Below are 57,671 nucleotides of genomic sequence, written 5' to 3' on the forward strand. Positions count from 1 at the left end.
TCCTGTGGGGTTCCAAACGCACCGGCCCGGACTTGGCGCGCGTTGGCGGGCGTTACTCCGATGACTGGCACCGTGCGCACTTGTACAACCCGCGCAACGTGGTGCCGGAGTCGAAAATGCCGGCGTACCCGTTCCTGGTGGAACACAAGCTCGACGGCAAGGACACCGCGAAAAAAATGGAAGTCCTGCGCACCCTGGGTGTGCCCTACACCGACGAAGACATCGCCGGTGCGGCAGCCGCCGTCAAAGGCAAGACCGAAATGGACGCGTTGGTGGCCTACCTGCAGGGCCTTGGCACCCTCATCAAAAGCAAACGGTGACCGGCATGGATATCGGAATGATTCGTGGCCTGGGCACCGTCGTGGTGATGGTGGCCTTTATCGGCCTGGCGCTGTGGGTGTTCAGCCCACGGCGCAAATCGGAATTCGACGACGCGACCATGCTGCCTTTTGCGGATGACCCGGAAGCCATCAAGCACGTCGAGCAAGCGTCTAGGAGTAACAAAGAATGACTACGTTCTGGAGCCTGTACGTCACAGTCCTCAGTCTGGGTACCATCTTCGCCCTGACCTGGCTGCTGCTGTCGACCCGCAAGGGCCAGCGCGCCGAACAGACGGACGAGACCGTCGGCCACTCGTTCGACGGCATCGAGGAATACGACAACCCGCTGCCCAAATGGTGGTTCATGCTGTTCGTCGGCACCATCATCTTCGCCCTCGGCTACCTGGCGCTGTACCCTGGCCTGGGCAACTGGAAAGGCCTGCTGCCGGGTTACAACTACCTCGACAATGACAAGCAAACCGCGTTCGCCAACGGCCAGACCGGCTGGACCGGCGTGCACGAATGGGAAAAGGAAATGGCCAGGTCGGAGGCCAAATTCGGGCCGATTTTCGCCAAATTCGCCTCGATGCCGATTGAAGAAGTCGCCAAAGACCCGCAGGCCCTGAAGATGGGCGGCCGTCTGTTCGCCTCCAACTGCTCGGTGTGCCACGGTTCCGACGCCAAGGGCGCCTACGGTTTTCCCAACCTGACCGACGCCGACTGGCGCTGGGGCGGCGACGCGGCGACCATCAAGCAAACCATCATGCAGGGCCGCCATGCGGTGATGCCAGGCTGGGCCGAAGTGATCGGCGAGCAAGGCGTGGCCGACGTAGCGGCGTTCGTGGTGACCAACCTCGATGGCCGCAAGCTGCCGGAAGGCGCCAAGGCCGACGTCGCCAACGGCGCGAAACTCTTCGCCGCCAACTGCGTGGCCTGCCACGGCCCGACCGGTAAAGGCACCCCAGCCATGGGCGCACCGGACCTGACTCATCCGGGTGCGTTCATCTACGGTTCGAGCTTCGCCCAACTGCAGCAGACCATTCGCTATGGCCGCCAGGGCCAGATGCCAGCGCAGGAACAACTGCAGGGCAATGACAAGGTGCACTTGTTGGCGGCGTATGTTTACAGCTTGTCCCATGGGGATAAGAAGGCTGAGGAGCCATAACGAAAAGGTAGTGAAAAAGGCCCTATCAGCGAAAACTGACAGGGCCATTTTTGTTCATTGCACCTTGAGAGACAGTCATTTAGTTTGGACTTCGGCACTTTCATCGAGACTCAACATGAACAATCCCCCAGAAAGCCCCCAGCAAAAAGATCCGAAAGAAGCGCTCAAGCCCAATCATTCAGACATTGTTGAAATGCTTCAAATGCCAGAAGAGCGCATCGAATTCAGCCCTGATCGCGCAACTATCGTCCATAGGCCGCTCCAGAACTGAACTCTTCCAGGCAGTGATTTCAGATAAAGAGTTACTGAACAGCATCAGGGCCCTCCACCCCACCGTAGCCGCAAAACCAACCATACTTCACAAGTCAATTGATCCAGATCACGTACACCATCAATTGATTTCCCCCAACGCGACCAAAGGTCGCACCCTTCACGCACCACCGGGGGCGTATCATTAGGCCACTGCAACATCCTTAATTTGACCCCGGTTGGCACGTACTGGCCGAGGCAAATCTCCACCGCCGTGGGATGCAATGATGAGCAACCAGATACCGGTACACGACGTTACCCCGCCTGCCAAAACCGTCGATCTCTATGCGTCACGAGAGAAAATCTACACCCGCGCCTTCACCGGGCTGTTCCGCAATCTGCGCATGCTCGGCGGTGCCGGCCTGTTCCTGCTGTACTTCGGCACGGTGTGGCTGAACTGGGGCGGCCACCAGGCGGTGTGGTGGAACCTGCCGGAGCGTAAGTTCTTTATTTTTGGCGCAACCTTCTGGCCTCAGGATTTCATCCTGCTGTCGGGCATCCTCATCGTCGCGGCGTTTGGCCTGTTCTTCATCACGGTTTACGCCGGCCGCGTCTGGTGCGGCTATACCTGCCCGCAAAGCGTGTGGACGTGGATCTTCATGTGGTGCGAAAAGGTTACCGAAGGCGATCGCAACCAGCGCATCAAGCTGGACAAGGCGCCCATGGGCGTCAGCAAATTCCTGCGCAAATTCAGCAAGCACACGCTGTGGCTGCTGATCGGTTTTGTCACCGGCCTGACCTTTGTCGGCTACTTCTCGCCGATCCGCGAACTGGTATTGGACTTTTTCACCGGCCAGGCCGACGGCTGGTCGTATTTCTGGGTGGGTTTCTTCACCCTCGCCACCTACGGCAACGCCGGCTGGCTGCGCGAACAGGTGTGCATCTACATGTGCCCCTATGCGCGGTTCCAGAGCGTGATGTTCGACAAGGACACGCTGATCGTTTCCTACGACCCACGCCGTGGCGAAGTGCGTGGCCCGCGCAAGAAGGGGGTCGACTATAAGGCCCAGGGCCTGGGCGATTGCATCGACTGCACGATGTGCGTGCAGGTGTGCCCCACCGGCATCGACATCCGCGACGGCCTGCAGATCGAGTGCATCGGTTGCGCTGCCTGCATCGACGCCTGCGACAACATCATGGACAAGATGGAGTACCCACGCGGCCTGATCAGCTACACCACCGAGCACAATCTGTCTGGACAGAAAACCCATAAGTTGCGCCCGCGCCTGATCGGTTACGCCTTGGTATTGCTGGCGATGATCAGCCTGCTGGTGGCGGCGTTCTTCATGCGTTCGCTGGTGGGCTTCGACGTGAGCAAGGACCGCGTGCTGTACCGCGAAAACGCCGAAGGGCGCATCGAAAACGTCTACAGCCTGAAGATCATGAACAAGGATCAGCGCGACCACACCTACGTGCTCGACGCCGCCGGCCTGCCCGACCTCAAGCTGCAAGGCCGACGCGAAATCAAGGTGGCCGCCGGCGACATCGTCAGCATGCCGGTAGAATTGTCGAGTGCGCCCGAGCAGTTGCCGTCAAGCACCAACGAGGTAACGTTCATCCTTGAGGACGCCGACGACAACAGCGTCCGCATTGAAGCCAAGAGCCGATTCATCGGCCCACAAGTCCGTTAGACAGGGAACACGAGAATGCCCGTAACCACTGCCGCAAGCCCCTGGTACAAGCACCTCTGGCCCTGGATCATCATCGCGATCCTCGCCTGCTCAGTGACCCTGACCTTGTCCATGGTGACCATCGCGGTGAACCACCCGGACAACCTGGTCAACGACAACTATTACGAGGCCGGCAAAGGCATCAACCGCTCCCTGGACCGCGAACGCCTGGCCCAGACCCTGCAACTGCGCGGCAAGCTGCACCTGGACGCGCTGACCGGTGAAGTCGAGCTGCACCTCACCGGCTACAGCAACCCGAACACCCTGGAGCTGAACCTGATCTCCCCGACCCAGCCGGCGAAGGATCGCAAGATCAACCTGACCCGCAGCGCCAGCGAACCGGGCCGCTACATCGGCCAGGTCACCGACAAGGTCGAAGGGCGCCGCTTCGTGGAACTGCTCGGCGTGGAAGGCGACAAGACCTGGCGCCTGTTCGAAGAAGAAGAGGTCAGCCACGACACAGACTTGTTGCTCGGCGATGAGCCGTTGCAGGGTGCCGAAGACCTGAAAAAGTAACTGATCATTCCCACGCTCCGCGTGGGAATGCAGCCCGTGGCGCTCAGCGCCATAAAAGCGGACGCAGAGCGTCCAGCGAGGCGTTACCACGCAGAGCGTGGGAACGATCTGAGATCCCGAACCATGATCACCCCCTGCTACCACTGCGCCCTGCCCGTCCCCTCCGGCAGCCGGTTCACCACACAAATCCTCGGCGAGCGCCGCGAACTGTGCTGCCCGGGTTGCCAGGCGGTGGCGGAGGCGATTGTGGCAGGCGGGCTGGAAAGCTATTACCGGCACCGCAGCGAAGCCTCGGCCAACCCCGAAGCGCTGCCGGTGCAGCTTATCGATGAATTGGCGCTGTACGATCGCGCCGATGTGCAAAAGCCTTTCGTACGCCACACCGGCGAATTCGCCGAAGCCACCCTGCTGATGGAAGGCATCAGCTGCGCGGCCTGTGGCTGGTTGATCGAGAAACACCTGCGCAGCCTGCCCGCTGTGGCCGAGGCGCGGCTGAACCTGTCCAACCACCGGCTGCACGTGCGCTGGGCCGACGGGCAGTTACCGTTGAGCCAGGTGCTCAGTGAGCTGCGCCATATCGGCTATGCCGCCCATCCCTATCAAGCGGACCGTGCCGCCGAACAACTGGCCGGCGAGAATCGCCTGGCCCTGCGCCAACTGGGCGTTGCCGGGTTACTGTGGTTCCAGGCCATGATGGCGACCATGGCCACCTGGCCTGAATTCAATATTGACCTCAGCCCCGAGTTGCATGTCATCCTGCGCTGGGTCGCGATGTTTCTGACCACCCCCATCGTGTTCTACAGCTGTGCGCCATTTTTCAAAGGGGCGCTGCGCGACCTGCGCACCCGCCACCTGACCATGGATGTTTCAGTGTCCCTGGCCATTGGCGGGGCTTATCTGGCGGGCATCTGGACCGCGATCACCGGCGTGGGCGAGTTGTACTTCGATGCGGTCGGCATGTTCGCGCTGTTCCTGCTGGCCGGCCGCTACCTGGAGCGACGTGCCCGCGAACGCACCGCTGCCGCCACCGCGCAGTTGGTCAACCTGCTGCCCGCCTCGTGCCTGCGCCTGACCGCAGATGGGCAGAGCGAGCGCATCCTGCTCGGCGAACTGACCTTGGATGATCGGGTGCTGGTCCACCCTGGCGCGGTGCTGCCAGCGGATGGCGTGATTCTCGAAGGCCAATCCAGCGTCGACGAATCCCTGCTTACCGGCGAATACCTGCCGCAGCCCCGGCAGGTCGGCGATGCCGTCACCGCCGGCACGCTCAACGTCGAAGGCGCGCTGACCGTCCAAGTGCGTGCCTTGGGCCACGACACACGCCTGTCTGCCATCGTGCGCCTGCTGGAGCGTGCCCAGGCCGAAAAACCGCGCCTGGCGCAAATCGCCGACCGCGCCGCACAGTGGTTTCTGCTGGGCTCCCTGCTGGCGGCTGCGGTAATCGGCCTGGTGTGGTGGGAGCTCGATGCCTCCAGGGCGTTCTGGATTGTATTGGCCATGTTGGTAGCGACCTGCCCGTGCGCGCTGTCCCTGGCCACCCCCACCGCGCTCACCGCCGCCACCGGTACGCTGCACACCCTTGGCTTGCTGCTGACCCGTGGCCATGTGCTGGAAGGGCTCAACCAGATCGACACGGTGATTTTCGACAAGACCGGCACGCTCACCGAAGGACGCCTGGCGTTGAGGGCCATCCGGCCTCTGGGCGAGCTGGACAGCGAGCAGTGCCTGGGCCTCGCCGCCGCGCTGGAAAACCGCTCCGAACACCCGATTGCCCGCGCCTTCGGCCGTGCCCCCCTGGCTGCCGATGACGTTTTGAGCAGCCCCGGCCTGGGCCTGGAAGGCCGCGTGGGCGAACGCCTGATGCGCATTGGCCAAGCCGCTTTTGTCTGTGAACTCAGTGGCGCCCCCATCCCAACTTCACCAGACGAAGCCGGACAATGGCTGCTGTTGGGTGATCAACGCGGCGCGCTCGCCTGGTTCGTGCTCGACGACCGCCTGCGCAGCGATGCGCCAGCCCTGCTTGCCGCGTGCAAGGCGCGCGGCTGGCGCACGCTGCTGCTGTCGGGGGACAGCTCGCCGATGGTCGCCAGTGTCGCGTCTGAGCTGGGCATCGATGAAGCCCACGGCGGCCTGCGCCCCGACGACAAGCTGCAAGTGCTGCAACGCCTGCACCGGGAAGGCCGCAAGGTGCTGATGCTCGGCGACGGTGTCAACGATGTGCCGGTCCTGGCCGCTGCGGATATCAGCGTGGCGATGGGTTCGGCCACCGACCTGGCAAAAACCAGCGCCGATGCGGTGCTGTTGTCCAACCGCCTGGAGGCGTTGGTGCAGGCTTTTACCTTGGCGCGACGCACACGCCGGGTGATCATCGAAAACCTGCTGTGGGCCGGGCTGTACAATGGCCTGATGCTGCCGTTCGCGGCCCTGGGGTGGATCACCCCCATCTGGGCGGCCATCGGCATGTCCCTCAGCTCGTTGACGGTGGTGCTCAATGCCCTGCGCCTGACGCGCCTGCCCAGCGTGCCGGCCGCCAGTGCCCCCTTGATAAACCGCCCGCTGCCGGCTTGAGCCGCGCGGGCATGGAGTGCAGATGCCAGCTCTATACGTGATGATTCCGGCGGCGCTGCTGTTAGTGGGCGTGGCCATCTACATTTTCTTCTGGGCCGTGGACAGCGGCCAGTACGAAGACCTCGACGGCCCGGCCCACAGCGTGCTGTTCGACGACCAGGACCCGAATCACCTGGCCGCTGTCGACGAAGCCAACCGCACCGAGCAACCGCCCAAAGAGCCGCCCCATGCTTGAGCTGGCGCCTTTGCTGGTTTCTGCGCTGATCCTCGGCCTGCTCGGCGGTGGGCATTGCCTGGGCATGTGCGGCGGCTTGATGGGGGCGCTGACCCTGGCCATTCCCCCGGAGCAGCGCAGCCGAAGGTTTCGCCTGCTGCTGGCCTACAACCTGGGGCGCATCCTCAGTTATGCCGCGGCGGGGTTGCTGATCGGCCTCGCCGGCTGGGCCGTGGCCAACAGCCCGGGGGCGATGTTCCTGCGCGTGCTCGCAGGGTTGCTGCTGATCAGCATGGGCCTGTACCTGGCGGGTTGGTGGAGCGGCCTGACCCGAGTCGAACGCCTCGGTCGCGGCCTGTGGCGGCATATCCAGCCGGTTGCCAACCGCTTGCTGCCGGTCTCAAGCCTGCCTCGCGCGCTACTGCTGGGCGCGCTGTGGGGCTGGTTGCCGTGCGGGTTGGTCTACAGCACCCTGCTATGGGCCGCCAGCCAGGGCAATGCACTGGACAGCGCGTTGCTGATGCTGGCGTTCGGCCTAGGCACCTGGCCGGTGTTGCTGGCGACCGGGCTGGCCGCCGAACGTGTCACCGCGCTATTGCGCAAGCGCAGCGTGCGCATGGCCGGTGGTGTGCTGGTGGTGTTGTTCGGCCTCTGGACCTTGCCTGGGCCGCACCAGCACTGGCTGATGGGGCACTGACACGCCTGTGGCATAGCGCCGCTCCCCGTTGATGCAAATCAACATGCCCTCCCCACCCTGCCCCTAGACTCGGCCGACTAGCCAATCCGGGGGACCGCGCCCATGCTCGACGCCATTCGTTGGGACACAGATCTGATTCACCGCTACGACCTGGCGGGGCCGCGCTACACGTCCTACCCCACCGCCGTACAATTCGACAGCCAGGTCGGCTCCTTCGACCTGCTCCATGCGCTACGCGACAGTCGCAAGGCCGTACGGCCGTTGTCGCTGTATGTGCACGTGCCGTTCTGCGCCAACATTTGCTACTACTGCGCCTGCAACAAGGTGATCACCAAGGACCGTGGTCGCGCCCAGGCCTATCTGCAACGCCTGATGCAAGAGATCCAGCAGGTGGCCTGCCACCTCGACCCGAAACAGCCGGTGGAGCAACTGCATCTGGGGGGCGGCACGCCGACCTTTCTCAGCCATGACGAGCTGCGCCAGGTGATGACCCACCTGCGCCAGCACTTCAATCTGCTGGAGGACGATTCGGGCGACTACGGCATCGAGATCGACCCTCGCGAAGCCGATTGGGCAACCATGGGCCTGCTCCGTGAACTGGGCTTCAACCGCGTCAGCGTCGGCCTGCAAGACCTCGACCCCGAGGTGCAACGGGCGGTCAATCGCCTGCAGAGCCTGGAAGAAACCCGCGCGGTGATCGACGCGGCGCGTACCCTGCAATTTCGCTCGATCAATATCGACCTGATCTACGGCCTGCCCAAGCAGTCGCCACTCAATTTTGCGCGCACCGTGGAGGAAGTCATCGGCCTGCAACCGGACCGCCTGTCGGTGTTCAACTACGCGCATTTGCCGGAACGCTTCATGCCGCAGCGGCGGATCCATACCGAAGACCTGCCCTCGCCGGCAGAAAAATTACTGATGCTGCAAACCACCATCGAGCAGTTGACCCAGGCGGGTTATCGCTACATCGGCATGGATCATTTTGCGCTGCCGGATGACGAACTGGCCATCGCCCAGGAAGAAGGCACGCTGCAACGCAATTTCCAGGGCTACACCACGCACGGGCATTGCGATTTGATTGGACTGGGGGTTTCAGCGATCAGCCAGATCGGCGACCTGTATTGCCAGAACAGCAGCGACCTCAACCAGTACCAGAACGCCTTGGCCGGTGCGCAACTGGCCACCAGTCGCGGCCTGATCTGTACCACCGACGACCGTCTGCGGCGGGATGTGATCCAGCAGTTGATCTGCCATTTCAGCCTGGAATTCGCGGGCATCGAGCAGAGGTTCAATATCGATTTTCGCGGCTATTTCGATGAGCTGTGGCCGCAGTTACAGATAATGGCTGCGGACGGCCTGATCGAGCTGGATGCCCGGGGCATCCGCGTGCTGCCGGCCGGGCGCCTGCTGGTGCGCTCGGTGTGCATGGTGTTCGATGCGTACCTCGAGCACCAGAACCGGCAGCGGTTCTCGCGGGTGATCTGATTACATCGACAGCGAGGCGGCTTTCATCGAGTCCTCGGCACTCATGCCCTTCATCGACTTGGCCAGCGACGTCTGAGCGGACATCAGGCCCGCCTGCAGCGAACTGATTTCGCTCTGCAGCGCGCTGGTACGGGCGCGAGCCTCTTCAGGGGACAGGTTATTGGCGGCGGCTACCGCCGCCAGCTCGGCTTGTTTTTCGGCGATCTGCTGCTTCAACTGGCGGATCATTTTCAGTACCTGCTTGACGTTGTCGTCCAGGCCGCTGTCATCGATGTCCGAATTGCTGCTCTTGGCCGCCCCTGCAGCCTGGAAGGCAGCAGCGGAAATAGTCACAGTCACACCTTCAACCACTTTGGTCTGCGTGGTTTTTTCAATCGCCGGGGCTTTTTCGTCGGCCTCGTTCGAAGCCTTTTCATCAGGCACAAACGGGACGCGGACAGCAGGGTTGTAGGCACTGATAACAGACATGATCCGAGCTCCGTCTAATGGATGTGCCCCTGTATCGACCTCAAGCGCAGAATCTTTATACCGCCAACGGTTTCTCATTGAAGCTGGCCTCGTCGCCCCCCGGTGCGTTACCCTTACGTCTTATGTGTGTTTTCCCACAAGGATTTAAGAAATGTCCGAGCCAGTTAAACAGCGCGCTCACGGGCAGGCCCACTGCAAGGATTGCAGCCTGGCCCCCCTCTGCCTGCCACTTTCATTGAATCTGGAAGACATGGATGCGCTGGACGACATCGTTAAACGCGGCCGCCCACTGAAAAAAGGCGAGTTTCTGTTTCGCCAGGGCGACAAGTTCGACTCGGTCTACGCAGTACGCTCAGGGGCGTTGAAGACGTTCAGCCTCAGCGATGGTGGCGAAGAGCAAATCACCGGTTTCCACTTGCCCAGCGAACTGGTCGGGCTGTCGGGGATGGACACTGAGATTCATCCGGTGTCGGCCCAGGCGTTGGAGACTACGTCGGTGTGTGAAATCCCCTTCGAGCGCCTGGATGAATTGGCCTTGCAACTGCCGCAATTGCGCCGTCAGTTAATGCGCGTGATGAGCCGCGAGATTCGTGACGATCAACAGATGATGCTGCTGTTGTCGAAAAAAACCGCCGACGAGCGCATCGCGACGTTCCTGGTCAACCTGTCGGCGCGTTTCCGCGCCCGCGGGTTTTCGGCCAACCAGTTCCGCCTGAGCATGTCGCGCAATGAAATCGGCAATTACCTGGGCCTCGCGGTGGAAACCGTGTCCCGCGTATTTACCCGCTTCCAGCAAAATGCGCTGATTGCCGCCGAGGGCAAGGAAGTGCATATCCTCGACCCCATCCAGCTGTGCGCGCTGGCCGGCGGTTCCCTGGAAATGTGATCCAGGGACTGCGGCCAAGCGAACCCGCGAGGCCGCAGGTATACTTCGAGTCCGTTTTCCGCCCAGGACTCTTCGACGATGACTTTCGATTCGTTCGACATCAAATCCCTGATCCGCCCCGTCATCGACTTCCCCAAGCCTGGGGTAATCTTCCGTGACATCACGCCTTTGTTCCAATCGCCCCGCGCCCTGCGCCTGGTCGCCGACAGCTTTGCCCAACGCTATGTCGAAGCCGATTTCAGCCATATCGGCGCGATGGATGCGCGCGGTTTCCTGATCGGCTCGATCATCGCCTACCAGCTCAACAAGCCACTGATCCTGTTTCGCAAGCAAGGCAAGCTGCCGGCCGACGTTCTGGCTGAGGGTTACCAGACCGAATATGGCGAAGCCTTCCTTGAAGTGCATGCCGACAGCCTGTGCGAAGGTGACTCGGTGCTGATGTTCGATGACTTGATCGCCACGGGCGGCACCCTGATTGCTGCGGCGAACCTGGTGCGGCGCATGGGCGCAAAAATCTTTGAAGCGGCGGCGATCATCGATTTGCCGGAGCTGGGTGGGTCGCAGCGCTTGGAAGACATGGGCATCCCGACGTTTTGCCTGACGCAGTTTGCCCTGACCGAGCGATAAGTAGTGCCCTCATTGGCCCCACCGGGGGCAAGCCCTAATGCCAGTCAGTTAAGCGTACACCGCCGTCTGTAGGAGCTAGCTTGCTCGCGAAAAACGTCAACGATAACGCGTGCTTTCTGAATGAACGCGGTGCCTGTGAGTTTTTCGCGAGCAAGCTCGCTCCTACGAAAAGCCTTAACTGACTGGCATTAGGGCAAGCCCCCCCTCCCACATTGGGTATTTGCAGTGGTCGTTAGAGGGCGATCGGCTTACGACCGGCGAAGGAGTGCGCCAAGGTGCCGCCGTCGACCAGTTCAAGTTCGCCACCCAGGGGCACACCATGGGCGATACGCGAGGTGATCAACCCTTTGTTGCTCAGCAATTGGGCGATGTAATGCGCCGTGGCTTCGCCCTCCACCGTCGGGTTGGTCGCCAGGATGATTTCGCTGAAGGTGCCCTGCTCTTCAATCCGCGCCACCAGTTGCGGGATGCCGATAGCTTCCGGCCCCAGGCCGTCGAGCGGCGACAAATGGCCTTTGAGCACGAAATAACGCCCGCGGTAACCGGTTTGCTCCACCGCGTACACATCCATCGGCCCTTCCACTACGCACAGCAGGGTTTCGTCGCGACGGGGGTCGGCGCATTGCGGGCAGAGTTCTTCTTCGGTCAGGGTGCGGCATTGGCGACAGTGGCCTACGCCTTCCATGGCCAGGCTCAAGGCCTGGGCCAAACGGGTGCCACCGCTGCGATCACGCTCCAGCAATTGCAGCGCCATGCGCTGGGCGGTTTTCTGGCCGACGCCCGGCAAGGTACGCAGGGCGTCGATCAGTTGGCGAATCAGGGGGCTGAAGCTCATGGGCGAAGGGTCCGACAAAACAACGAGACGCGGTTTATACCCGCGCCTCGGATTAGCGTCAAATGCTCAATCCTGTGCGACGCGCACCACCAACTTGCCGAAGTTGCGTCCCTCGATCAAACCGATAAAGGCTTCAGGTGCCTGCTCCAGGCCGTCGACCACGTCTTCGCGGAACTTGATCTTGCCATCGCGCACCCAAGGCGCCATGGCGCTCAGGAACTCGGGTTGACGATCACCGTAGTCGTCAAACACGATAAAGCCCTGAATGCGCACCCGCTTGGTCAGCAAGGTGCGTTGCAGCGCCGGCAGGCGATCCGGGCCGCTTGGCGCTTCATGGGCGTTATACCCGGCGATCAGCCCGCAGAGCGGAATCCGCGCCTTGGGGTTGAGCAGCGGCAGCACGGCATCGAACACCTTGCCACCGACGTTTTCATAGTAGATGTCCACGCCGCTGGAACAGGCCTGCGCCAGCTCGTTGGCAAAATCTGCGCCCTTGTGGTCGATACAGGCATCAAAGCCCAGCTCATCCACCACGTAGCGGCACTTGTCCGCACCGCCAGCAACCCCCACTACGCGCAAACCCTTGAGCTTGGCGACCTGGCCCACCACCGAGCCCACCGCACCGGAGGCAGCCGCCACGACCAGGGTTTCACCGGCCTTGGGCTGGCCGATGTCCATCAGGCCCATGTAGGCAGTCATGCCTGGCATGCCCAGCACACCCAGGGCCATCGACGGGCTCGCCAAGCCATTGGGCAACGGCATCAGGTTACGACCATCGCTGATGCTGTGGCTTTGCCAGCCGGTGGAGCCCACGACCAGGTCGCCCACTTCGAATTTCGGATGACGTGACTGCTCGACACGGCTGACAGCGCCACCGGTCATCACCTCGTCGATCTCCACCGGCGCGGCGTAGGACGGCGCGTCGCTCATGCGTCCGCGCATGTAGGGGTCCAGGGACAGGTAGAGCGTCTTGAGCAGCACCTGGCCATCCTCCAGCTCTGGCAGGGTTACCCGTTCGAGGCGGAAATTTTCCGGGGTTGGCGCGCCTTGAGGGCGTGAAACCAGGACGATGCGTTGGTTGAGCGTCGGTTCTTGAGGCATCAGGGGCTCCTTAGCGAATGCATGCGTATAGGGTGCAGACCCTGATTGTTGCGCCAGGGTTCAGAACCAATAGGCACATACAAAAATGCCAGGCACAAGGCCTGGCATTCGGGTGCAGCGCAAAGCCGGTCAATCAGAACGGCAGCTTCATACCCGGTGGCAGTTGCATGCCAGCGGTCACGCCGCCCATTTTTTCCTGGCTGTTGGCTTCGATCTTGCGCACGGCGTCGTTGACGGCAGCGGCGAACAAGTCTTCCAGCACTTCGCGGTCGTCATCGCTGACGCCCTCGAGCAGGCTGGGGTCGATGCTGACGCGCTTGATGTCGTGACGACCGGTCATCACCACGCTGACCATATCGCCACCGGCTTTACCGGTGACTTCGGCGTTGGCCAGTTCTTCCTGCATCTTGGCCATCTTTTCCTGCATCTGCTGCGCCTGCTTCATCAGGCCGGCCATGCCACCTTTCATCATGGGAATTACCTCAAAAGTACGTGGATCAAATTAGTCGCCCGGTTCATGACGCCTGGGGCGCCGGGGCTTCGACAGGTTCAATAGTATCGTGACGGACGACCGCACCGAACTGTTGCATCATTTGTTGGATAAGCGGATCAGCCTGGATCGACGCCTCGGCGTCGCGCTGACGGTTCAAGCGCCGACGCGTCGCAGCCTGGGCCGGGGTTTCCTGCTCGGGCTTGATCAACTCGATGGCGATGGTCAGCGTGCGCCCATGGTACTGGTTGAGCGCATCGTTGAGCCGGCGCTGCTGAGTGGCATTGAACAAGGCGCTGTGGGCCGGGTCCAGGTGCAGCAGCCAGTGGTCGCCGTCGATGGCAATCAACGTGCAGTTGGCCGCGATACTGGCGGTCATGCCGGAGATCGGCAATTTTGGAAACAATTCCAGCCATTGCAGGGCCAGGCCAGTGGCCGGGGCGGCGGCAGGCTCCACCTCCGGCTCGGGGGCCGGCTCGGCGGTGTGTTCGCTGGCAAGTTCGTCCAGGTAGCTGTAGGCCGAATCCATGTCCGGCTCGATGTAGTCTTCGTCCAGCGGCGGTTCGTCGTCGAGGTCGATGCCGGGGGTGGCCGCCTCAACCTGGGCGACAGTCGGCTCGGGCACAGGCGCGGATACCCACTCCGGCGCATCCGGCACCACGCTGTCCGGGGTCGGCGTGGGCATGGGCGTCAATTCCGGCTGCTCACCAGTGGTGTCCAGCACCGGCTCCACGGCGGGCTGTTGCTCGGGCTCGACGGGCGCTTCAACCGGGTCATTCCAGGGCAGATCGACCACCGGGGCGACTTGCGGCTCAGGCTCTGGTTCTGGCTCGATAACCGCTTCAGGCGCGGCCACCGGGGCGGCCACCACAGGCTCGGGAACCGCTGCGGGCGCAGCCACCACTGGCGCAACCACCGCCGCGCCAGCCACTGGTTTGGTGGAATCAACTGTGGCCTGGCTGATCCCCACTGGCTTTAGCGGCTGTCTCGGCGCATCCGCCGAGTCGGCGGGCCGGAAGGCCAGCATCCGCAGCAGCACCATCTCGAAGCCCCCTCGCGGGTCCGGCGCCAGGGGCAGGTCACGGCGGCCGATCAGGCCCATCTGGTAATAGAACTGCACATCTTCGGCCGGCAGCGCCTGGGCAAGCGCCAACACGCGGTCGCGGTCGCCATGGCCGTTATCGACACCCTCAGGCAATGCCTGGGCGATGGCGACGCGGTGCAGCACATTGAGGATTTCCGAGAGCACACCGTTCCAGTCCGGGCCTTGCTCGGACAAGTGGCGCACGGCTTCGAGCAACGCCTTGGCGTCGCCCTCGATCAGCGCGTGCAGCACGTCGAACACCTGGCCGTGGTCCAGCGTGCCGAGCATGGCGCGCACATCGGCGGCCAGGACCTTGCCTTCTCCGAAGGCGATGGCCTGGTCGGTGAGGCTCATGGCATCACGCATCGAGCCATCGGCAGCGCGGCCAAGCAGCCACAGCGCGTCGTCTTCGAACGGTACATTCTCGACGCCCAGCACGTGGGTCAAATGCTCGACCACCCGCTCAGGGGTCATGTTCTTCAGGGAGAACTGCAGGCACCGCGACAAAATAGTCGCAGGAAGTTTCTGCGGGTCGGTGGTGGCCAGGATGAATTTGACGTAGGGCGGCGGCTCTTCCAGGGTTTTCAACAGCGCGTTGAAGGAATGGCTGGACAGCATGTGCACTTCGTCGATCAGGTAGACCTTGAAGCGGCCACGGCTCGGCGCGTACTGCACGTTGTCGAGCAGCTCGCGGGTGTCTTCGACCTTGGTGCGGCTGGCGGCGTCGATCTCGATCAGGTCGACGAAACGCCCTTCGTCGATCTCGCGGCACACCGAACAGGTGCCGCAAGGGGTCGATGTGATACCGGTTTCACAATTCAGGCATTTGGCGATGATGCGCGCAATCGTGGTCTTGCCCACCCCGCGCGTACCGGTGAACAGGTAGGCGTGGTGCAGCCGCTGGCTGTCCAAGGCATTGATCAGAGCCTTGAGCACATGGGTCTGGCCGACCATTTCGCGGAACGAGCGCGGGCGCCATTTACGTGCAAGAACCTGATAACTCATCGAAAACCGTCGCAACTGGGAAGCGGAAGCCGGTAATGCTAGCGGAGCAGGGGGGAAATTGCATCCGGCACGCTCATAAAGTCGCCTCCCGCAGGTTTAAATCTTCGGCGCCACCAACCGTGCGTACTGCTCCTGGCTGATCCAGCCCGTGAACGAACGGTCATCGGCATTGATGAACTCGACCTGCGCCCAGCCGTCCTTGAAGGCCAGCACCCCCACCACATCATTCTTGACGATGTAGGGTCGCTTGGCGGCTTTGGCACCCGGGGCTTTCAACAGGTAAGCCTTGTCGGCCGATACAGTCACCAAACCGATCCATTTTTTCCTGGCGGTCTGGTTCAGCTCCAGGCCCGTCGCAATCTCTGGCATCAACACATTGATGCAACCAGGATGCTGACGGCCTTGCGCCACGGTCAGGCTCACGCCGTCGGACGCTGCCGCCACGCTGCCGGGATACGCCACATCGAGCCAGGTGGTCAGCGCCTCGGGCGTGCCCTGCAGAAAGAACCTGCAGCCCCGCGTCACGCCCTCGCCCAGGCTTTCCGAGTAGAACCCTTCGACCTGCTGCTGTGGCGTCACTGCCAGCATCAGCCCTTCGTACTTACCCGAATGCAACGCGGCCGAGCCTGCCAGGGCCGGCACCACGGCGCACAGCGACAACACACCTACCGCCAGAAAACGAATCATCTTATTTCTTCCCTTCCAGTACGTCGTAGGCCTGCTTCATCAGCACGTCGTAGTTGCCATAGTCCTCACCGTTATAGTTGCGGGCCATGGCGGTAAAGTCCTTGTTTTTCATCGCACTCATCAACGCGGTATTTTTGCCGCAAAGGGCCAGGTAGGCCTTGAGCTGATTGCCGGCATTCACTTTCATTGACGCCACGAACTCAAATACCGTCTTGAACCCGCACGACGCAAAATTGAACCCCATGATCTGGAACATGCCCCACGAGGCCGACATCAACGCTGCTTCCTGGTCCAGCGCGAACGCAGTGGCCATGGTTTCCCAGGCCTTGACCTGATCCTTGTTGTTGGCCTGCCACTGCGGCCCGGCTTTTTTCTTGTAGATGTACGACAGCAGCGGGTGCGCCTGGTCGTAGATGTGCTTGGTGTATTTGCGAAATTGATGGCCTTCGAAGGCGATGATCGGCAACTTGGCCGGCCCGAAGCCCACCTTCCCGCCCGACTCCACGGTGGCGAATGCCTTGATGACATTCACCGAGATACCGTTGCCCAGTTGCTTGGCAGCGTTCTGGAAGTCCGTTTCGCTCAGCGTCGTGCCGCCGTCGCAGGTGGCCTGCATCATCAGCTGCCGGTTACGCCGTTCGGCCTCGATCACCGCGCGCACCTGGTTGAGGTAGACATTGACCGTGGCCTGCACCGCATCGGCATTGTTATTGCCGAACGCGTTGAGAAAGCTCGGAATACGCGTGGTCGGGAAGGCCTGCACCGGCACCTTCACCGCCTCTTCGATCAAGCTGTTGAACGTGCGCCCGGTGGGGTCGATGACGCCATCGGGGTGGGCATATTTGAGATGACGGAACTGGTACTGGCTGATGCACTGCACCAACTGGCCGTCGCATTTGCCGTTTTCGGGCAGGGGGAAACCCATTTTGGGGATGATCAGGTTGAATAAATACTGGATGCACTGAACATCGGCAGGCAAGTTGCGAGCTTTACCGGGCGCGCCGACCGAGGCACTGATAAGACGAGGCAACCCTTGCAGGCTTTTCATGACAGACATCCTTGTGAGTTAAAGAAGTGAGAGCACTTCAATACCGATCCGCGCCGTTGGCATACGCCGAAACAAGCAGCCGGCGCACGCTAACAAGGTGGTTTGGGGTTGTCCAGAGGGGGTTTGGAAAGTTGTGAATCAGCCAGGGTAAATCACTCAGTAGCCATGCACGTCACGGGTCTTCTGGTACTGGTGGTAGTCGATCCACTCGACCACGTCATAGGGCAGATAAAGCTGCGTTGTGGCCCGGGAAATGGCGATATACACCGCGCACAGGCGCTGATCGAACGCATAGGCGTCCTTGAATTTCACATTGGTCAACAGCTCAGGCGTGAGCAACACCTGATCGAATTCCATGCCGCCAGCGTCCTGGGCCAGCATCAATAAACAGCGCTCGCCCGGATGGCCGCTCAGCCTGTTCAAGCGGGTCACGTCGGCGACGTTGAAGCCTTTTTCCAGCTCGGCCTCGACCCACAGGAATGCCTCATCGAACCGGCACGCGTCGCGCACTTGCTGCCAGTCGGCCAGATCGCTGAAAAACGGATGGGGCCCGCGGTCACTGTGCTCGCTGCCATAGAACTCTGGCTTGAACAGCGCGATGACGGTGTCCATGAAGTGCTTGAGGTCCTGCTGCGCTTCATTGCTGGGAAAGGCACAGGCACATCGCTCTTCGCTCAGTTGGATGAGCCATTTCATGGTGTCCCAGTGGGACGCGGTCAGCACCACGCAGCCGGGTGGCGGTACGAAGCCCTGGGGATACAGCTCGATACCGACGTCAGCGTCCCGCGCACCCTCGAAGAGCACCTTGCTTTTCTCCGAATGCTGGCTGATCAGCGGATTGACCAGGCGCTCGACATTGCGCCCGGAACGCACGGAGTAGCTCACATCCGTGTGACGAACCTCACGGGCACGCCTGACCATCACCCCGCTGGCCTGCTGATACTCATCGCCCAGGGTAATCAGCACCTGGCGACCGCGTTCGATGATTTGCAGCAAGGGCGCCGGAATGTCCTGGCTCTCGTCAATCAGCACATGGGTATAGCGATCAGGCACCACACTGCCCGCCAGGCTTGCGCGCTTGATCATCAACAAGGCTTCGAACCCGGTGTGGCTGCTCCAGGCCGCATTCGCCTCCAGGTAGCCCCATAACCGGCTGGAATATTCGACCAACGCCTGGGCATCGACAGAGGACAACGGTTGCTTGAAATGCGGCAGATGCTTGGCCGACAGGCTGTAATCCCAGGAGCGGCAGTAGCTTTCAAGCACCTTGAGGCACACATCCAGCACCGCCTGCCCTTCCAGGCGACGAAAACCGAAGATGTTCAGTTGCTGGGCCAGTGCCTGTTTGCTCGGGACGCGCACTTGCGCATTCACCGGCTGTGGCCTGGGGCCATGCAACAAGGCATGCGCGAACGCCTGGAAGGTATGCCCGGCCTTTCGCTCCCGCGTGCCCACCATGCGTGCGCGCAAGGTCTCGAGCTTGGCCGGTGTACGTGCCAGCAGCAAGGCCTTTTCGGGGCGCAAGTGCTCCATCAGCGCCACCAGCAGGTGACTCTTGCCAATGCCGGCGTACCCCTGGACGTGCAGGTCTTCGTTCAGGTTGGCGCGAAAGGTCCTGACCAGTTTGTCCTGCTCGGCACTCAACCAGCGCTCGCGGTGCCTGGGCGTGACCATCTGCTGGCGGAACGGGTTGTTGGCCTTGAGGTGACGAACTTTGTATTCGACGTCCCATTTTCCGTCGGGCAACAGGTAGGTTCGCGCCAGGACTTCATCGGCCAGCAGAAAACGCAACTTCAGGCTCTTGACCACATTCAGGCCGAAGTACAGCTTGCGTGGGTCAAACAGCCGCTGCGCTTCCGACAGCAAGCTCACGGCAGCTGAATGCCTGGCATCCACCGCCCAGCCAATGAGCTTGGCCAGCACCCGTTCAGCGCCCACCGCGCTCAATTCGTTTTCCGGCATTTGCGCAAGATTCTGGATCACCAGCACCGCTGCCAGCTCTGGCTCGCTCAGGGCTACGAGCGCATTGGCAGCGTCGGCGCCCAGCAAACCCGCACAGGTTTCATCCGTGATCGGCAGGAATACAGGGCTGGATAGATCAAAATGTTCCGAATGCATACGGCCTCATAGCCAGGGGAGAAACGCTTGGGAGTATGCCACTCGCGGTGAAATAGCCGTCATGAACTGTGCAACAAGCGTCACAGATGATTGGCTGGGGATATGGATTCAGAGAAGGGTACTACAGGAAGGAGCGTTATGGAGGCAACCCCACCAGCCACACCCCGGCACACAATGTTCCCGCTGTGGCTGCTGCCTTCCGGCTCTGACCAGGTTCACGGGTAATCGTTGCGGGGGGACCGATGGGGTCACCATAACGACGCTCGCCTCTCGGCAAGCGGGGCCATTGTACCGATCTCATCGGAAGTTACAACCGTAAAAAATGAGAAGCTTCAAGTACTTGCCATGGCCTTCAACAATGACGCTATCCAATGTGGGGGGGGCTTGCTCCCGATGGCGGTGGGTCAGCCACTGATGAGTAGACTGACACTCCGTCATCGGGGGCAAGCCCCCTCCCACATTTTTTTATCATTGTGCCTGTAGGACCTCATCGGCCCGGCCGCCCTCTTCCTGGATTACCAGGTGGATGAAGTGCAGCTTGGCGATCACCGCTGGCGGCAGCACGAAGGGGTAAAAGTCCGGCTGGCCCATGCTGCGCGACAATTCGTTGAGCATGCCGGCCAGTTCGATCCAGGCGTTGACGAAGGAGAGGAACGCCGCACCGCCAGGGTGCTCGGGGTCGTACAGCGTGGTCAGGGGGAACGGCTGGTAATCCAGGTCCATCTCGCGGGCGCTCATGCCGAAGCCCAAGGCGGTGTCGACCGCGTCCATCATATGCAGGTAATGCGCCCAGGTTTCGGCCCAATCTTCCCAAGGGTGCATGGTCGCGTAGGCGCTGACGCAGTTTTGCTGCCAGTCCGGACGTGGTCCGTTCTGGTAGTGCTGGTCGAGCGCGTCGGCGTAACTGGCGCGTTCGTCGCCGAACAGCCTGCGAAACGGCTCAAGCCAGTGGCTGCCTGCGATCAGGCGATCCCAGTAATAGTGGCCGACCTCATGACGAAAGTGCCCGAGCAGCGTGCGGTAGGGCTCGCGCATCTGCACGCGGATCTTTTCCCGATGGGCGTCGTCGGCTTCCTTGATATCAAGCGTAATCAGGCCGTTGGCGTGACCGGTGGTGGGCGCATTGCCTTGCAGGTCGACGCCGACGAAGTCAAACGCCAGGCCGGTGTCTTCGTCGACGCGTTTGGGCACCACCTGCAGGCCCAGGCTGATCAGTTGCGCCACCAGTCGGCGCTTGGCGGTTTCCACCTTGCGCCAGCGTTCGGGATTTTCCGGGACGGACAAGTCGGGGATGGTGCGGTTCAGGCTGCAGGCCACGCATAAGGGAAAGGTGCTGTGCGCCGGGATCAGCCAGTTGCAGGCGGCCGGGGTCTCGAGGTTGGCGCAACGGCGAAAGGCGCCTGCGTCGAGGTTGTCATCCATCAGCCAGGTGTCGACTGCGGGGCCGGGCTGCAGTGAGGACAGGCGGCTTTGCCAGGGGTGATAGCCCAGCAGCGCCGAGCAGGCCAGGCACTGGCTGTTGCGAAAGAACAACGACTGGCCGCAGCGGCATTGCCATACCTTGCTGTTACGCGAAGATCCGGCCATGAACGGTGCAGCGATACGCGAGCTGAGCTGGTCGAAGTAGCGGAACATGGCGATCTTTCCCTGGGATGACTGAGACTAGATCATTTCCCTCGCAGGATCGTTCCCACGCTCAGCATGGGAATGCATACGGTGACGCTCTGCGTCATGCCTTGGAAGAGCAGACGCGGAGCGTCCGGGGTGGCATTCCCACGCGGAGCGTGGGAATGATCGTCATACGGGTATGTTGTGCTTGGCCAGGAAGGCGACGAAGGCCTCCTCGTCCAGCACTTTAAGCCCCAGTTCGCTGGCCTTGGCCAACTTGGAACCAGCGCCGGGCCCGGCCACCACGCAATGGGTCTTGGCCGAAACGGAACCGGCCACCTTGGCGCCGAGGCTTTCCAGCTTGTCCTTGGCCACGTCGCGGCTCATCAACTCCAGGGAGCCGGTGAGCACCCAGGTATGCCCGGCTTCCGGCAGGCCTTCGACGACCTTCTTCTCGCTCTGCCAGTGCATGCCGAAGTCTTTGAGCTGCTGCTCGATGGCCAGGGCATGGCGGGCGTTGTCCGGATTGTCGAAGAACTCACGCACGGCCTTGGCCTGTTTTTCGGGCAGTGCCTGGCGCATGTCCAGCCAGTCGGCCTTGATCACGCCTTCGAGGCTGCCGAACTTGTCCGCCAGTTTTTGCGCCGCGCCCGGCCCCACGGAGGGCACGTGCAGCTTGTCGAGCAGGCCGCCCAGGGTGGTGCTGGCGGCGAATTCGGCGCTCAGGTCGCCCTGCTCCTGCAATTGCAGGGCGCATTCATCGGGCGAGAGCAGCGCGCCGATCACGTCCTGGTTATGGCTGTCTTCAAAGAAGCTATGGATCTCGTGCGCCACTTCCAGGCCCACGTCCGGCAAGTATGTCAGCACCTCCGGCAATGCCTTCTGCACACGCTCGAGGGAGGCCAGGGAGCGCGCCAGCACCTTAGCGGTCTCCTCGCCCACATCGGGAATACCCAGGGCGTAGATAAACCGCGCCAGGGTCGGCGTCTTGCTGTTTTCGATGGCGGCGATCAGCTTCTTGCTGGAAATATCGGCAAAACCTTCCAGGTCGATGATCTGCTCGTACTTGAGCTTGTAGAGGTCGGCGGGCGAGCCGATGAGTTTTTCATCCACCAGTTGCTCGATGGTCTTGTCGCCCAGGCCGTCGATGTCCATGGCGCGGCGCGAGACGAAATGAATGATCGCCTGCTTGAGCTGCGCGCCACAGGCCAGGCGCCCGACGCAGCGGTACACCGCGCCTTCGCTGACGGTTTCCTTGCCCTTGCTGCGCTTGACCAGCTGCGTGCGCTCCACATGGGAACCGCATACCGGGCAGTGCTCGGGGATCTGCACGGCGCGGGCGTGCTCCGGGCGACGCTCGGCCACCACCGACACCACCTGCGGGATCACATCCCCGGCGCGGCGGATGATTACTGTATCGCCGATCATCAGGCCCAGGCGCGCCACTTCGTCCATGTTGTGCAGGGTGGCGTTGGACACGGTCACACCCGCGACCTTGACCGGCTTCAAACGCGCCACGGGCGTGACGGCACCGGTGCGGCCGACCTGGAATTCCACGTCGAGCAACTCGGTCAGCTCTTCCATGGCCGGGAATTTATGCGCAATGGCCCAGCGCGGCTCGCGGGCGCGGAAGCCCAGTTCACGCTGGGAGGCGATGCTGTTGACCTTGAACACCACGCCGTCGATTTCATACGACAGGCTGTTGCGCCGCGCGCCGATGTCGCGGTAGTAGTCCAGGCATTCCTGAATGCCCTTGGCCAGTTTCAGTTCATGACTGATCGGCATGCCCCACTTCTGCAACTGCTTGAGGTTACCGATATGGGTGTCACTGATATCCGCCGTCACTTGGCCGATGCCATAGCAGCAGAATTCCAGCGGGCGGCTGGCGGTGATCTTCGAATCCAGTTGGCGCAGGCTGCCAGCGGCCGCATTGCGCGGGTTGGCGAAGGTTTTGCCGCCAACCTCCAGTTGCGAGGCATTCAGGCGTTCGAACCCGGCCTTGGACATGAACACTTCACCGCGCACCTCCAAGGTGGCCGGCCAGCCGCTGCCGTGCAGCTTCAACGGGATGTTACGCACGGTGCGCACATTGACGCTGATGTCTTCGCCGGTGGTGCCATCGCCTCGGGTCGCGCCGCGTACCAACTCGCCGTCCTGATACAGCAGGCTGACCGCCAGGCCGTCCAGCTTCGGCTCGCAGCTGTATTCGACGCTGGCGAACAGGTCACCGGCCGGCAGGTCCAGCCCCTCGGTCACCCGCCGATCGAATTCGAGCATGGTCGCTTCATCGAAGGCGTTGCCCAGGCTGAGCATGGGGATTTCATGCCTGACTTGGGTGAACGCCGACAGCGCCGCACTGCCGACCCGCTGCGTCGGCGAATCACGCGTCACCAGTTCCGGATGCTCGGCCTCCAGAGCCTTGAGCTCATGGAACAAGCGGTCGTACTCGACGTCCGGAATGCTCGGTTCGTCGAGGACGTGGTAGCGGTAGTTGTGCTGATCCAGTTCAGCGCGCAGTTCAAGGATGCGGGTATGGGCGGCGGTCATGGGTGTTCTCTCATAAAGCAAAAGAGCAGCCGAAGCTGCTCAATATGTTAGTGCGCTTATTCTACTGACAACGCCGAAGCGCAATCCTCAGCGTTTCCGTGTCAGGGCGCGACGCTCGAACTCGACGATGCGCTGACGGTAATGCTCGATAGTCTGGGCGGTGAGCACGCTGCGTTGGTCGTCCTTGAGCTCGCCGTTCAGTTCCTGGGACAGCTTGCGCGCTGCAGCCACCATCACATCGAACGCTTGTTTCGGGTGACGCGGGCCTGGCAGGCCGAGGAAGAAACTGACCGCCGGGGTGCTGAACAGGTCGATATCGTCCAGGTCGAACGTGCCCGGCTTGACCGCGTTGGCCATGGAGAACAGCACTTCGCCGTTACCCGCCATGCTTTCGTGACGGTGGAAAATATCCATCTCGCCAAAGCGCAGGCCGCTTTCAAGGATATTCTGCAACAGCGCCGGGCCTTTGAAGCCACCGGCATCGCGGCAGATCACACTGATCACCAGCACTTCTTCGGCGGCCGGCTGATCGTTGACCGATTGGCGCGGGGCGTTCTTGCCGGCGTTTTCATCCGGGAAGTCATCGTCGCGGCTGCTGAAGCTCGGGCCTTCGTCGACATCGAGGTTCAAGTCGCCCTGATGCGGCTCGGCCACGCCAGCACTGCCGCGCTTGCCACGCTTGGACGACGGCTCACGGGCTTCACGCACCGGCGCGCTCATCGACGGCAGGTCGTGCTCGTCCAGTTGCGGTTCCTTGTGGGTGTCCAGCACACGGGGAGGCCCCAGCAACTCGGCGCTGCCGTCGTCGTCGGGCAAGTTGGACAGGTTCCGGTCCAGGCGGAATTTAAGCTTGCCCTTGCCACCGCGCATGCGGCGCCAGCCATCAAAAAGAATACCGGCAATGACAATGATGCCGATGACGATCAGCCACTCGCGCAGACCGATTTCCATGTAATCCCGTGCCTCTATAAAAAATGCTGAAAAATAAGGGGTTTAGCACCGTGCAAACCGCTTTAAAACGTGGCGCCAACTCTATGTTCTGACTGACGTTTTGCCCACGCATACGAAAAATTGACATTAAACTAGCACGACCAAAGATAACTTTACACCGTCTGTCAAAATGCCTTGAACAAATATGTCCATTTGCCACTTTTGCCAAACCGGTAAATCGCCCTACGGCGTGCCGTAAAAATTCCTTCCTGCCTTACCTCAGGATTCCACCATCTTCATCGCTTCTTCCACATCCACCGCCACCAAACGCGAACAGCCTGGCTCGTGCATCGTCACGCCCATCAACTGATCGGCCATTTCCATGGCGATCTTGTTGTGGGTGATATAGATGAACTGCACGGTCTGGGACATCTCCTTGACCAGCCGAGCGTAGCGTCCAACGTTAGCGTCATCCAGCGGTGCGTCAACTTCGTCGAGCATGCAGAACGGTGCCGGGTTCAGCTTGAAAATGGCAAATACCAGCGCCAGCGCCGTCAGGGCCTTTTCGCCGCCGGACAACAAATGGATGGTGCTGTTCTTCTTGCCCGGAGGCCGCGCCATGATCGTTACCCCTGTATCGAGTAGATCTTCGCCCGTCAGTTCCAAGTAGGCGCTGCCACCACCGAAAACTTTTGGGAATAACGCCTGTAAACCGCCATTAATCTGATCAAAGGTATCCTTGAAGCGGTTGCGGGTCTCCTTGTCGATCTTGCGGATCACGTTTTCCAGGGTGTCGAGGGCTTCGACCAGGTCGGCGTCCTGGGCATCCAGATAACGCTTGCGCTCGGACTGCTGCTGGTACTCATCGATGGCCGCGAGGTTGATCGCACCGAGTCGCTGGATACGCGCGGCAATTCGCTCAAGTTCTTCTTCGGCGTCTTTTTCGTTGGCCTGGGCGGTCAGTGTGTTGAGCACGCCGTGCAGGTCATAACCGTCTTCGAGCAGTTGATCCTGCAAAGTCTTGCGGCGCACGGTCAGCGCTTGCCATTCCATGCGCTGTTGTTCGAGCTGGCCCCGAATCAACTGGGACTGCTGCTCGGCCACGGTGCGGCGCTTTTCGGCGTCGCGCAGTTCGCGGTCGGCGTCTTCCAGGGCGATCTGCGCGGTCTTGAGTTCTTCGTCGACGCTCATGCGTTTGTCGAGCAGTTCTTCAAGCTTGAGGCGCAGCTCTTCAAGGGGCGCTTCGCCCTCCTCCAGGTTGAGGCTCAATTGCTCGCGCTTTTCGGTGAGGCGTTCCGATTGCATCTCCAGGCGCTCGAGGGCCTGGCGCGTGGAATCATGTTGGGCACGCAACGAGCCCAGGCGCACCGCCAACTGGTGGGCGTGGTCCTTGTGCTGACGGGCTTCCTGGCGTACGCGGTCGAGGCGTTCGCGCAGGCTGTCGCGCTGGGCCAGCAGCAGTTCGCGCTGCTCGGTGTCCAGGGCCATGCTGTCGAGGGCTTCCTGCAGGTGCAGGCGCGCTTCGCCGACCTGTTCATGCTCCAGGGCGCGCTGTTCGCCCATCTCGGCGACTTCTTCGTCAAGGCGGGTGCGGCGCAGGGTCAACTGTTCGACCTTGGCCTTGCTCGCCGACAACTGGGCTTTGAGTTCGCCTTGCTGGCGCGCCTCGTCCTGCAACAGACGGCGCAGGTGTTCGCGGCCGGTCTCTTGCTGGCGCTGGGTAGCGCGCAGGGTTTGCAGTTCGGTTTCCAGGCTTTCCAGGGTGGCTTCGCGCTCTTCACGCTCGGCGCTCAGGTTGACGATTTCCTGACCACGGGCCAATACGCCGCTTTCAGCTTCGCTGGCGCGGCGCACGCGCAGAAAGTGCCGGCCGACCCAGTAACCGTCGCGGCTGATCAGGCTTTCGCCGGCCGCTAACTGGCCGCGTTGGGCCAAAGCCTGCTCAAGGGTTTCCACAGGCTTGACCTGGCCCAGCCACGGCGACAGGTCAATCGCCGCCTCGACCTTGTCCAGCAGGCTGCCCGGCACGCGCGTGCCATCGGCGGCCGGGCTGAGCAGGCGCAAGTCACCCTGGGCAAAACCGGCCAGGTCGAAGCCGCCAAAATCATCCACCAGCACCGCTTGCAGGTCGGCGCCCAACACGGTTTCCACCGCCAGCTCCCAACCGGCTTCTACTTTCAAACCCTCGGCCAGGCGCGGGCGTTCGGCCAGGTGCTGGTCGCGCAGCCATTCGGCGGTGCCGGTGCCGGGGTCCAGCGCGGCTTGCTGCAAGGCTTCGAGCGATGCCAGCCGCCCGTTGAGCCGCTGCAGATCGCCCTGGGCCTGCTGCTGCGCCTGGGTTGCGGTGTGCAGTTGCTGGCGCAATTGCTCAAGGCGTTCCACTTGCTGCGCTTCGCTGGCCTCGAGCTCTTCCAGGGTCATTTCGCTTTCGGCCAGTTGCTCGCTCAACTGCAGGATCGCCGCGTCTTCCGGATCGGCGGCGAGCAACACGCGCTCTTCCTGCAGACGGCGCTGACGCTCGGCCAAACGCTCCATGCTGGTTTCCAGTTGCTGGATACGCGACTGCTGCACCTCGGCCTGACGCCGTGGTTCGGCGGATTTGAGGTTAAACGTGTCCCACTGCTCCTGCCAGCCGTGCATGCTGGTTTCGGCCTCTTCCAACGCCGCCGCTGCTTCTTCGGCGGCGGCGCTGGTGATTTCCTGTTCGGGGGTGAGCATGTCCAGCTCTTCGCCCAGGGTCAGCAGCAAGGTGCGGTCGTGACCCAGGTGCGATTCAGTCTCCAGGCGCGCGCGTTCGGCTTCCTTCAGATCGTCCTGCAACTGGCGCAGACGCTGCTGGCCGTGCTGGATGCTCTGTTCGACCCGGGCAATGTCGCCGCCCACCGAATAGAAGCGCCCCTGCACCAGATTGAAGCGTTCGGACAGCTCATGGTGCCCGTCCCGCAGGCGTTCGATACTGGCGTCGGCGTTGCGCTGCTCGGCCACCAGCGCTTCGAAGCTGACTTCCTGGGTGCCGATGATCGCCTCGCGCTGGCCAACCTGTTCGTTCAACGCCTGCCAGCGCAGGGCCGACAATTGGGCCTTGAGCTGGCGCTCTTCGGCCTTGTATTCCTGATACTTCTCGGCGGCCTGGGCCTGGCGGTGCAGGCGCTCCAGCTGGCGCTCCAGTTCTTCGCGCAGGTCGGTCAGGCGGGCGAGGTTTTCATGGGTGCGGCGGATGCGGTTTTCGGTCTCGCGGCGGCGCTCCTTGTATTTGGAGATGCCCGCCGCTTCCTCGATAAAGTTGCGCAGGTCTTCAGGCTTGGCTTCGATCAGCTTGGAGATCATGCCCTGCTCGATGATCGAGTAGCTGCGCGGGCCCAGGCCTGTGCCGAGGAAGATATCGGTGATATCGCGTCGACGGCATTTGGTGCCGTTGAGGAAGTAACTGTTCTGGCTGTCGCGCGTGACTTTACGGCGGATGGAGATTTCGGCGTAGGCCGCGTACTCGCCGACCAGGGTACCGTCGGAGTTGTCGAACACCAGTTCGATGCTGGCCTGGCTCACCGGCTTGCGGCTGGTGGAGCCGTTGAAGATGACGTCGGTCATCGACTCGCCGCGCAGGTTTTTCGCCGAGCTCTCGCCCATCACCCAACGGACGGCGTCGATGATGTTCGACTTGCCGCAGCCATTGGGCCCGACCACCGCCGCCATATTACTGGGGAAGTTCACCGTGGTCGGGTCGACGAAGGATTTGAACCCCGCCAACTTGATGCACTTGAGCCGCACGCTTAGGCGTCCGCCAACGCTGCGATCACCAGCGAGCTGCTGCGCTGGCAGTAAGCCGACAACACCAGGCGGATCTGCGCCAGGTCACGGGCCAGTACGGCAGCGAGCAGCTGTTCGAACAGCGTCAGGTACTCGCTCATTTCCGCCTTGCGCTGCTCCAGGGCCAAATAATAGGCACGGTTCATCGCCGGCTGCAGGTTCTCGACGGTTTCCTGCAGATACGGGTTGTTGGCGAAGGGGTACGCGGCGCGCATCACATTGAAGCTTTCTTCGACGAAGGCGCGGATGTCCTGGCGCTCATAGCTGGCCATCAGGCGCTGCTGGATTTGCAGGAAGGGCGCCATGTCGGCCTGGGTCTGCCAGCCTTCGGCAACCGCATTGCCGAGCAGGATGTACATCTCGCCCATCAACGTACACAGGCTCTGCACTTTGTGTGCGCTGAGTTCGGTGACGTGGGCGCCACGGCGCGGCAGGATCGCGATCAAGTGCCGGCGCTCGAGGATCAGCAGGGCTTCGCGCACGGAACCACGGCTGACATTCAGCGCCAGCGTGACTTTCTGTTCCTGGATCCGCTCCCCAGGCTTGAGATCGCCGCGAATGATACGTTCGGCGAGGTGGTGAGCGATTTGCTCGGCGAGACTGTCCGGCGCCTTGAACGTCATGTTTTCCCTTCAAAATCTGCTATCGGTACAAGCGCGGCAGTGTAGCGCATTGGCCCGCTGATGGCGCTACGCCCACGGTGGCGAATTTGGCATGAAACACGCAAGCCTGGAAAGCCACAAGCCCCTGAAAACACCGGTTCCAGAAGACTGAACCATAATTGAATAGGTTGTGACCGCAGTTTCTTGACCCTTAGGTCAGAAAATCATTGACCGAAAAGTCAGACATGACTAGATTCGGCGCAAAGCGGTTAACAACAATAATGAATCTGCGAGGCCTTCCGTGATCCAGTTTTTACTTAACCAGGAACTCCGTAGCGAGCACGCCCTGGACCCCAACCTGACCGTGCTCAACTATTTGCGTGAGCATGTGGGCAAATCCGGCACCAAGGAAGGCTGCGCCAGCGGCGACTGTGGTGCGTGCACCGTGGTGGTCGGTGAGTTGCACCGCAACGATCAAGGCGTCGAGCAGATTCGTTATCGCAGCCTCAATTCGTGCCTGACCTTTGTCTCGTCGCTGCACGGCAAGCAACTGATCAGTGTCGAAGACCTCAAGCACCAGGGCCAACTGCACAGCGTGCAGCAGGCGATGGTCGAGTGCCACGGTTCACAGTGCGGCTTCTGCACCCCGGGTTTCGTGATGTCGTTGTTTGCCCTGCAAAAGAACAGCGACGCCCCCGACAGCCAGAGAGCCCACGAAGCCCTCGCCGGCAATCTGTGCCGCTGCACCGGTTATCGCCCGATTCTGGCCGCCGCCGCACAGGCCTGCTGCAACAAGCCCCAGGACCAGTTCGACAGCCGCGCCGCCCAGACCATCGCGCAGCTCAAGGCGATTGCGCCGACGCAAACCGGTGAACTCAACAGTGGCGACAAACGCTGCCTGGTGCCGTTGACCGTCGCCGACCTGGCCGACCTCTACGACGCTTATCCGCAAGCCCGCCTGCTGGCCGGTGGCACCGACCTGGCGCTGGAAGTCACCCAGTTCCATCGCACCCTGCCGGTGATGATCTACGTCGGCAATATCGAAGAAATGAAGCGCATCGAATCCTTCGACGACCGCCTGGAAATCGGCGCCGCCACCGCCCTCTCCGACTGCTACGCCGCGCTGCACCACGAATACCCCGACTTCGGCGAATTGCTGCATCGCTTCGCCTCGCTGCAGATCCGCAACCAGGGCACCCTCGGCGGCAATATCGGCAACGCCTCGCCGATTGGCGATTCGCCGCCGTTGCTGATCGCCCTTGGCGCACAGATTGTGCTGTGCAAGGGCAATACCCGGCGCACCCTGGCGCTGGAGGACTACTTCATCGACTACCGCGTGACCGCCCGCCAGGACAGCGAATTCATCGAGAAAATCATCGTACCCAAGGGCCACTCACTATTTCGCGCGTACAAGGTTTCCAAGCGCCTGGACGATGATATTTCTGCCGTGTGCGCCGCCTTCAACCTCAAGCTCGACAACGGTGTGGTCAGCGAGGCCCGCGTCGCCTTCGGCGGCATGGCCGCCACCCCCAAGCGCGCCAGGCATTGCGAGACGCAGCTGACGGGCGCCACTTGGAACGCCGCCACCGTGGAGAAAGCCTGCGCCGCCCTGGCCGAGGATTTCACCCCGCTCTCGGACTTCCGCGCCAGCAAGGAATACCGCCTGCTCAGCGCGCAGAACCTATTGCGCAAATACTTCATCGAACTGCAAACGCCGCACATCGAGACTCGGGTGACCGCTTATGTCTAACCATCACGCCGTGGAAAAAACCCAGGCCGAGCTGGCCGAACTGTTCGCCCGCGACCTGACCTCCGGGGTCGGCCGCAGCGTCAAGCATGACAGCGCCGCCAAGCATGTCAGCGGTGAGGCGCAGTACATCGACGACCGCCTCGAGTTTCCCAACCAGTTGCACCTGTATGCGCGCATGTCCGATCGCGCCCACGCGAAAATCCTCAGCATCGACACCGCGCCCTGCTACGCCTTCGACGGCGTGCGTATCGTGATCACCCACGAAGACGTACCGGGCCTGAAAGACATCGGCCCGTTGATGCCCGGCGATCCGCTGCTGGCCATCGACACCGTGCAGTTCGTCGGCCAGGTGGTACTGGCCGTGGCCGCCCGTGATCTTGAGACCGCCCGCAAAGCGGCCATGGCGGCGGTGATCGAATACCAAGACCTGGAGCCGGTACTGGATGTGGTCGAGGCGTTTCGCAACAAACACTTCGTGCTCGACAGCCACACCCACCAACGCGGTGATTCGGCCGGCGCTTTGGCAATGGCTCAACACCGCATCCAGGGCACGCTGCACATCGGCGGCCAGGAACATTTCTACCTGGAGACCCAGATTTCCTCGGTGATGCCCACCGAAGACGGCGGGATGATTGTCTACTGCTCCACGCAGAACCCCACCGAAGTGCAGAAGCTTGTCGCCGAAGTGCTCGACGTGTCGATGAACAAGATCGTCGTCGACATGCGCCGCATGGGCGGTGGCTTCGGCGGCAAGGAAACCCAGGCCGCCAGCCCCGCCTGCCTGTGCGCGGTGGTGGCGCGCCTCACCGGCCAGCCGACCAAGATGCGCCTGCCGCGGGTCGAAGACATGCTGATGACCGGCAAGCGCCACCCGTTCTATATCGAGTACGACGTGGGCTTCGACGACGCCGGCCGTTTGCACGGCATCAACCTGGACCTGGCCGGCAACTGCGGCTGTTCGCCGGACTTGTCCAACTCGATTGTCGACCGCGCGATGTTCCATGCCGATAACGCCTATTACCTGGGCGACGCGACGGTGAACGGCCATCGCTGCAAGACCAACACCGCGTCCAACACCGCTTATCGCGGCTTCGGCGGCCCCCAAGGCATGGTCGCCATCGAGGAAGTGATGGACGCCATCGCCCGCCACCTGGCGCTGGACCCGCTGGCCGTGCGCAAGGCCAATTACTATGGCAAGACCGAGCGCAACGTCACCCACTACTACCAGACCGTCGAGCACAACATGCTCGAAGAAATGACCGCCGAGCTTGAGGCCAGCAGCCAATATGCCGAGCGCCGCGAAGCGGTCCGCCTGTACAACGCCCACAGCCCGATCCTGAAAAAAGGCCTGGCGCTGACGCCGGTCAAATTCGGCATTTCGTTTACCGCCAGCTTCCTCAACCAGGCCGGCGCGCTGATCCACATCTACACCGACGGCAGCATCCACCTCAACCATGGCGGTACCGAGATGGGCCAGGGCCTGAATACCAAGGTCGCCCAGGTGGTGGCCGAAGTGTTCCAGGTGGACATCGACCGCGTGCAGATCACCGCCACCAACACCGACAAGGTGCCCAACACCTCGCCGACGGCGGCCTCCAGCGGCGCCGACCTGAACGGCAAGGCCGCGCAGAATGCCGCCGAAACCATCAAGCAACGCCTGGTGGAATTTGCCGCGCGCAAGTACGACGTCAGCGAGGCGGACGTGGAATTTCGCAACGGTCATGTGCGCGTGCGTGAACAGATCCTGAGCTTCGAGGCGCTGATCCAGCAGGCGTATTTCGCTCAGGTCTCGCTGTCGAGCACTGGCTTCTACAAAACCCCGAAGATCTTCTACGACCGCAGCCAGTCACGAGGACGGCCGTTTTACTACTTCGCCTTTGGCGCGGCGTGCTGCGAAGTGATCGTCGACACCCTGACCGGCGAATACAAGATGCTGCGCACCGACATCCTCCACGACGTGGGCGCCTCGCTGAACCCGGCCATCGACATCGGCCAGGTGGAAGGCGGGTTTATCCAGGGCATGGGCTGGCTGACCATGGAGGAGCTGGTGTGGAACAACAAAGGCAAGCTGATGACGAACGGCCCGGCCAGCTACAAGATCCCGGCGGTGGCGGACATGCCGCTGGACCTGCGGGTCAAGCTGGTGGAAAACCGCAAGAACCCGGAGGACACGGTGTTCCATTCCAAGGCCGTGGGTGAACCGCCGTTCATGCTCGGGATTGCCTCGTGGTGCGCGATCAAGGATGCGGTGGCGAGCCTGGGTGACTATCGGCATCAACCCAGGATCGATGCGCCGGCCACGCCGGAGCGGGTGTTGTGGGGCTGCGAGCAGATGCGGCGGTTGCAAACAAACGCCACTCAAGCTGCAACCGAGCTGGCTTGATCGTTCCCACGCTCTGCGTGGGAATGCCGGCCTGGACGCATTGCGTCCGCTCTTGTGACGCAGAGCGTCACGGTATGCATGCCCACGCGGAGCGTGGGAACGATCTAACTGAGGTGACCATGAACAACTGGATCAGCGCCCTCGCCGACCTGCAGAACCAAGGCGAACCCTGCGTGCTCGTCACCATCATCGAAGAGCTTGGCTCCACGCCGCGCAACGCCGGCTCGAAGATGGTGATCAGCGCCGCCCACACCTTCGACACCATCGGCGGCGGGCACCTGGAATACAAGGCGACGCACATCGCCCGCGACATGCTTGCCCGTGGCCAGCAGAACACTCACCTGGAGCGTTTCAGCCTCGGCGCGAGCCTGGGCCAGTGCTGCGGCGGCGTGACGGTGCTGCTGTTCGAACCCATGGGCCAGGTGCAGGCGCAGATCGCGGTGTTTGGCGCCGGCCATGTGGGGCGTGCGCTGGTGCCGTTGCTGGCGAGCCTGCCGTGCCGGGTGCGCTGGATCGATTCGCGCGAGCAGGAGTTTCCGTCACACATCCCCCAGGGCGTGCGTAAAATCGTCAGCGAAGAGCCGGTCGACGAAATCGCCGACTTGCCGGCGGGCAGTTACTGCATCGTCATGACCCACAACCACGCACTGGACCTGGAGCTGACCGCCGCCCTGCTCAAGCGCAATGACTTTGCCTACTTCGGCCTGATCGGCTCCAAAACCAAACGGGTCAAGTTCGAACATCGCCTGCGCGATCGCGGCTTCGACACCGCGCACCTGCAACGCCTGCGCTGCCCGATGGGCCTCAGCGAAGTGAAGGGCAAATTGCCGGTAGAGATCGCCATTTCCATCGCCGGCGAAATCATCGCCACCTACAACGCCCATTTCGGCCAGCACACCGTCAGCGCCGAGCCCATCGCCAAACTGCTGCCGGTATCTCGCCGCAGCCAAGCCAAGAATTGAGATCAGCATGCCTTTGACCCGCAAAGCCTACCGTGCCGCCATCCTGCACAGCATCGCCGACCCCGCCGAGGTTGGCATCGACGCGTCCTATGAATATTTCGAAGACGGCCTGCTTGTGATCGACAACGGCCGGATCAGCGCGCTTGGCCACGCCAGCGACCTGCTGCCGACCCTGCCTGCCGATATCGACGTCACCCACTATCAGGATGCGCTGATCACCCCCGGCCTGATCGACACCCATATCCACCTGCCACAGACCGGCATGGTCGGCGCCTATGGCGAGCAGTTGCTGGACTGGCTCAACACCTACACCTTCCCGTGTGAAAGCCAATTCGCTGACAAGACGCACGCTGACGAAGTGGCGGATATTTTCATCAAGGAACTGCTGCGCAACGGCACCACCACCGCGCTGGTGTTCGGCAGCGTGCACCCGCAGTCGGTGAACGCGTTCTTCGAAGCCGCCGAAAAACTCGACCTGCGCATGATCGCAGGCAAAGTGATGATGGACCGCAACGCGCCGGATTATCTGACCGACACGCCGGAATCCGGCTACCAGGAAAGCAAGGCGCTGATCGAGCGCTGGCACGGCAAGGGCCGCCTGCATTATGCGGTCACGCCACGTTTCGCCCCCACCAGCACGCCGGAGCAACTGGCGTTGGCCGGGCAACTGCTGGGGGAGTATCCGGACCTGTATATGCAGACCCACATCAGTGAGAACAAGCAGGAAGTCGAATGGGTGAAGGCGTTGTTTCCAGAGCGCAACGGCTATCTGGACGTGTACGACCACTACAAACTGCTCGGCGAACGCTCGGTGTTTGCCCATGGCGTGCACCTGTGCGACGACGAATGCGCGCGGCTGGCAGAAACCGGCTCGGCCGTGGCGTTCTGCCCGACCTCGAACCTGTTCCTCGGCAGTGGCCTGTTCAACCTGCCGATGGCCGAGAAGCACAAATTGAATGTGGGCCTGGGCACCGACGTGGGCGGCGGCACCAGCTTCTCGCTCCTGCAAACCTTGAATGAAGCCTACAAGGTCATGCAGTTGCAGGGTGCGCGGTTGAGTCCATTCAAGTCGCTGTACCTGGCCACCCTGGGCGGTGCGCGCGCGCTGCGCCTGGAAGACAAGATCGGCACCTTGCAACCGGGCACGGATGCGGACTTCCTGGTACTGGACTACAACGCCACGCCGTTGCTGAGCTATCGCTTGAAACAGGCGAATAACATTGCCGAGACGTTGTTTGTGTTGATGACCCTGGGGGATGACCGGACGGTGTTGCAGACCTACGCGGCCGGGCAACTGGTGCACCAGCGCTGATTCCAGCCGCAACACAAAACAAATGTGGGAGGGGCTTGCGAGGCTAGAGAGCGCCTACGCGACAGGGTGTCATCGTAGGTTGAGCAATAGTTGCTTTCCGTTGATTGCGCTAACCGACTAGCGTCTGACGTCTCTCGTGTCCCCAAGGATCCTTCCTGCGTCTCGTGCAGGAGGTAATCCGAACAGCCGTGCATAATCTCGACTGAATTGCGTTGCGCTTTCGTAGCCAACCTCGAAGGCCGCAGCCATGACACTTTTGGCGCCTGCCACCATCAGCGTTCGCGCATGAAGCAGGCGCACGCGTTTCTGGTACTGCAACGGGCTCAGATTGGTCACCGCCTTGAAGTGGCGATGAAATGCCGAGACGCTCATCGACGCCCGTTCCGCCAAACGTTCCACCCTGAGGGTCTCGGCAAAGTCACGACGGATCCACTGTATCGCTAGGTTTACTCGCGCCATGGCGGTATCGGGCACTGCGATTTCCCTGAGCATCCAGCCGTGAGGTCCCTGAAGGACGCGGAAGATGATCTCGCGTTCATAGGCCGGGGCCAGGGCTGCGATGGCATCAGGGTCGCCCATCAGGCGCAGCATCCGCACCCATGCGTCCATCAAGTCAGGTGTGACAGAGGCAACTGAAAAGCCAGGGCGGTTGTCGATGCGCGTAGCAGGTTTGGGCAAGTCAGCGAACAATGTCGACAGGACTGCCGGATCCAGCGTCAGGCTGACAGCCAGATAGGGCTCACCCGTGGCCGCCGGGTGCACCGCCCCAACCGCTGGCAAATCGATGGACATGACGAAGTAGGTCGCTGGGTCGTATCGCAGCGTCCGATCTCCAACAGTCATGCTCTTGCTGCCTTGTAGAATCACATTGATCATCGGGTCATAAACCGCAGCAAGCAGGTGCTCAGGAATCTTGCCTTGCACCATGGCCACGCGCGGAATGCCTGTTTCAGTTCGGCGATTTTCAGCGCCGGTTGCTAATGCTCTGAGTTCGTTCAATGGGTTATTCATCGCTGGCATGCTGAAGGAAGAACGACTCACCCTGCAAGTGAAAAGCAGAAACAGGCAGGTTTGGAGTAGGAACGAATACGAACCGAGGAGCGGTGATCACTACTGTGGAGGCACATTCAAGACATAGAGGAAACGGACATGAGCGTCATCGTGATCACAGGCGGTAGCCGAGGAATTGGTGCCAGTGCCGCCGAGCATATTGCTAAAAAAGGCATGGGCGTCATCTTGACCTATAACGCCAACCCCGAGGCGGCGGCTTCGGTTGTGGAGCGCATCGAGCGAGCAGGTGGGAAAGCCGTAGCGCTCAAGCTTGATGTCTCGGATGCGGGCAGTTTCGAGGCATTTCGTGAAACAGTGGTGATAGCCCTGCGCAAGACGTGGAATGCCACGGGATTAAGTGGTCTGGTCAACAACGCCGGCTATGGCCTGTTCAACCCATTGGCCACCGTCAGCGAGGCGCAATTCGATGGCCTGTTCAATGTGCATCTCAAAGGCCCGTTTTTCCTCACTCAGGCCTTGCTGCCGCTGTTGGCCGAAGGTGCCAGCATCGTCAATTTGACCAGTGCAACTACTCGTGTAGCCACCGCAGGCATTGCACCGTACGCGGCGTTCAAGGGCGGGCTTGAAGTGCTCACGCGCTATATGGCCAAAGAGTTTGGCGAGCAACGCATTAGGGTAAATGCCGTGTCACCGGGAGCCATCCGTACCGAGCTGGGTGGGGGCTTGAACGATGAATTCGAAGCGATTCTCGCGGCGCAAACGGCACTCGGCAGGGTTGGCGAGCCGGAAGATGTCGCGCGGGTCATTGCCATGCTGCTGTCCGAGGATGGCGGCTGGATCAATGCCCAGACCATCGAAGTCGCCGGCGGCTATAACATTTGAATTCGCGAGGGCTAGATCATGCTGGATCCATTGAGCACATTTCTGATCTACGGCGCCACGGGCTATACGGGTCGAATGGCGGCGGAACGGGCAGCAGCGCTCGGCCTGAATTTTGAAATCGCCGGACGCAGTCCGCAGCGGTTGGCCACTCTGGCTGCGCAACTGAATGTACCCTATCGGGTATTCGATACCGGTGCGGTTATCAAAAGCGATCTTTCCGGCATCTCGGTATTACTTAACTTTGCCGGGCCATTCGCGCAAACGGCAGAGCCGTTGATGCGCGCGTGCATCAACGCCGGGGTCGATTATCTAGACATTACCGCCGAGATTAACGTCTACCGGCTGGCTGAAAGTCTAGGCGTTGAAGCCGCTGCGAATAACGTCATGCTGCTGCCGGGCGTTGGATGGGACGTCGTTCCTTCTGATTCGCTGGCAGTGCAGGTTGCCAAGCGCGTGGAAAAGCCGCTTACGCTGAGCATCGCGCTTCAGGTTCCAGGCTCGATCTCACGAGGGTCGGCCATGAGCGTCAGCGAGATCATTGGTGCAGGCCTACTGGCCAGGGTCAACGGCGAACTGGTCGCCGCCCCTGATGCCAGGCCGCGGTACTTTGACTTCGGTCAGGGACAGGTTCTCTGCGTACCGCTGTCTTTCGGCGATTTGGTCACCGGTTGGCATTCGACTGGCATCCCTAATATTGCAATGTTCGTAAATATCGCGGGCGATGCATTTCCAGAGGGCGATCTGTCGCTATTGCCTGACGGCCCCACGGCAGAGGAGCGGGATGCGCATCGGGCGCGCGCAGTGGTTGAAGTCACGGGGGCCGATGGAACGACCGCAAGGTCTGTGATCGAAACCGTGAACGGCTATACCTATACGCCGTTGGCAGCGGTGGAAGCTGCGCGCCGGGTATTGAACGGTGAGCGGTTACCGGGTTTTACGACACCGGCCGAGGTCTTTGGCGATGCATTTGCACAAAGCATTGCCGGGACAGTGGTCACTGACTTCTAACGGTGGAGCTCCCGCTCAAGAGACCGCCATGCGCGCTCTGGCGGGGGCTGGTGACCTGAATCGCGCAGCGTCCCGCGCCGGTGGCAGGCCAAACAGCCGCGCGTACTCTCGATTGAATTGCGAGGCGCTTTCATAGCCCACTGTATAGGCAATGGACGTCGCGTCCAGCGTATCGAACAGCAGCAACCAACGAGCCCTGAGCAGGCGCAGGCGCTTCTGGTATTGAATCGGCGTCATGGCTGTCACGGATTTGAAGTGCCGATAAAAGGCGGCGACGCTCATACCCGACATGAGCGCCAGTGGCTCGATGCGAAACGGCTCGGTGTAATGCTCGCGAATCCACTGGGTGACACGACGGATCTGCGTCATCCGTCCATCAGGCCGGGCAACGTCGCGAAGAATGCCGCCTAGCGGCCCTTGCAACACGCGGAACAGGATCTCGCGTTCGATCATCGGCGCCAGCACCGCTGCTTCATGCAGACGATCCATAAGCCGCATCATGCGTAGCCAGGCATCAATCATTTCAGCGGGCGCAAGTACTCCTTCGAAACAGGTTTTTTGTGGTGCCCTTGGCGCCTTGCCCTCGTCCATCAGCAACGTTGCGATCACCTCAGGATCCAAAGTCAGGCTCACCGCGAGATAGGGCTGCGCTACTGCATTCGCGTGAATCTGGCCAGTCGCTGGTACGTCGACAGGTACTAAAAAATAACTACCGGCTGTGTACCGAGAAACATCTTCCCCAATCGAAAGCGTTTTAGTGCCTTGGAGCACTAAATGAAGCATTGGCTGATACACCTGGTCTGCACACGCCTCGGCGCGGACCATGGCCACGCGGGGTAGACCGGTTTCGGTCCATTTGTCTTGTGCACGCATCACGATGCGGCACAGTTCTGCGATTGGCTTTTCCATGCAGCCTACCGTGAACCCTCTTCGAAGGCATGGCAAGCCAGTTGAGAAGAATAGGCAAGGACGTGCGAATAACCGGCAAACGCAACGGCCTTTAGTGCCTGGATACTGATGACACACCGTTCGTTGCGTGCAGTCCATCACCCTGCGGCGACGAAGCTTCATCCATTCCACCCAAAAAGGTCATGTCATGAAACTCGAAGGAAAAATAGCGGTTGTCACAGGGGCTTCCAAAGGCATAGGGGCAGGTATTGCCAGAGCGCTGGGTGCACAGGGCGCTACGGTTGTCGTCAACTACGCTTCCAGCAAGGACGATGCCGATGCGGTAGTTGGACAGATCATCGAGCAAGGCGGCTCAGCCTTCGCCGTACAAGCAGACATGAGCCAAGCATGCGATGTCGTCCGTCTGTTCGAAACCGTGCGAACCAAGTTCGGTACGTTGGATGTCCTGGTCAATAACGCCGGTGTGGCAGTGTTCCAGATGATCGATGATTTGACCGAAGATGCCTTTCACAAGCAATTCAACCTGAACGTGCTGGGCTACCTGCTTGCCGTGCGTGAAGCCGTCAAACTCATGGGCCCCAAGGGCAGCATCATCAATATCAGCTCGATCCTCAGCACCGATCCCTACCTGGCTTCAAGCGTGTACTCTGCGACCAAGGGGGCGGTTGATACCCTTACCTTTGCATTGGCCAGGGAGCTGGGACCACGAAGCATCAGAGTCAACTCGATCCTCCCGGGCCATACCAATACTCCCGCCACCGATGGTCATTTTGCCGGTGCACTAGGTGAAAAAATTCTTGCAGGGACGCCGCTGGGTCGCTTCGGAGAGCCGGAAGATATCGCGCCGCTCGCGGTGTTCCTGGCGTCCGAGGACTCGCACTGGGTGACCGGCGAATCTATCCGCGCTTCTGGCGGTGTTCGTGGTGTCGGCTACTGACTGCGGTGGGTAGAGGCTTGAATATAGCGAGCACGTTTCGTTCTGAGACGGGCGAAACGATGGCTTCAATCAACGCCCACAGTTGAACATAAAGCTCATAGCGGTCTGTCGTGACGGCTCTCTTGGTGAGCAGTGTGAATAACCTTAGCTAAAGCGTCTTTTGAGACAAGCCCCAGGGCTTGTCCCCTTCCACCTTGATTGGGTTTACAACTTTACAGACGAGCGCCCCGGCTTCTTGGTCTGCAACAAATGCGAGAACACCGCATGCAGATCATCCGACGCGCTTTCCTCATCGAGGTTGAGCTTGCTGTCGATGTGGTCCATGTGATGCATCATCAAATCCACCGCCAGTACCGCATCCCGGGCTTCGATCGCGTCGATCAGTTGGGTGTGTTCATCGTAGGAACAGTGCGAGCGGTTGCCGCTTTCGTACTGGGCGATGATCAAGGAAGTCTGGGACACCAGGCTGCGCTGGAAGCTGATCAGCGGCGCATTCTTCGCCGCTTCAGCCAACTTCAAGTGAAATTCGCCGGAGAGGCGGATGCCGGCGCCGCGGTCGCCACGGGAGAAACTGTCGCGTTCGTCGTTGACCATCTGGCGCAACTGGGCCAGTTGCTCAGCGGTAGCGTGCTGCACCGCCAGCTCGGTAATCGCCCGCTCCACCAGGCGCCGCGCCATGAACACTTGGCGGGCCTCGTCGACACTCGGGCTGGCGACGACCGCGCCACGATTGGGCCGCAGCAGCACCACGCCTTCATGGGCCAGGCGCGACAAGGCGCGGCGAATGATGGTGCGGCTCACGCCGAAGATTTCGCCCAGTGCCTCTTCACTCAATTTGGTGCCGGGTGCCAGGCGTTGTTCGAGGATCGCCTCGAAGATATGCGCATACACGATATCGTCCTGGGTTCCGCTGCGACCGGCCTTGCCGGCTCGCGGTTGTTTCTTGAGAGGTTGCAACTGTTCGTTCATGGGCACTCGGGTTTGGAGAACGGCGGCGAATTAACGGTAATACGGCAACAGCGGGTCGCTGGCAAGTATCACCTGAAAAACAGGGCACATTGTACACAACCCACTGCGCCAACACACTGTACGGCTGTTTGCGGCGTCGGCTGTATTGCAATGAGTCGTTGCGTTTGAGTTTAGGCTTGAATCCGCAACTTCTCTTGCACAAGGATCATCTTCCCATGACCGATGCCACCCAAGCGCCCTTGCGCCCGCTGGCCGACACTTCACCTTCGGCCGTCGTCGCCGGTTTCATCGCCATGATGACCGGCTACACCAGCTCGCTGGTGCTGATGTTCCAGGCCGGCCAGGCCGCCGGTTTGACCACGGCGCAGATTTCGTCATGGATCTGGGCGCTTTCCATCGGCATGGCGGTGTGCAGCATCGGCCTGTCCCTGCGCTATCGCACGCCAATCACCATTGCCTGGTCCACCCCCGGCGCGGCGCTGCTGATCACCAGCCTGGGCGGGGTCACCTACGGCGAGGCCATCGGCGCCTACATCACCTGCGCGGTGCTGGTGACGATCTGCGGGCTGACCGGCAGCTTTGAAAAACTGGTCAAGCGCATCCCTGCCTCACTGGCGGCGGCGTTGCTGGCGGGAATTCTGTTCAAGATCGGCAGCGAAATTTTCGTCGCCGCACAGCATCGCACCGGCCTGGTGCTGGGGATGTTTTTCACTTACCTGGTCATCAAGCGTCTGTCGCCGCGTTATGCCGTGCTGGCTGCACTGATGATCGGCACCCTGCTGTCGGGCTTGATGGGGCTGCTGGACTTCAGCGGCTTTCACCTAGAAGTCGCGGCACCGGTGTGGACCACGCCGCACTTCTCACTGGCGGCGACCATCAGTATCGGCATCCCGCTGTTCGTGGTGGCGATGACCTCGCAAAACATGCCGGGTATCGCCGTGCTGCGCGCCGACGGCTACAGCGTGCCGGCCTCGCCATTGATCACCACCACCGGCCTCGCCTCACTGGTGTTGGCGCCCTTTGGCTCCCACGGCATCAACCTGGCGGCGATCAGCGCGGCGATCTGCACCGGGCCGCACGCCCATGAAGACCGCAACAAGCGCTACACCGCGGCCGTATGGTGCGGGGTGTTTTACGGGATTGCCGGGGTGTTCGGCGCCACCTTGGCGGCACTGTTCGCAGCGTTGCCCAAGGAACTGGTGCTGTCGATCGCGGCCCTGGCGTTGTTTGGCTCGATCATCAATGGCCTGAGCATCGCCATGAATGAGCCGAAGGAACGGGAAGCGGCGCTGATTACCTTCATGGTCACCGCGTCAGGCTTGACGCTGTTTTCCATCGGTTCGGCGTTCTGGGGAATTGTGGCGGGGGTGTTGACGCTGCTGATCCTGAACGGACGCAAGGCATAAAAAAACGGCGACCCTCAGGTCGCCGTTTTTTTCAGTATCACTTAGCCGCGTTGATCGGCTTTTCCGGATACCACACGTCCAGCAACGGGCTGACGTCAGCCTTGGTCAGCTCGGAACGGGTTTTCAGCCAGGCTTCGACAGCAGCACGCTGCTCTTCGGAGACCGAGCCGCGCTTCTGCAGGCAAACCAGACCGTAGTCATCGCCGCCCACATAGCCCAGACCGTTGGCTTCCATGGCTTCTTTGATGAATGCTTCGAGGAAAGCGTCGATAGCTTCTTCACTCAGGCCTTCTTTGAAGTCCAGGTTCAGTTCGAAACCCAGCTCTTGAAATTCATCAACGCACAGTTTTTTGCGCAGACGCTGGGAACGGTTAGTCGCCATTGGAACAATCCTCATAAGTAATAACGGGCGGCACTTTAGCAGTTTAAGGCGGCAATTGCCCGACTCTCTGGGACGGGCGGCGCTTAAGCGATAAAAAAACCCCGATTCCCCGCTATCGTTCAGCTACACGTAAGCTCCGCTTGGGGCATAATGCCGACACTTTCATGACCAATGAGGGATTTTCTTCCATACCCCTCGCCTTTTTCACCCTTCTCAGCAGTAGGGTTTTATTTCTTATGATCAAATCTTTACGTTCTGTTTTCCTCGCCGGTGTTCTCCTGCCACTGGCCGTTTGCGCCACCGCCGCCCCCGTCAACAACACCCTGCCCCCAGCGTTGCCCAGGCCCTCCAGAAGGCAAAATTGCAAAACACCGCACTGTCCCTGGTGATGCTGCCCTTGAACGGCCCCGGTACGCCGACCGTGTTCAATGCCGACGTGTCGGTGAACCCGGCCTCCACCATGAAACTGGTGACGACCTACGCGGCCCTGGAGATGCTCGGCCCCAACCATCAGTGGAAAACCGAGTTCTACACCGACGGCGTACTCAGCGGCGGCGTGTTGCGCGGCAACCTGTACCTCAAGGGCGGCGGCGATCCCAAGCTGAATATGGAAAAACTCTGGCTGTTGATGCGCGACCTGCGCGCCAATGGCGTACAGCAGGTCACCGGCGACCTGGTGCTGGACCGCAACTTCTTCCACCAGCCGCAATTGCCGGAGTTCAATGACGACGGCAACGACGAGAACAAGCCGTTCCTGGTCAAGCCCGATGCGCTGCTGGTCAACCTCAAAGCCCTGCGCTTCGTGACACGCAACGATGCCGGGCGGGTGATCGTGTCGGTCGAGCCGCCGATTGCGAGCATTCGCATCGACAACCAGGTGAAAGTCTCCAACGCCAAACAGTGCACCGGCGACGTGCGCTACAGCCCGATGACCGCCGCCGATGGCAGTATGACCGTGACCGTCAGTGGCCAGTTGGCGGACGGCTGCAGTTCGCAGACCTATCTGTCGCTGCTCGACCATGCCACCTACACCGCCGGCGCCGTGCGTGCGATCTGGAAGGAATTGGGCGGCACCATCCAGGGTCGCGATATCCAGGCGCCAGTGCCCAAGGATGCCAAGGTCCTGGCCCGGGCATTCTCGCCGGACCTGGCGGAAATCATCCGCGACATCAATAAATACAGTAACAACACCATGGCCCAGCAACTGTTCCTGAGCCTGGGCGCGCAGTTTCGCAACGATGCCGATGGCGACGATGCGAAGGCCGCGCAACGCGTAGTACGTCAGTGGCTGGCGAAAAAAGGCATTACCGCACCCCACCTGGTGATGGAGAACGGTTCCGGCCTGTCCCGCGCCGAACGGATCAGCGCCCGCGAAATGGCGGCCATGCTGCAAGCGGCCTGGAAAAGCCCCTACGCCGCCGAGTACATCAGCTCGCTGCCGATCGCCGGCACCGACGGCACCATGCGTAAACGCCTGAAGACCACCGCCATGCGCGGCGAAGCCCATGTGAAGACCGGGACCTTGAACACCGTGCGCGCCATCGCAGGCTTCAGTCGTGACAACAACGGCAACACCTGGGCGGTGGTGGCGATTCTCAACGACTCCAAGCCATGGGGCGCGTCGTCGGTGCTGGACCAAGTGCTGCTGGACCTGTATCGCCAGCCGAAGGCGGTTGCAGCCGCACCGGTGCTCTAGACCTATTCAACGCCGCTGCCACAGAGCTCCACCCGGTCCCTGCCCGTCTGCTTGGCGGTATACACCGCCGAGTCCGCGCGCAGCAGCAACCCGTCAATGCCTTCATCGACACGCCAGCTGGCCACCCCAAAGCTGGCGGTGACGATGCCCGCCGGCGCCATCGGCGTGCTGCGCAACGACTGCCACAACTGCGTCGCCAAGTGGTAAGCCTGGGCGCCATCGGTGTGCGGGCATAGCACCACGAATTCTTCCCCACCCAACCGACAGAACACGTCGGTGCGGCGCAAGCGTTGGCTGATTCGCCTGCACAGCTCCTGCAACACACCGTCCCCGGCGCCGTGCCCGTACTGGTCGTTGACCCGCTTGAAGTGGTCGACATCCAGCATGATCACCGACAGCGCCCCAGACGTACGGGTGTGGCGCAGCAGTTCGGCTTTCATGCGGTCCTGGAAATAGCGGCGATTGTGGATGCCCGTCAGGGAGTCAGTGATGGACAGCGTGCGCAACTCTTCTTCCACGCGCTTGAGATCGGAAATATCCGACACATAACCGTGCCACAACGTACCGCCGCCGGGTAATTCCTCCGGCGTAGCCTCGCCACGAATCCAGCGCAGGCCGCGCTGGGGCAACTGCACGCGATACTCTTCGCGCCAATGGCTCAGTTGCAGCGCCGACGAGCGTATCGACGCGCGTACCCGCTCAAGGTCCAGGGGGTGAATGCGTTCCAGGACCTTGCCCGCATCCTGCTGCAACACGCCAAGCTCGATCTCATAGATATCGCGCATGCCTTCGCTGGCGTAAATGAAGCGCCAGCTGTTGTGGGGCTCCAGGGTGAACTGGAAGATGCCGCCAGGCACATGGGCACTGAGCTTTTTCAGCAAGCGATCGCGCGCGGCCAACGCTTCATAGGCGCGCTTCTGCTCAGTGACATCCAGGTAAATCGCCAAGTGCCCGACCCACAGGCCATGGTCATCCAGCAACACCGTGACCAGCATGTTGACGGTCAACGGGCTGCCGTCCTCGCGCACCAGCGTCCACTCGCGGGCATCCTGTTGACCGTCGGGACTTTCCACCAGCATCGCCTGGCTCGGCGCGATACGCTTGCCCAGCGCCACACTCAAACGCATGGCGCGGGTCTCGAGCTCGGCGGCCAGGTGCAGGCTTTCCAACGCCAGGCGGCCCACCACTTGCTCGCCCTTGAACCCCAGCATCCGCTCGGCCCCGGCATTGAACATGTTGATGACACCGCGCAAGTCCGTGGCAATGATTGCGACGTGCGTCGCCGCATTCAGCACGCTGCGCAATTGACCGTGCGTGCCCCGCAGCTCCTGTTCACGCAGGCGCAACTGAGCGGTACGCTGCTCCACCAGGGCAAGCGCGCGCTGGCGTTGGCTGACCAGCACATAGAGCAAGGCGCTGAGCAGACCACTCAGCAGCACGCCCATGATCAGTATGGTGTTGGTCGAGGAATGGTTGGCCTTGTCGAATAGCTCACTGGCGCGCAGGCTCAGCGCGTAGACATGGTCACCCAGGGTCAGACGTCGGGCGGCGACAAGGCCGCTGCCACCCGGCGCATTGCTGGATGCGTACAGCACACGCTGCTCAGTGTCGGAGGTGTCGACGAACTGCATCGCCAGGTTATCCCGGTTTGCCTTGGGCAACCCATCGGCCACCAATTGGCGCAGGCTGATCACCGCCATGACGTAACCGTACGGCTGGGCATCGACGGTCTTGCTGACCGGCGCCACCAACAGTACCCCTGCGGCATAGGCCGGTTCCACGCCGACCAATTGCATGGGCTGGGACACCGCCACCTTGCCGCTTTTCTGCGCACGCTCCAGCACAGCGCGCCGCAGGGGTTGGGCCAGCAGATCAAACCCCAACGGCGAGCCCAACAGACTTTGGGTCTGGCTGTATAACACCGGTACATATTCATCGCGCTCGGCAGCGGGCGCCAACTCACCTGCCGAATTCAGTTCACGGATGTTGAAAGGTACGCCGCGCTGGCGCGAGATGTCCTGTTCAAACCGGCTGCGCTGATCCCGAGGCACACGCGGCGCCCAGGCATAGGCACGCGCATGCAACAACAAAGGCTGGGCGAAGCCGTCAAATTCGCTGCGAGACACCTCGCCGGAATTGATGAAGAAGCGGCGCAGGCTATCCAGGCGCAGCTCCTGGTCTTCGAAGCGCTCCTGAATCCGGCTGTAGCGCTCATTGACCAGCAACTGGAAGCGCTGGCGCACCTGCTGCTGATTGAGGTCGGCAGCGGCCCACGCGATGACCAGGGTCAGCGCGCTACCGATTGCCAGCACCACCAATGCCACCAGCCAAGCCGATGCCTGTTCACTGATAAAACCAAGGATCTTCGGGCGTACGGCTTGCATTGGCATAGGCGATACTCACAACGCCAGCGTGCGGGGGTGTCACTTTTTGGCTGGACGTTAAGTTATAGCCATCGGTGGGGGGTTTGACCAGCGTAAATACCTGCTGTGGCGAGGGAGCTTGCTCCCTCGCCACACGCGTCAGCGTGCAGTAATTTTCCAGGCGCGGTGGATCTTGGCGTTACGCGCGAAATCCGGGTCGATGGTCTTGTCGCTGATCTCCTCGACCGCATAGCGTTGGCTGAGGTTGTCTTCCAGCTGGAACTTGCGGAAGTTGTTCGAGAAGTACAGCACGCCGCCCGGCGCCAGGCGCGCCATGGCCAGGTCGAGCAATTGCACGTGGTCACGCTGCACGTCGAAAATGCCTTCCATGCGCTTGGAATTGGAGAAGGTCGGCGGGTCGATGAAAATCATGTCGAACTCATCGCGACTGGCTTCCAGCCACGCCATTACATCGCCTTGTTCCAGGCGGTTCTTGTCGGAAAAGCCGTTGAGGGAGAAGTTGCGACGCGCCCAGTCCAGGTAGGTCTTGGACAAATCGACACTGGTGGTGCTGCGCGCGCCACCCTTGGCCGCATGTACGCTGGCGGTGGCGGTGTAGCAATACAGGTTGAGGAAACGCTTGCCCGCCGCTTCCTTCTGAATGCGCAGGCGCATCGGGCGGTGGTCGAGGAACAGGCCGGTGTCCAGGTAGTCGGTGAGGTTGACCAGCAGCTTCACGCCACCTTCGCTGACCTCGGTGAACTTGCCCTGGGCGCTCTGACGCTCGTATTGCTTGGTGCCGCTCTGACGCTCGCGACGCTTGACCACCACGCGACTTTTGTCGACGTTCAGTGCCTGGGGAATCGCCGCGAGCGCGTCAAACATGCGCGCCGAGGCTTTTTCCGGGTCGATGGACTTCGGCGCGGCGTATTCCTGCACATGCACCCAATCGTGATACAGGTCGATAGCCATGGAGTACTCCGGCATATCGGCGTCGTACACGCGGTAACAATCCACGCCCTCACGCTTGGCCCACTTGCCCAGCAGCTTGAGGTTCTTCTGCAGACGGTTGGCAAACATCTGCCCGCCTTCGCTCAAGCGGGCCTGCTCGACCACCGGGGCCGGGGCTGGCTTGATCGGGTTGCCGTTCTTGTTGTACTGACGCTCAACCGGCTCGGTCGGGGCCTGGTCGTAAGCCGCTTGCTCACGTTCAGCCTGGCGCTGCTCCGGGGTACGACGCTCGCCGGTGACAAACTGATCCGGGTTGACCTTGATCAGCAACAATTTGCACGGCAACGCGCCGTTCCAGAACGAATACTGTTTGTGGCTGCGGATGCCCATGCGCTTGCCCAGGTCCGGCGCGCCGGTGAACACTGCGGCTTCCCAGCCCATGCAAGCCTGGCGCAGACGCTCGCCAAGGTTCTGGTAGAGGTACAACAGGCTGGCCTCGTCCCCCAAACGCTCGCCGTACGGCGGGTTGCAGATCACCAGGCCTTTCTGGTTCTGGTCCGGGCGCGGCTCGAACGTGCCGACTTCGCCCTGGTACACCTTGATCCAGTGGCTCAGGCCGGCGCGCTCAATGTTGTTGCGGGCCGGCTGGATCAGGCGCGGATCGGCTTCATAGCCACGCACCCACAGTGGGGTTTTGTTCATGCCGATAGCGGCACGTTCGGTGGCCTCGGCGTGCAGCTTCTTCCACAACGCCGGGACGTGTCCGAGCCACGTGGTGAAGCCCCACAGTTCGCGATTGAGGTTGGGCGCCATGTCGGCGGCGATCATTGCGCCTTCGACCAGGAAGGTGCCGACGCCGCACATCGGGTCGGTCAATGCGCCGCCTTCGGCAGCGATGCGCGGCCAGCCGGCGCGGATCAGGATCGCGGCCGCCAGGTTTTCCTTCAACGGCGCGGCACCCTGCTGCAGGCGGTAGCCGCGCTGGTGCAGGCTGTGGCCGGACAGGTCCAGGGACAGGATGGCTTCGCCACGGTCAAGGCGCAGGTGGATGCGCAGGTCCGGGTTGATCTTGTCGATGGACGGACGTTCGCCAGTCGGGGTGCGCAGCTTGTCGACGATTGCATCCTTGACCTTCAGCGCGCCGAAGTGGGTGTTGTCGATGCCCGAGCCGTGACCGCTGAACTCCACCGCCAGCGTACCGTCGCTGACCATGTGGTCGGCCCATTCGATATCCAGCACGCCGTGGTAGAGGTCTTCGGCGTCCTTCATCGGGAAGCGCTTGAGCACCAGCAACACCCGGTTGGCCAGACGCGACCACAGGCACAGGCGGTAGGCGGTTTCCATGTCGGCCATGCCGCGCACGGCCGAGGTGTGCTCGCGGGCGTCCTCAAGGCCAAGCCCGACGGCTTCCTCGATCAGCAGGCCTTCGAGGCCCTTGGGGCAGGTGAGGAAGAGTTCAAAACGGTCCGACATGGGGTATTCCAGGCTTTTCAGCAATCAATGAACGGGCGACGCATCGCCGGTTCGGTTTTCAATCAAGCACTTTTCTTGAAGAGTGCTCGCGTGGCACGAATGTGCCGCTCCACCTCGTCTGACGGGCCTTTGGGCCTTTATTGACGGGGCAGAAGAAGAATTTGAAGCAACAAAAAGAAATATTCCGACCCTTCGTCGAATAATAACCGACTGCAACAGGTGGGCATTCTCACCCAAGGATTAAACACATTCTCTTCGCAGGGCACATCATAGCTGGCTTTGCCTAGGAAAAGGGGCGAAAAGCCATCCCAGCTTATGGCTATAGCATCGTTATCGTTACGTGCTTATGACAAAACGATCATTGAATCCATGTGACCTATTGGTTAGAACTCAACACAGGTTGGCGCCGTAACGACGCCGACACATCGGCTCGCCACGCCGGCAGCGAGCCCACCAACGGCAGAAAAACTCTGCCCGGCCTCACACGAGGCCGAAGGATATCTAGACAGTCAACAAGTGAGGGAAACACCCTATGAGAAGACTTAAGCGTGATCCGTTGGAAAGAGCATTTTTACGCGGATATCAATATGGCGTTCATGGAAAATCCCGTGAGCTTTGCCCATTTACTCTACCGTCGGTGCGCCAAGCCTGGATCAATGGCTGGCGAGAAGGACGAGGCGACAACTGGGACGGTATGACTGGCACTGCGGGTATCCACAGACTCAACGAACTTCACGCCGTCGGCTAATCAGGGCACTTAATTCCGACACATCAACTTGAATATGTAGCGACTTAACCACGCACGTCCTATCCGGGCGGCGGGCTTCGGCCCAGGGGCTCCTTTATGGAGCCCTTTTTATTGCCTGGCAGACAAGCGCCTTCAGCGCAGGGCGGCGATCGCGTCCACCGATTCGCGAATCAGCGCGGGGCCTTTGTAGATGAAACCGGAGTACAGCTGCACCAGGCTTGCGCCCGCCGCGATCTTTTCAGCCGCGTGTTTGCCTTCGGTGATCCCCCCCACGGCGATGATCGGCAAGCGCCCCGCCAGTTCGGCCGCCAGCACCTTGACGATATGGGTGCTTTTGTCCCGTACCGGCGCGCCGGACAGACCGCCCGCCTCGTCACCGTGAGCGAGGCCTTCGACGCCCACACGGCTGAGGGTGGTGTTGGTCGCGATCACCGCATCCATGCCCGCGTTCATCAAGGCCTGGGCCACCAGCACGGTTTCTTCATCGCTCATATCGGGAGCGATCTTGATCGCCAATGGCACCCGCTTGCCGTGGCGCACTGCCAGGTCTTCCTGGCGCTGGCGCAATGCTTCGAGCAATTGCTTGAGGGAGTCGCCGAACTGCAGGCTGCGCAAGCCCGGGGTATTGGGCGAGCTGACGTTGACGGTGACGTAGCTGGCGTGGGCGTAGACCTTGTCCAGGCAGATCAGGTAATCGTCCACCGCACGCTCTACCGGCGTGTCGAAATTCTTGCCGATGTTGATACCGAGGATGCCCTTGTACTTCGCCGCCTGAACCCGTGACAACAAATGGTCCACACCCAGATTGTTGAAGCCCATGCGGTTGATGATCGCCTCGGCTTCCGGCAGGCGGAAGATCCGGGGCTTGGGGTTGCCCGGTTGCGGCCGAGGCGTCACGGTGCCGATTTCGACGAAACCGAAACCCAACTGCGCAAACCCGTCGATTGCCGCACCGTTCTTGTCCAGGCCGGCCGCCAGTCCGACCGGATTGGGAAACTCAAGACCCATCACCGACACCGGTACTTTCGCCGCAGCCTTGCAAACCAGGCCATTGAGCCCCAGGCGGCCACCGGCACCGATCAGGTCCAGGGACAGATCGTGGGAGGTTTCCGGGGAGAGTTTGAACAACAGCTGGCGGGCCAGGGTATACATGGGCGGGCTAGACTCGGATGGCGGCGAAAGGTGGCGCGATTATAGCCGGGGACACACGCTGCATGCGAGGCGTGCCGCCCAATCGTCAATTACGATGGGCCATCAGTGCCTCATAACGGGCCCAGACTTTTTCGGCGTAGCGCATGCGCAACGCGTCACGCTCCGCCCCGGCGCCCGCTCCCACATTGTAAGAACCCACCGCTGTCCAGTTATAGCCGAAACGCTGAACGAACCCGGCAAGTATCGAGGCACCGACCTCCACCGACAAACACGGCTCGCTCAACAGCCGCTCTTCGGTAATGCCCAGCTTTAGCAGGCGAGGCAAGTGACTGCTGTTGATTTGCATCAAGCCGATATCATGCGTGCCATTAGCGTTGGCATAATTGATCGCTTCTGCGCGGTACCCCGACTCTACCGCCGCGATGGCCTGCAGCAACTCTGGCTCGAAGTCGTAACGACGCGCCACTTCATCCCAGCAGTAGGCCAGGGCCTGGTTGCTGCTCATCAACAAGCCCAGCATCAGGCCCCTGCCCCACACTTTAAACACTGCTGATCTGCCCGCACGCCGAACACACGTGCATGACGTGCTTGGGCTCGGCGTTCCGGACCTGCACAGGGCAGGTAAAACGGTAGCCCTTGCCATACACGGTCTTGATAAACCCTTTGTCGGCCTTCAAGTGTCTACGCAAGGCGTAGATGCAACGTGTCAATGACTCATCAGCCACCTCGCCCCGGGGCCAGGCAAGCGCCAACAAGCGGTCCTTGGTCATCAACGAACCGCCAGAAACCAGCAACAGTCGGAGCACGCTCCCCTCTTTGGGCGGCAGTTGAATATCGGTTTCCCTACCCGTGAGCCGACCATCTTCATGCAAGGTCCAGTGAGCGAAAACCAGGGAATTTGTCGATTCTTCAATCCCGATGTCCATAAGGCGTCCTGCACATTCGACTGCTGACATTCAAATCCTTCTTGCTGTGACGGCTCACTCGCCCGATGCCATGACTATAAAAACCTGTCTCGCGTATCACGCTAGGAAAAACCCTATTCAGTCAGCGTTTTTCAGCGTCTCGTTGTAAGACAGTTCACCACTCAACCCGAACGAGGTATCCATTCCTGATACACCTCATGCAACTCAACGCCTAACCGGTCCTCCAGCTGCACCAACTCACCCACAGCCATCAACTGCCCGTTGACCCGCACCTCCACGCAGTGGATGACCTCAGGCGCCAACGGCAACACTTTCCCCGGCGCAAACGCAGCCAGACGCTTACGGCTGATCAATTGCTCCTGCAGCAGTATTTCCAGGTACATGGACAAACGCCTTTTATTCAGGGGGAACGCTCGCGGCCCGGCCTTACGAACGCACGTTGCACACGCTCATATTGCGCAGCCGTCAACGGCGGCGGCCCGGCCGGAGGCTTCGATTCGTCACGGCCCACATCCACCCGCCATGACGAGATTTCATTCAGTTGCTTGGGAACATCCAATTCATCTACCAGCTTCTCGATCAGGCTTACCTGGGCCGGCTTGCCTTTGATCAAGAGGCTGTTGGTGTCCGCATAGGCGATCAGCGTCAGGTTCTTGTCCGCCAGCGGGCCCTTCTGCTCGCTGGCCAGCAGGCCTTGAATGATGGAGGCCATCCCCGGCACGCTGACCTTGCTCGCGCCGCTGCCATACTGCCGATCCTCGACATGGGTATTGAATACCTGCACCACCCCGAAGGCGTGCGTGCCCACGCGCAGCTCACTGCGTTGGCGGTCTGTCAATTGCGCCAGCCGCAGCACTTGGTTGACATAGCTGGGTGGCCCGGACACGTAGAAGGTACGCACCCCGCTGTCGCGCAAGGGATAGCGCGATTCATCCAGCCCCGTTCGGCGCAGGATGCCGCGCAGTCGGTTGACTGAGATGTACCGCAACGCCACCACGGAGGTTCTCGCTTCGGTTGCGTTGTAGACGTGCACCGATTGCCCGTCGCTGTGCCAGATCAGACCTTCGCGCCGGGCCAGCGCTTCGAGGACCTGTTGGGGCGCCTCGAAATCGAAGGTCCCGCTGACACGCCTGGGCGCCGCCTCCCGACTGGCCACCACAGGCAGACCCAGGGGCACCGACAATGCAGCGAAAAAACTGTCCAGGCTTTCATCGCTGGCCTGATACGGCTCGCCCCAGGCAACCCGGCTGAGCAGCAACAGCACCACCCACAGCAGCGTGCTACCGAGGCAGTGGCGGTTCGTCGGAATGGGAGATTCAGCATGCACCTTGGTTTTCCTGGGGCGGTAGAACGCGAAAGAGCGGCCATACTGAGAGGCAGGCGAGGTTCAATCATGATGGAAAGCTGATGGCTGCCCCATGGCATGTGCCTTGCTATGCACTCTCTATCAGGGCGCGCGCCAACGACGGAGCGGGCCTACGGACAAAGGCGTCGTTTCCCTGTAATGGCTGGTATCGCCATCCGAGGAAGCGACGCTTTTTTTTGAGAGAAAAGGTAGGTGTGGATGAACGATTCGGTCGGCAACAGCCCGGTGACCCCGGCGCTGGCCTGGGTAAACGGCAGTGACGCGCCGGAAAAGAGCAGTCTCGACCTGGGGTTCATGGCCTTGACTGATTGCGCCTCGCTGGTGGTCGCCGCCACCCAGGGGTTTGCGCAACCCTACGGCCTCACGCTGAACCTCAAGCGTCAAACGTCCTGGGCCAACCTGCGCGACAAACTGGTCAGCGGTGAGCTGGACGCCGCCCACAGCCTGTACGGGCTGATCTATGCCGTGCACCTGGGCATCGGCGGCGTTGCTCCGAGCCCGATGGCGGTGCTGATGGGGCTGAACCAGAACGGGCAGAGCATCAACCTGTCCCGTGGGCTGCAACAGCAAGGCGTGGTCACTCCTGAGGCATTGGAGCGCCACGTGCACCAAAGCCGCACAAAACTCACCTTCGCCCAGACCTTTCCCACCGGCACCCACGCCATGTGGCTGTATTACTGGCTGGCAAGCCAGGGCGTCCACCCGCTGCGGGACGTGGACAGCGTGGTGGTCCCCCCGCCGCAAATGGTTGCGCACCTGCAAGCCGGTCGTATCGACGGCCTGTGCGTCGGTGAACCCTGGTGCGCCAGCGCCGTCAAGCAGAACCAGGGCTTCACCCTGGCGACCAGCCAGTCGATCTGGCCGAATCATCCGGAAAAGGTCCTGGGCTGTACCCAAGCCTTCGTCGACCAATACCCCAATACCGCCCGTGTGCTGGTGATGGCGATTCTCGAAGCCAGCCGCTTTATCGAAGCGAGCACGCAAAACCGTCGCTCCACCGCCCAGCTGCTCAGCGCCCGCGAGTACCTCGACGCGCCGCTGGACTGTATCGAACCTCGCCTGCTGGGCAATTACGACGATGGCCTGGGCAACCAGTGGCAGGACCCGCATGCGCTGCGTTTTTTCGCCGATGGTGCGGTCAACCTGCCCTACCTCTGCGACGGCATGTGGTTCATGACCCAGTTTCGCCGCTGGGGCCTGTTGCGCGAAGACCCGGATTACCTCGACGTTGCCCGCCAGGTGCAACAACTGGACGTGTATCGTCAAGCCGCCAGCGCCGTCGGCGTCCCGCCCCATGACGAAGATATGCGCAGCAGCCAGTTGATCGACGGCAAGGTCTGGGACGGCTCAGACCCCGCCGGCTATGCCCGCAGCTTCCGTCTGCACGCCATGGCGGACGACACCAGCCGCCAAGCGCTGCGCTGACAGGAGCACGACCATGCTGCGAATCCTGTTGATCAACGACACCCCGCGCAAAGTCGGCCGGCTCAAGGCCGCGCTGACCGAGGCCGGCTTCGAGGTGATCGATGAATCGGGCCTGACCATCGACTTGCCCGCGCGCGTCGAAACGGTGCGCCCTGACGTGATCCTGATCGATACCGAGTCACCCGGCCGCGATGTGATGGAACAGGTGGTGCTGGTCAGCCGCGATCAACCCCGCCCTATCGTGATGTTTACCGACGAGCACGACCCGAATGTCATGCGCCAGGCGATCAAGTCCGGGGTCAGTGCCTACATCGTCGAAGGCATCCAGGCCCAGCGCCTGCAACCGATCCTCGATGTGGCCATGGCACGCTTCGAAAGCGACCAGGCCCTGCGCGCCCAGCTTCACGCCCGCGATCAACAGTTGGCGGAGCGCAAGCGCATCGAGCTGGCCAAGGGTCTGCTGATGAAAATGAAGGACTGCAATGAGGAAGAGGCCTACACCCTCATGCGCCGCCAGGCCATGAGCCGCCAGCAGAAACTGATCCAGGTCGCCGAACAGATTATTGCCATGAGCGAATTGCTCGGGTGATGTGGCGCGGCTCTTGCTAAAGAACCTCTACAGGTAGCCAACGGCGGTTGCCCAATCCACGACAAAGACGTCGCACACCCGGTTTGCCCTCGCGAACCCGGTGGCGGCGTTTTTTCGTTTTAGACCCAACCGTTGAGGTGCGTGATGAAATCAAGCTTCTGGAAATCCGGGCACACCCCGACCCTGTTTGCCGCGTTCCTGTATTTCGACCTGAGCTTCATGGTCTGGTACCTGCTGGGCCCGCTGGCGGTACAGATTGCCGCCGACCTGCACCTGACCACTCAACAGCGCGGCCTGGTGGTCGCCACGCCGATCCTGGCGGGCGCGGTGTTGCGCTTTCTCATGGGCATGCTGGCCGACAAGCTGTCGCCCAAGACCGCCGGGCTGATCGGCCAGGTGATTGTCATCGTCGCGTTGTTCTGCGCCTGGAAGCTGGGCATTCACAGCTACGAGCAAGCCCTGCTGCTGGGCCTGTTCCTCGGCATGGCCGGTGCCTCGTTTGCCGTCGCCCTGCCGCTGGCCTCGCAATGGTACCCGGCCGAGCACCAAGGCAAAGCCATGGGCATCGCCGGCGCCGGCAACTCCGGCACCGTGTTTGCCGCCTTGCTGGCCCCGGTACTGGCGGCGGCATTTGGCTGGAGCAATGTGTTCGGCTTCGCGCTGATTCCGCTGATTCTCACCCTGATCGTGTTCGCCTGGCTTGCCCGCAATGCCCCGCAACGCCCGAAAGCCAAGTCGATGGCCGACTACTTCAAAGCCCTGGGTGATCGCGACAGTTGGTGGTTCATGTTCTTCTACAGCGTGACCTTTGGCGGCTTCATCGGCCTGGCCAGTGCCCTGCCCGGCTACTTCAACGACCAGTACGGCCTGAGCCCGGTGACCGCCGGCTACTACACCGCGGCCTGTGTCTTCGGTGGCAGCCTGATGCGCCCCTTGGGCGGTGCCCTGGCGGACCGTTTCGGCGGGATCAAGACCCTGCTCGGCATGTACAGCGTGGCGGTGATCTGCATCGCGGCGGTGGGTTTCAACCTGCCCAGTTCCTACGCCGCGCTGGCGCTTTTCGTCTGCACCATGCTCGGCCTTGGCGCCGGGAATGGCGCGGTATTCCAACTGGTGCCACAGCGTTTTCGCAGTGAGATCGGCGTGATGACCGGCTTGATCGGCATGGCCGGCGGCATTGGCGGCTTTGTGCTGGCGGCCGGCATGGGTGCGATCAAGCAGAGTACCGGCAGTTACCAGGTGGCCCTGTGGCTGTTCGCCAGCCTCGGCGTGCTGGCCTGGTTTGGCCTGCACGGCGTCAAGCGTCGCTGGAGAACCACCTGGGGCTCGGCTGCCGTGACCGCCGCGCGCGTCTGATGAGCCTGCAACTGAGCGTCGCCCAGGCCAGTGCGATCGGCCCACGGGCAGAAAACCAGGACGCGCTGCGGGTGGTCACGCCCATGGCGGAACTGGCGGCGAGCAAAGGCTACCTGTGCGCGTTGGCCGACGGTGTCAGCCAATGCGCCGATGGCGGCCTGGCCGCACGCTCGACCTTGCAGGCGCTGGCCCTGGACTACTACGCCACGCCGCAGACCTGGGGCGTGGCCCAGGCGCTGGAACGTTTACTGGTCGCGCAGAATCGCTGGCTGCAAGCCAATGGCGGCGGTCAGCCGCTGCTGACCACCCTCAGCGCCCTGGTGTTTCGCGGCCAGCGTTTCACCCTGGCCCACGTCGGCGATTGCCGCGCCTATCGCTGGCTGGACGGCGAGCTGCAGCGCATCAGCGAAGACCATGTGTGGGAACAACCGGGCATGCAGCATGTGCTCAAGCGTGCCCTCGGCCTGGACCAACATTTGGTGCTGGATTTTCTCGACGGGGAACTGCGCGCCGGCGAGTGCTTCCTGCTGCTCAGTGACGGGGTCTGGGCCACGTTGGGCGACCACAGCATCCGCGCGATTCTGCGCGAACAAAGCGACCTGGACCTGGCGGTCAACACCCTGGTGAATGCCGCGCACTTGGCAGGAAGCCAGGACAATGCCAGCGCCTTGCTGGTACGCATCGACGCACTCGGCGCCGCCACGCTGGGCGATGCACTGGTGCAGTTGCAGCAGTGGCCGCTGCCGCCGCTGCTCAAGGCCGGGCAACGCTTCGAAGGTTGGCAGGTGCACAGCCTGTTGGCGCAGAGCCGACAGTCATTGCTGTATCGGGTAGAGGATGATCAGCAGCGCCCCTGGTTGCTGAAAACCTTGCCGCTCAATCGCGAAACCGATACGGACGCCGCCCAGGCCCTGCTCTCGGAAGAATG

Annotated in this window: 49 protein-coding genes, 1 other RNA gene and 1 pseudogene (2 of these 51 only partly in view); 26 read left to right on the plus strand and 25 right to left on the minus strand. The window is 61.5% G+C overall.

Translation table 11 applies throughout. The annotated features are described in order from the left end of the window. The 10 genes from ccoO to hemN all read left to right on the plus strand — a co-directional run. On the plus strand, positions 1-320 hold the 3' portion of the coding sequence (ccoO, locus tag C4J88_RS19460; RefSeq protein ID WP_124363885.1) for a cytochrome-c oxidase, cbb3-type subunit II. It extends 289 nt beyond the left edge of the window; only the last 320 of its 609 coding nucleotides appear in the window; its start codon lies beyond the left edge, outside the window; the stop codon is at positions 318-320. Between the two features lie 5 nt (positions 321-325). Next, positions 326-511, plus strand: a complete 186-nt coding sequence (locus C4J88_RS19465; RefSeq protein WP_003193169.1) for a CcoQ/FixQ family Cbb3-type cytochrome c oxidase assembly chaperone — start codon at positions 326-328, stop codon at positions 509-511. Further along, complete coding sequence (gene ccoP / locus C4J88_RS19470) at positions 508-1,485, plus strand: cytochrome-c oxidase, cbb3-type subunit III (protein ID WP_124407878.1); 978 nt, start codon at positions 508-510, stop codon at positions 1,483-1,485. Before C4J88_RS19465 ends, ccoP begins: the two co-directional genes overlap by 4 nt. A 115-nt stretch (positions 1,486-1,600) precedes the next feature. Next, on the plus strand, positions 1,601-1,756 hold the full coding sequence (locus tag C4J88_RS27465) for a hypothetical protein (protein ID WP_164487729.1): 156 nt from the start codon (positions 1,601-1,603) through the stop codon (positions 1,754-1,756). A gap of 265 nt (positions 1,757-2,021) precedes the next feature. Beyond that, on the plus strand, positions 2,022-3,425 hold the full coding sequence (gene ccoG / locus C4J88_RS19475; protein WP_124363889.1) for a cytochrome c oxidase accessory protein CcoG: 1,404 nt from the start codon (positions 2,022-2,024) through the stop codon (positions 3,423-3,425). 15 nt (positions 3,426-3,440) lie between these two features. Further along, a complete protein-coding gene (locus tag C4J88_RS19480) occupies positions 3,441-3,980 on the plus strand; it encodes a FixH family protein (RefSeq protein WP_124407879.1) in 540 nt (179 codons plus the stop codon). Between the two features lie 123 nt (positions 3,981-4,103). Further along, positions 4,104-6,548, plus strand: coding sequence for a heavy metal translocating P-type ATPase (locus tag C4J88_RS19485; protein ID WP_124407880.1), 2,445 nt, complete (start codon positions 4,104-4,106; stop codon positions 6,546-6,548). A gap of 22 nt (positions 6,549-6,570) precedes the next feature. Continuing rightward, entirely contained in the window at positions 6,571-6,783 is a 213-nt protein-coding gene (gene ccoS, locus C4J88_RS19490) for a cbb3-type cytochrome oxidase assembly protein CcoS (RefSeq protein WP_124367928.1), read from the plus strand. Further along, a complete protein-coding gene (locus tag C4J88_RS19495; RefSeq protein ID WP_124407881.1) occupies positions 6,776-7,459 on the plus strand; it encodes a sulfite exporter TauE/SafE family protein in 684 nt (227 codons plus the stop codon). Before ccoS ends, C4J88_RS19495 begins: the two co-directional genes overlap by 8 nt. Before the next feature lie 102 nt (positions 7,460-7,561). Further along, positions 7,562-8,944, plus strand: a complete 1,383-nt coding sequence (hemN, locus tag C4J88_RS19500; RefSeq protein WP_124367930.1) for an oxygen-independent coproporphyrinogen III oxidase — start codon at positions 7,562-7,564, stop codon at positions 8,942-8,944. Here hemN and C4J88_RS19505 read toward each other — a convergent pair whose 3' ends face one another. After that, positions 8,945-9,412 carry a hypothetical protein gene (locus C4J88_RS19505; RefSeq protein ID WP_124407882.1) on the minus strand — a complete coding sequence of 156 codons (468 nt, stop codon included), beginning with the start codon at positions 9,410-9,412 and terminating at the stop codon, positions 8,945-8,947. Between the two features lie 151 nt (positions 9,413-9,563). Between C4J88_RS19505 and fnr the strand changes: the two genes are divergently transcribed. Further along, positions 9,564-10,298 (plus strand): fumarate/nitrate reduction transcriptional regulator Fnr, encoded by a 735-nt coding sequence (gene fnr, locus C4J88_RS19510; protein WP_124363895.1) that lies wholly within the window; start codon positions 9,564-9,566, stop codon positions 10,296-10,298. Positions 10,299-10,376: 78 nt separating this feature from the next. Next, the gene (locus tag C4J88_RS19515; protein ID WP_124363896.1) at positions 10,377-10,925 is read left to right on the plus strand and encodes an adenine phosphoribosyltransferase; all 549 of its coding nucleotides are present in this window, start codon (positions 10,377-10,379) and stop codon (positions 10,923-10,925) included. Between the two features lie 232 nt (positions 10,926-11,157). Here the strand turns inward: C4J88_RS19515 and recR are convergent, their stop codons facing one another. From recR to C4J88_RS19580, 13 genes are all read right to left on the minus strand, one after another. Then, positions 11,158-11,760: a recombination mediator RecR gene (gene recR / locus C4J88_RS19520; RefSeq protein ID WP_124407883.1), complete on the minus strand. Its 603-nt coding sequence runs from the start codon at positions 11,758-11,760 to the stop codon at positions 11,158-11,160. Between the two features lie 66 nt (positions 11,761-11,826). Next, positions 11,827-12,861 carry an NADP-dependent oxidoreductase gene (locus C4J88_RS19525; protein ID WP_124407884.1) on the minus strand — a complete coding sequence of 345 codons (1,035 nt, stop codon included), beginning with the start codon at positions 12,859-12,861 and terminating at the stop codon, positions 11,827-11,829. Positions 12,862-12,994: 133 nt separating this feature from the next. Further along, positions 12,995-13,333 carry a YbaB/EbfC family nucleoid-associated protein gene (locus tag C4J88_RS19530; RefSeq protein WP_124363899.1) on the minus strand — a complete coding sequence of 113 codons (339 nt, stop codon included), beginning with the start codon at positions 13,331-13,333 and terminating at the stop codon, positions 12,995-12,997. A 43-nt stretch (positions 13,334-13,376) separates the two neighbouring features. Continuing rightward, positions 13,377-15,440, minus strand: coding sequence for a DNA polymerase III subunit gamma/tau (gene dnaX / locus C4J88_RS19535; RefSeq protein ID WP_124407885.1), 2,064 nt, complete (start codon positions 15,438-15,440; stop codon positions 13,377-13,379). A gap of 96 nt (positions 15,441-15,536) precedes the next feature. After that, the gene (locus C4J88_RS19540; RefSeq protein WP_124407886.1) at positions 15,537-16,127 is read right to left on the minus strand and encodes a hypothetical protein; all 591 of its coding nucleotides are present in this window, start codon (positions 16,125-16,127) and stop codon (positions 15,537-15,539) included. 1 nt (position 16,128) lies between these two features. Beyond that, complete coding sequence (locus C4J88_RS19545) at positions 16,129-17,175, minus strand: N-acetylmuramidase family protein (RefSeq protein ID WP_124371499.1); 1,047 nt, start codon at positions 17,173-17,175, stop codon at positions 16,129-16,131. Between the two features lie 156 nt (positions 17,176-17,331). Continuing rightward, on the minus strand, positions 17,332-19,293 hold the full coding sequence (locus C4J88_RS19550; protein WP_124407887.1) for a hypothetical protein: 1,962 nt from the start codon (positions 19,291-19,293) through the stop codon (positions 17,332-17,334). 148 nt (positions 19,294-19,441) lie between these two features. Next, positions 19,442-19,538, minus strand: an RNA gene (gene ffs, locus C4J88_RS19555) — signal recognition particle sRNA small type. 223 nt (positions 19,539-19,761) lie between these two features. Continuing rightward, positions 19,762-20,928, minus strand: coding sequence for a putative zinc-binding metallopeptidase (locus C4J88_RS19560; RefSeq protein WP_124363907.1), 1,167 nt, complete (start codon positions 20,926-20,928; stop codon positions 19,762-19,764). A gap of 162 nt (positions 20,929-21,090) precedes the next feature. Continuing rightward, positions 21,091-23,448, minus strand: coding sequence for an NAD-dependent DNA ligase LigA (ligA, locus tag C4J88_RS19565; protein ID WP_124407888.1), 2,358 nt, complete (start codon positions 23,446-23,448; stop codon positions 21,091-21,093). Positions 23,449-23,535: 87 nt separating this feature from the next. Further along, positions 23,536-24,399 carry a cell division protein ZipA gene (gene zipA, locus C4J88_RS19570; protein ID WP_124407889.1) on the minus strand — a complete coding sequence of 288 codons (864 nt, stop codon included), beginning with the start codon at positions 24,397-24,399 and terminating at the stop codon, positions 23,536-23,538. A gap of 258 nt (positions 24,400-24,657) precedes the next feature. Further along, positions 24,658-28,146, minus strand: coding sequence for a chromosome segregation protein SMC (smc, locus tag C4J88_RS19575; protein ID WP_124407890.1), 3,489 nt, complete (start codon positions 28,144-28,146; stop codon positions 24,658-24,660). 2 nt (positions 28,147-28,148) lie between these two features. Next, on the minus strand, positions 28,149-28,808 hold the full coding sequence (locus tag C4J88_RS19580; protein WP_124367941.1) for a GntR family transcriptional regulator: 660 nt from the start codon (positions 28,806-28,808) through the stop codon (positions 28,149-28,151). Positions 28,809-29,088: 280 nt separating this feature from the next. Between C4J88_RS19580 and xdhA the strand changes: the two genes are divergently transcribed. From xdhA to guaD, 4 genes are all read left to right on the plus strand, one after another. Beyond that, a complete protein-coding gene (gene xdhA / locus C4J88_RS19585) occupies positions 29,089-30,537 on the plus strand; it encodes a xanthine dehydrogenase small subunit (RefSeq protein ID WP_124407891.1) in 1,449 nt (482 codons plus the stop codon). Continuing rightward, on the plus strand, positions 30,530-32,920 hold the full coding sequence (gene xdhB / locus C4J88_RS19590; protein ID WP_124407892.1) for a xanthine dehydrogenase molybdopterin binding subunit: 2,391 nt from the start codon (positions 30,530-30,532) through the stop codon (positions 32,918-32,920). The genes xdhA and xdhB overlap by 8 nt, the downstream gene beginning before the upstream one ends. Positions 32,921-33,039: 119 nt before the next feature. After that, complete coding sequence (gene xdhC, locus C4J88_RS19595; protein ID WP_124407893.1) at positions 33,040-33,882, plus strand: xanthine dehydrogenase accessory protein XdhC; 843 nt, start codon at positions 33,040-33,042, stop codon at positions 33,880-33,882. 7 nt (positions 33,883-33,889) lie between these two features. Continuing rightward, positions 33,890-35,194: a guanine deaminase gene (gene guaD / locus C4J88_RS19600; protein ID WP_124407894.1), complete on the plus strand. Its 1,305-nt coding sequence runs from the start codon at positions 33,890-33,892 to the stop codon at positions 35,192-35,194. A gap of 117 nt (positions 35,195-35,311) precedes the next feature. Here the strand turns inward: guaD and C4J88_RS19605 are convergent, their stop codons facing one another. Next, positions 35,312-36,205, minus strand: a complete 894-nt coding sequence (locus C4J88_RS19605; protein ID WP_124407895.1) for an AraC family transcriptional regulator — start codon at positions 36,203-36,205, stop codon at positions 35,312-35,314. A gap of 138 nt (positions 36,206-36,343) precedes the next feature. On the opposite strand from C4J88_RS19605, the gene C4J88_RS19610 reads away from it, so the two are divergent. Together C4J88_RS19610 and C4J88_RS19615 are read left to right on the plus strand one after the other, a co-directional pair. Continuing rightward, on the plus strand, positions 36,344-37,087 hold the full coding sequence (locus tag C4J88_RS19610) for an SDR family NAD(P)-dependent oxidoreductase (RefSeq protein WP_124407896.1): 744 nt from the start codon (positions 36,344-36,346) through the stop codon (positions 37,085-37,087). Positions 37,088-37,117: 30 nt separating this feature from the next. Next, entirely contained in the window at positions 37,118-38,095 is a 978-nt protein-coding gene (locus C4J88_RS19615; RefSeq protein ID WP_124408658.1) for a trans-acting enoyl reductase family protein, read from the plus strand. A 15-nt stretch (positions 38,096-38,110) separates the two neighbouring features. Here the strand turns inward: C4J88_RS19615 and C4J88_RS19620 are convergent, their stop codons facing one another. Further along, positions 38,111-39,004 (minus strand): AraC family transcriptional regulator, encoded by an 894-nt coding sequence (locus C4J88_RS19620; RefSeq protein ID WP_124404948.1) that lies wholly within the window; start codon positions 39,002-39,004, stop codon positions 38,111-38,113. A gap of 187 nt (positions 39,005-39,191) precedes the next feature. Here C4J88_RS19620 and C4J88_RS19625 point away from each other — a divergent pair, with 187 nt between their 5' ends. Beyond that, a complete protein-coding gene (locus tag C4J88_RS19625; protein ID WP_124407897.1) occupies positions 39,192-39,941 on the plus strand; it encodes a glucose 1-dehydrogenase in 750 nt (249 codons plus the stop codon). A gap of 204 nt (positions 39,942-40,145) precedes the next feature. Here the strand turns inward: C4J88_RS19625 and C4J88_RS19630 are convergent, their stop codons facing one another. Then, on the minus strand, positions 40,146-40,910 hold the full coding sequence (locus C4J88_RS19630) for a GntR family transcriptional regulator (RefSeq protein ID WP_124363916.1): 765 nt from the start codon (positions 40,908-40,910) through the stop codon (positions 40,146-40,148). A 215-nt stretch (positions 40,911-41,125) separates the two neighbouring features. Here C4J88_RS19630 and C4J88_RS19635 point away from each other — a divergent pair, with 215 nt between their 5' ends. Then, positions 41,126-42,316 (plus strand): benzoate/H(+) symporter BenE family transporter, encoded by a 1,191-nt coding sequence (locus C4J88_RS19635; protein ID WP_124407898.1) that lies wholly within the window; start codon positions 41,126-41,128, stop codon positions 42,314-42,316. Between the two features lie 37 nt (positions 42,317-42,353). Here C4J88_RS19635 and C4J88_RS19640 read toward each other — a convergent pair whose 3' ends face one another. Then, positions 42,354-42,698: a YggL family protein gene (locus tag C4J88_RS19640; protein ID WP_124367947.1), complete on the minus strand. Its 345-nt coding sequence runs from the start codon at positions 42,696-42,698 to the stop codon at positions 42,354-42,356. A gap of 236 nt (positions 42,699-42,934) precedes the next feature. Here C4J88_RS19640 and dacB point away from each other — a divergent pair. After that, a pseudogene (gene dacB / locus C4J88_RS19645) lies at positions 42,935-44,394 on the plus strand (D-alanyl-D-alanine carboxypeptidase/D-alanyl-D-alanine-endopeptidase). 2 nt (positions 44,395-44,396) lie between these two features. On the opposite strand, the gene C4J88_RS19650 reads toward dacB, so the two are convergent. Both C4J88_RS19650 and rlmKL read right to left on the minus strand, forming a co-directional pair. Further along, positions 44,397-46,784 carry a diguanylate cyclase gene (locus C4J88_RS19650; protein ID WP_124407899.1) on the minus strand — a complete coding sequence of 796 codons (2,388 nt, stop codon included), beginning with the start codon at positions 46,782-46,784 and terminating at the stop codon, positions 44,397-44,399. Positions 46,785-46,916: 132 nt separating this feature from the next. Continuing rightward, positions 46,917-49,181: a bifunctional 23S rRNA (guanine(2069)-N(7))-methyltransferase RlmK/23S rRNA (guanine(2445)-N(2))-methyltransferase RlmL gene (gene rlmKL, locus C4J88_RS19655; RefSeq protein ID WP_124367950.1), complete on the minus strand. Its 2,265-nt coding sequence runs from the start codon at positions 49,179-49,181 to the stop codon at positions 46,917-46,919. 532 nt (positions 49,182-49,713) lie between these two features. Here rlmKL and rmf point away from each other — a divergent pair. Further along, positions 49,714-49,929: a ribosome modulation factor gene (gene rmf / locus C4J88_RS19660; RefSeq protein ID WP_002553055.1), complete on the plus strand. Its 216-nt coding sequence runs from the start codon at positions 49,714-49,716 to the stop codon at positions 49,927-49,929. Between the two features lie 132 nt (positions 49,930-50,061). Here rmf and C4J88_RS19665 read toward each other — a convergent pair whose 3' ends face one another. From C4J88_RS19665 to C4J88_RS19685, 5 genes are all read right to left on the minus strand, one after another. After that, positions 50,062-51,081 (minus strand): quinone-dependent dihydroorotate dehydrogenase, encoded by a 1,020-nt coding sequence (locus C4J88_RS19665; RefSeq protein ID WP_124407900.1) that lies wholly within the window; start codon positions 51,079-51,081, stop codon positions 50,062-50,064. Between the two features lie 85 nt (positions 51,082-51,166). Beyond that, entirely contained in the window at positions 51,167-51,601 is a 435-nt protein-coding gene (locus tag C4J88_RS19670) for a transglycosylase SLT domain-containing protein (protein ID WP_124407901.1), read from the minus strand. 19 nt (positions 51,602-51,620) lie between these two features. Then, positions 51,621-52,007 carry a winged helix-turn-helix domain-containing protein gene (locus tag C4J88_RS19675; protein WP_124363924.1) on the minus strand — a complete coding sequence of 129 codons (387 nt, stop codon included), beginning with the start codon at positions 52,005-52,007 and terminating at the stop codon, positions 51,621-51,623. 161 nt (positions 52,008-52,168) lie between these two features. After that, positions 52,169-52,390 carry a FliM/FliN family flagellar motor switch protein gene (locus tag C4J88_RS19680; protein ID WP_124363925.1) on the minus strand — a complete coding sequence of 74 codons (222 nt, stop codon included), beginning with the start codon at positions 52,388-52,390 and terminating at the stop codon, positions 52,169-52,171. Positions 52,391-52,407: 17 nt separating this feature from the next. Next, a complete protein-coding gene (locus tag C4J88_RS19685; protein WP_372237996.1) occupies positions 52,408-53,334 on the minus strand; it encodes a secretin N-terminal domain-containing protein in 927 nt (308 codons plus the stop codon). Between the two features lie 237 nt (positions 53,335-53,571). Between C4J88_RS19685 and C4J88_RS19690 the strand changes: the two genes are divergently transcribed. The 4 genes from C4J88_RS19690 to C4J88_RS19705 form a co-directional block, all read left to right on the plus strand. Beyond that, complete coding sequence (locus tag C4J88_RS19690; RefSeq protein ID WP_124407902.1) at positions 53,572-54,798, plus strand: CmpA/NrtA family ABC transporter substrate-binding protein; 1,227 nt, start codon at positions 53,572-53,574, stop codon at positions 54,796-54,798. Between the two features lie 13 nt (positions 54,799-54,811). Next, positions 54,812-55,387 carry an ANTAR domain-containing response regulator gene (locus C4J88_RS19695; protein ID WP_057721200.1) on the plus strand — a complete coding sequence of 192 codons (576 nt, stop codon included), beginning with the start codon at positions 54,812-54,814 and terminating at the stop codon, positions 55,385-55,387. Between the two features lie 144 nt (positions 55,388-55,531). Next, positions 55,532-56,743 carry a NarK/NasA family nitrate transporter gene (locus C4J88_RS19700; protein WP_124367953.1) on the plus strand — a complete coding sequence of 404 codons (1,212 nt, stop codon included), beginning with the start codon at positions 55,532-55,534 and terminating at the stop codon, positions 56,741-56,743. Then, a protein-coding gene (locus tag C4J88_RS19705) for a bifunctional protein-serine/threonine kinase/phosphatase (protein WP_124367954.1) crosses the window boundary here: on the plus strand, positions 56,743-57,671 show its 5' portion. It continues 742 nt past the right edge of the window; only the first 929 of its 1,671 coding nucleotides appear in the window; it begins with the start codon at positions 56,743-56,745; its stop codon lies off the right edge, out of view. Before C4J88_RS19700 ends, C4J88_RS19705 begins: the two co-directional genes overlap by 1 nt.

This window comes from Pseudomonas sp. R4-39-08, assembly GCF_003852275.1.
Classification (GTDB): Bacteria; Pseudomonadota; Gammaproteobacteria; order Pseudomonadales; family Pseudomonadaceae; genus Aquipseudomonas.

What these genes read in the sequence shown, in the direction of transcription:
- C4J88_RS19525 (WP_124407884.1), bottom strand. Translation starts at nt 12,861, where the DNA reads ATGCCTCAAGAACCGACGCTCAACCAACGCATCGTCCTGGTTTCACGC.
- C4J88_RS19680 (WP_124363925.1), bottom strand. Translation starts at nt 52,390, where the DNA reads ATGTACCTGGAAATACTGCTGCAGGAGCAATTGATCAGCCGTAAGCGT.
- C4J88_RS19480 (WP_124407879.1), top strand. Translation starts at nt 3,441, where the DNA reads ATGCCCGTAACCACTGCCGCAAGCCCCTGGTACAAGCACCTCTGGCCC.
- dnaX (WP_124407885.1), bottom strand. Translation starts at nt 15,440, where the DNA reads ATGAGTTATCAGGTTCTTGCACGTAAATGGCGCCCGCGCTCGTTCCGC.
- C4J88_RS19610 (WP_124407896.1), top strand. Translation starts at nt 36,344, where the DNA reads ATGAGCGTCATCGTGATCACAGGCGGTAGCCGAGGAATTGGTGCCAGT.
- C4J88_RS19620 (WP_124404948.1), bottom strand. Translation starts at nt 39,004, where the DNA reads ATGGAAAAGCCAATCGCAGAACTGTGCCGCATCGTGATGCGTGCACAA.
- ccoS (WP_124367928.1), top strand. Translation starts at nt 6,571, where the DNA reads ATGCCAGCTCTATACGTGATGATTCCGGCGGCGCTGCTGTTAGTGGGC.
- C4J88_RS19640 (WP_124367947.1), bottom strand. Translation starts at nt 42,698, where the DNA reads ATGGCGACTAACCGTTCCCAGCGTCTGCGCAAAAAACTGTGCGTTGAT.
- C4J88_RS19550 (WP_124407887.1), bottom strand. Translation starts at nt 19,293, where the DNA reads ATGCATTCGGAACATTTTGATCTATCCAGCCCTGTATTCCTGCCGATC.
- C4J88_RS19545 (WP_124371499.1), bottom strand. Translation starts at nt 17,175, where the DNA reads ATGAAAAGCCTGCAAGGGTTGCCTCGTCTTATCAGTGCCTCGGTCGGC.
- C4J88_RS19690 (WP_124407902.1), top strand. Translation starts at nt 53,572, where the DNA reads ATGAACGATTCGGTCGGCAACAGCCCGGTGACCCCGGCGCTGGCCTGG.
- guaD (WP_124407894.1), top strand. Translation starts at nt 33,890, where the DNA reads ATGCCTTTGACCCGCAAAGCCTACCGTGCCGCCATCCTGCACAGCATC.
- ccoP (WP_124407878.1), top strand. Translation starts at nt 508, where the DNA reads ATGACTACGTTCTGGAGCCTGTACGTCACAGTCCTCAGTCTGGGTACC.
- ccoG (WP_124363889.1), top strand. Translation starts at nt 2,022, where the DNA reads ATGAGCAACCAGATACCGGTACACGACGTTACCCCGCCTGCCAAAACC.
- C4J88_RS19695 (WP_057721200.1), top strand. Translation starts at nt 54,812, where the DNA reads ATGCTGCGAATCCTGTTGATCAACGACACCCCGCGCAAAGTCGGCCGG.
- C4J88_RS19700 (WP_124367953.1), top strand. Translation starts at nt 55,532, where the DNA reads ATGAAATCAAGCTTCTGGAAATCCGGGCACACCCCGACCCTGTTTGCC.
- C4J88_RS19580 (WP_124367941.1), bottom strand. Translation starts at nt 28,808, where the DNA reads ATGACGTTCAAGGCGCCGGACAGTCTCGCCGAGCAAATCGCTCACCAC.
- zipA (WP_124407889.1), bottom strand. Translation starts at nt 24,399, where the DNA reads ATGGAAATCGGTCTGCGCGAGTGGCTGATCGTCATCGGCATCATTGTC.
- C4J88_RS19605 (WP_124407895.1), bottom strand. Translation starts at nt 36,205, where the DNA reads ATGAATAACCCATTGAACGAACTCAGAGCATTAGCAACCGGCGCTGAA.
- recR (WP_124407883.1), bottom strand. Translation starts at nt 11,760, where the DNA reads ATGAGCTTCAGCCCCCTGATTCGCCAACTGATCGACGCCCTGCGTACC.
- C4J88_RS19465 (WP_003193169.1), top strand. Translation starts at nt 326, where the DNA reads ATGGATATCGGAATGATTCGTGGCCTGGGCACCGTCGTGGTGATGGTG.
- C4J88_RS19650 (WP_124407899.1), bottom strand. Translation starts at nt 46,784, where the DNA reads ATGCCAATGCAAGCCGTACGCCCGAAGATCCTTGGTTTTATCAGTGAA.
- fnr (WP_124363895.1), top strand. Translation starts at nt 9,564, where the DNA reads ATGTCCGAGCCAGTTAAACAGCGCGCTCACGGGCAGGCCCACTGCAAG.
- C4J88_RS19670 (WP_124407901.1), bottom strand. Translation starts at nt 51,601, where the DNA reads ATGCTGGGCTTGTTGATGAGCAGCAACCAGGCCCTGGCCTACTGCTGG.
- C4J88_RS19530 (WP_124363899.1), bottom strand. Translation starts at nt 13,333, where the DNA reads ATGATGAAAGGTGGCATGGCCGGCCTGATGAAGCAGGCGCAGCAGATG.
- C4J88_RS19625 (WP_124407897.1), top strand. Translation starts at nt 39,192, where the DNA reads ATGAAACTCGAAGGAAAAATAGCGGTTGTCACAGGGGCTTCCAAAGGC.
- C4J88_RS19495 (WP_124407881.1), top strand. Translation starts at nt 6,776, where the DNA reads ATGCTTGAGCTGGCGCCTTTGCTGGTTTCTGCGCTGATCCTCGGCCTG.
- ligA (WP_124407888.1), bottom strand. Translation starts at nt 23,448, where the DNA reads ATGACCGCCGCCCATACCCGCATCCTTGAACTGCGCGCTGAACTGGAT.
- C4J88_RS19635 (WP_124407898.1), top strand. Translation starts at nt 41,126, where the DNA reads ATGACCGATGCCACCCAAGCGCCCTTGCGCCCGCTGGCCGACACTTCA.
- C4J88_RS19540 (WP_124407886.1), bottom strand. Translation starts at nt 16,127, where the DNA reads ATGATTCGTTTTCTGGCGGTAGGTGTGTTGTCGCTGTGCGCCGTGGTG.
- C4J88_RS19675 (WP_124363924.1), bottom strand. Translation starts at nt 52,007, where the DNA reads ATGGACATCGGGATTGAAGAATCGACAAATTCCCTGGTTTTCGCTCAC.
- C4J88_RS19505 (WP_124407882.1), bottom strand. Translation starts at nt 9,412, where the DNA reads ATGTCTGTTATCAGTGCCTACAACCCTGCTGTCCGCGTCCCGTTTGTG.
- C4J88_RS19515 (WP_124363896.1), top strand. Translation starts at nt 10,377, where the DNA reads ATGACTTTCGATTCGTTCGACATCAAATCCCTGATCCGCCCCGTCATC.
- C4J88_RS19665 (WP_124407900.1), bottom strand. Translation starts at nt 51,081, where the DNA reads ATGTATACCCTGGCCCGCCAGCTGTTGTTCAAACTCTCCCCGGAAACC.
- xdhB (WP_124407892.1), top strand. Translation starts at nt 30,530, where the DNA reads ATGTCTAACCATCACGCCGTGGAAAAAACCCAGGCCGAGCTGGCCGAA.
- xdhC (WP_124407893.1), top strand. Translation starts at nt 33,040, where the DNA reads ATGAACAACTGGATCAGCGCCCTCGCCGACCTGCAGAACCAAGGCGAA.
- C4J88_RS19485 (WP_124407880.1), top strand. Translation starts at nt 4,104, where the DNA reads ATGATCACCCCCTGCTACCACTGCGCCCTGCCCGTCCCCTCCGGCAGC.
- rlmKL (WP_124367950.1), bottom strand. Translation starts at nt 49,181, where the DNA reads ATGTCGGACCGTTTTGAACTCTTCCTCACCTGCCCCAAGGGCCTCGAA.
- rmf (WP_002553055.1), top strand. Translation starts at nt 49,714, where the DNA reads ATGAGAAGACTTAAGCGTGATCCGTTGGAAAGAGCATTTTTACGCGGA.
- hemN (WP_124367930.1), top strand. Translation starts at nt 7,562, where the DNA reads ATGCTCGACGCCATTCGTTGGGACACAGATCTGATTCACCGCTACGAC.
- C4J88_RS27465 (WP_164487729.1), top strand. Translation starts at nt 1,601, where the DNA reads ATGAACAATCCCCCAGAAAGCCCCCAGCAAAAAGATCCGAAAGAAGCG.
- C4J88_RS19630 (WP_124363916.1), bottom strand. Translation starts at nt 40,910, where the DNA reads ATGAACGAACAGTTGCAACCTCTCAAGAAACAACCGCGAGCCGGCAAG.
- C4J88_RS19560 (WP_124363907.1), bottom strand. Translation starts at nt 20,928, where the DNA reads ATGTTCCGCTACTTCGACCAGCTCAGCTCGCGTATCGCTGCACCGTTC.